The 57,461-nt window shown below is 72.7% G+C and carries 50 protein-coding genes and 2 tRNA genes (2 of these 52 running past the window's edge); 39 read left to right on the top strand and 13 right to left on the bottom strand.

The features are described 5' to 3' along the window. Positions 1–314: the end of a penicillin acylase family protein gene (locus tag OHL10_RS12880; protein WP_265522678.1), read on the top strand. It extends 2,230 nt beyond the left edge of the window; the window shows 314 of its 2,544 coding nt (coding positions 2,231–2,544); its start codon lies beyond the left edge, outside the window; the stop codon is at positions 312–314. Between the two features lie 11 nt (positions 315–325). Here the strand turns inward: OHL10_RS12880 and OHL10_RS12885 are convergent, their stop codons facing one another. Continuing rightward, positions 326–958 carry a 5-formyltetrahydrofolate cyclo-ligase gene (locus OHL10_RS12885; protein WP_265522617.1) on the bottom strand — a complete coding sequence of 211 codons (633 nt, stop codon included), beginning with the start codon at positions 956–958 and terminating at the stop codon, positions 326–328. A 238-nt stretch (positions 959–1,196) separates the two neighbouring features. Between OHL10_RS12885 and OHL10_RS12890 the strand changes: the two genes are divergently transcribed. The 6 genes from OHL10_RS12890 to OHL10_RS12915 all read left to right on the top strand — a co-directional run bounded on the left by OHL10_RS12890 (position 1,197) and on the right by OHL10_RS12915 (position 7,578). Then, positions 1,197–1,850 carry a GNAT family N-acetyltransferase gene (locus OHL10_RS12890; RefSeq protein ID WP_265522618.1) on the top strand — a complete coding sequence of 218 codons (654 nt, stop codon included), beginning with the start codon at positions 1,197–1,199 and terminating at the stop codon, positions 1,848–1,850. Between the two features lie 112 nt (positions 1,851–1,962). Next, entirely contained in the window at positions 1,963–3,321 is a 1,359-nt protein-coding gene (locus OHL10_RS12895) for a hypothetical protein (RefSeq protein WP_265522619.1), read from the top strand. 99 nt (positions 3,322–3,420) lie between these two features. Beyond that, a tRNA-Ala gene (locus tag OHL10_RS12900) sits at positions 3,421–3,493 on the top strand. 163 nt (positions 3,494–3,656) lie between these two features. Further along, positions 3,657–5,273 (top strand): SLC13 family permease, encoded by a 1,617-nt coding sequence (locus OHL10_RS12905; protein WP_265522620.1) that lies wholly within the window; start codon positions 3,657–3,659, stop codon positions 5,271–5,273. A gap of 35 nt (positions 5,274–5,308) precedes the next feature. Continuing rightward, positions 5,309–6,904, top strand: a complete 1,596-nt coding sequence (locus tag OHL10_RS12910) for an ATP-binding protein (RefSeq protein WP_265522621.1) — start codon at positions 5,309–5,311, stop codon at positions 6,902–6,904. Beyond that, positions 6,901–7,578, top strand: coding sequence for a response regulator (locus OHL10_RS12915; RefSeq protein ID WP_265522622.1), 678 nt, complete (start codon positions 6,901–6,903; stop codon positions 7,576–7,578). Before OHL10_RS12910 ends, OHL10_RS12915 begins: the two co-directional genes overlap by 4 nt. A gap of 34 nt (positions 7,579–7,612) precedes the next feature. Here OHL10_RS12915 and OHL10_RS12920 read toward each other — a convergent pair whose 3' ends face one another. Next, positions 7,613–8,035, bottom strand: a complete 423-nt coding sequence (locus OHL10_RS12920; protein ID WP_265522623.1) for a DUF1761 domain-containing protein — start codon at positions 8,033–8,035, stop codon at positions 7,613–7,615. A 173-nt stretch (positions 8,036–8,208) separates the two neighbouring features. On the opposite strand from OHL10_RS12920, the gene OHL10_RS12925 reads away from it, so the two are divergent. The 4 genes from OHL10_RS12925 to OHL10_RS12940 all read left to right on the top strand — a co-directional run bounded on the left by OHL10_RS12925 (position 8,209) and on the right by OHL10_RS12940 (position 10,669). Further along, the gene (locus OHL10_RS12925; protein ID WP_265522624.1) at positions 8,209–8,856 is read left to right on the top strand and encodes a GNAT family N-acetyltransferase; all 648 of its coding nucleotides are present in this window, start codon (positions 8,209–8,211) and stop codon (positions 8,854–8,856) included. Between the two features lie 38 nt (positions 8,857–8,894). Then, a complete protein-coding gene (locus OHL10_RS12930) occupies positions 8,895–9,500 on the top strand; it encodes a TetR/AcrR family transcriptional regulator (RefSeq protein WP_265522625.1) in 606 nt (201 codons plus the stop codon). A 67-nt stretch (positions 9,501–9,567) separates the two neighbouring features. After that, complete coding sequence (locus tag OHL10_RS12935; protein WP_265522626.1) at positions 9,568–9,909, top strand: nuclear transport factor 2 family protein; 342 nt, start codon at positions 9,568–9,570, stop codon at positions 9,907–9,909. 13 nt (positions 9,910–9,922) lie between these two features. Beyond that, on the top strand, positions 9,923–10,669 hold the full coding sequence (locus tag OHL10_RS12940; RefSeq protein ID WP_265522627.1) for a class I SAM-dependent methyltransferase: 747 nt from the start codon (positions 9,923–9,925) through the stop codon (positions 10,667–10,669). 94 nt (positions 10,670–10,763) lie between these two features. Here OHL10_RS12940 and OHL10_RS12945 read toward each other — a convergent pair whose 3' ends face one another. After that, a complete protein-coding gene (locus OHL10_RS12945) occupies positions 10,764–11,240 on the bottom strand; it encodes a DUF4190 domain-containing protein (protein ID WP_265522628.1) in 477 nt (158 codons plus the stop codon). Positions 11,241–11,527: 287 nt separating this feature from the next. Between OHL10_RS12945 and OHL10_RS12950 the strand changes: the two genes are divergently transcribed. The 4 genes from OHL10_RS12950 (at position 11,528) to OHL10_RS12965 (ending at position 17,633) form a co-directional block, all read left to right on the top strand. Further along, complete coding sequence (locus OHL10_RS12950) at positions 11,528–12,616, top strand: fatty acid desaturase family protein (RefSeq protein ID WP_265522629.1); 1,089 nt, start codon at positions 11,528–11,530, stop codon at positions 12,614–12,616. A 124-nt stretch (positions 12,617–12,740) separates the two neighbouring features. Continuing rightward, positions 12,741–14,312, top strand: coding sequence for a hypothetical protein (locus tag OHL10_RS12955; RefSeq protein ID WP_265522630.1), 1,572 nt, complete (start codon positions 12,741–12,743; stop codon positions 14,310–14,312). A 145-nt stretch (positions 14,313–14,457) separates the two neighbouring features. After that, positions 14,458–15,924, top strand: coding sequence for a family 20 glycosylhydrolase (locus OHL10_RS12960; protein ID WP_265522631.1), 1,467 nt, complete (start codon positions 14,458–14,460; stop codon positions 15,922–15,924). Positions 15,925–15,980: 56 nt separating this feature from the next. After that, entirely contained in the window at positions 15,981–17,633 is a 1,653-nt protein-coding gene (locus tag OHL10_RS12965; RefSeq protein WP_265522632.1) for a hypothetical protein, read from the top strand. Between the two features lie 4 nt (positions 17,634–17,637). On the opposite strand, the gene OHL10_RS12970 is transcribed toward OHL10_RS12965, so the two are convergent. After that, positions 17,638–19,299: a dolichyl-phosphate-mannose--protein mannosyltransferase gene (locus tag OHL10_RS12970; protein ID WP_425499005.1), complete on the bottom strand. Its 1,662-nt coding sequence runs from the start codon at positions 19,297–19,299 to the stop codon at positions 17,638–17,640. 25 nt (positions 19,300–19,324) lie between these two features. On the opposite strand from OHL10_RS12970, the gene rsmI reads away from it, so the two are divergent. Beyond that, the gene (gene rsmI / locus OHL10_RS12975; RefSeq protein WP_265522634.1) at positions 19,325–20,233 is read left to right on the top strand and encodes a 16S rRNA (cytidine(1402)-2'-O)-methyltransferase; all 909 of its coding nucleotides are present in this window, start codon (positions 19,325–19,327) and stop codon (positions 20,231–20,233) included. A gap of 15 nt (positions 20,234–20,248) precedes the next feature. Here rsmI and OHL10_RS12980 read toward each other — a convergent pair whose 3' ends face one another. Continuing rightward, positions 20,249–20,857, bottom strand: coding sequence for an isochorismatase family protein (locus OHL10_RS12980; protein WP_265522635.1), 609 nt, complete (start codon positions 20,855–20,857; stop codon positions 20,249–20,251). An 83-nt stretch (positions 20,858–20,940) separates the two neighbouring features. Here OHL10_RS12980 and OHL10_RS12985 point away from each other — a divergent pair, with 83 nt between their 5' ends. The 10 genes from OHL10_RS12985 (at position 20,941) to OHL10_RS13030 (ending at position 33,397) form a co-directional block, all read left to right on the top strand. Beyond that, positions 20,941–21,426: a MarR family winged helix-turn-helix transcriptional regulator gene (locus tag OHL10_RS12985; RefSeq protein ID WP_265522636.1), complete on the top strand. Its 486-nt coding sequence runs from the start codon at positions 20,941–20,943 to the stop codon at positions 21,424–21,426. Positions 21,427–21,460: 34 nt separating this feature from the next. Beyond that, a complete protein-coding gene (locus OHL10_RS12990; RefSeq protein ID WP_265522637.1) occupies positions 21,461–22,645 on the top strand; it encodes an aminotransferase class I/II-fold pyridoxal phosphate-dependent enzyme in 1,185 nt (394 codons plus the stop codon). A gap of 311 nt (positions 22,646–22,956) precedes the next feature. Then, positions 22,957–24,078 carry a PQQ-dependent sugar dehydrogenase gene (locus OHL10_RS12995; RefSeq protein ID WP_265522638.1) on the top strand — a complete coding sequence of 374 codons (1,122 nt, stop codon included), beginning with the start codon at positions 22,957–22,959 and terminating at the stop codon, positions 24,076–24,078. 363 nt (positions 24,079–24,441) lie between these two features. Next, on the top strand, positions 24,442–25,734 hold the full coding sequence (locus OHL10_RS13000; RefSeq protein WP_265522639.1) for a resuscitation-promoting factor: 1,293 nt from the start codon (positions 24,442–24,444) through the stop codon (positions 25,732–25,734). A 49-nt stretch (positions 25,735–25,783) separates the two neighbouring features. Beyond that, on the top strand, positions 25,784–27,415 hold the full coding sequence (gene metG / locus OHL10_RS13005) for a methionine--tRNA ligase (RefSeq protein WP_265522640.1): 1,632 nt from the start codon (positions 25,784–25,786) through the stop codon (positions 27,413–27,415). A 150-nt stretch (positions 27,416–27,565) separates the two neighbouring features. Further along, complete coding sequence (locus tag OHL10_RS13010; protein ID WP_265522641.1) at positions 27,566–28,477, top strand: TatD family hydrolase; 912 nt, start codon at positions 27,566–27,568, stop codon at positions 28,475–28,477. Positions 28,478–28,616: 139 nt separating this feature from the next. Continuing rightward, entirely contained in the window at positions 28,617–29,786 is a 1,170-nt protein-coding gene (locus OHL10_RS13015; RefSeq protein ID WP_265522642.1) for a resuscitation-promoting factor, read from the top strand. A gap of 324 nt (positions 29,787–30,110) precedes the next feature. After that, positions 30,111–31,469 (top strand): resuscitation-promoting factor, encoded by a 1,359-nt coding sequence (locus OHL10_RS13020; RefSeq protein WP_265522643.1) that lies wholly within the window; start codon positions 30,111–30,113, stop codon positions 31,467–31,469. A 45-nt stretch (positions 31,470–31,514) separates the two neighbouring features. Continuing rightward, positions 31,515–32,462 carry a 16S rRNA (adenine(1518)-N(6)/adenine(1519)-N(6))-dimethyltransferase RsmA gene (rsmA, locus tag OHL10_RS13025; RefSeq protein ID WP_265522644.1) on the top strand — a complete coding sequence of 316 codons (948 nt, stop codon included), beginning with the start codon at positions 31,515–31,517 and terminating at the stop codon, positions 32,460–32,462. Further along, a complete protein-coding gene (locus OHL10_RS13030; RefSeq protein ID WP_265522645.1) occupies positions 32,459–33,397 on the top strand; it encodes a 4-(cytidine 5'-diphospho)-2-C-methyl-D-erythritol kinase in 939 nt (312 codons plus the stop codon). The genes rsmA and OHL10_RS13030 overlap by 4 nt, the downstream gene beginning before the upstream one ends. A 12-nt stretch (positions 33,398–33,409) precedes the next feature. Here the strand turns inward: OHL10_RS13030 and OHL10_RS13035 are convergent, their stop codons facing one another. Then, on the bottom strand, positions 33,410–34,426 hold the full coding sequence (locus tag OHL10_RS13035) for an acetylxylan esterase (RefSeq protein ID WP_265522646.1): 1,017 nt from the start codon (positions 34,424–34,426) through the stop codon (positions 33,410–33,412). 289 nt (positions 34,427–34,715) lie between these two features. Here OHL10_RS13035 and OHL10_RS13040 point away from each other — a divergent pair, with 289 nt between their 5' ends. The 9 genes from OHL10_RS13040 to OHL10_RS13080 all read left to right on the top strand — a co-directional run bounded on the left by OHL10_RS13040 (position 34,716) and on the right by OHL10_RS13080 (position 46,339). Continuing rightward, positions 34,716–36,686, top strand: a complete 1,971-nt coding sequence (locus tag OHL10_RS13040; RefSeq protein ID WP_265522647.1) for a beta-xylosidase family glycoside hydrolase — start codon at positions 34,716–34,718, stop codon at positions 36,684–36,686. Positions 36,687–36,824: 138 nt separating this feature from the next. Further along, on the top strand, positions 36,825–37,856 hold the full coding sequence (locus OHL10_RS13045; protein ID WP_265522648.1) for a LacI family DNA-binding transcriptional regulator: 1,032 nt from the start codon (positions 36,825–36,827) through the stop codon (positions 37,854–37,856). Between the two features lie 77 nt (positions 37,857–37,933). After that, the gene (locus OHL10_RS13050) at positions 37,934–39,589 is read left to right on the top strand and encodes an FAD-dependent oxidoreductase (RefSeq protein ID WP_265522649.1); all 1,656 of its coding nucleotides are present in this window, start codon (positions 37,934–37,936) and stop codon (positions 39,587–39,589) included. Positions 39,590–39,637: 48 nt separating this feature from the next. Beyond that, a complete protein-coding gene (locus OHL10_RS13055) occupies positions 39,638–40,951 on the top strand; it encodes an ABC transporter substrate-binding protein (RefSeq protein ID WP_265522650.1) in 1,314 nt (437 codons plus the stop codon). 2 nt (positions 40,952–40,953) lie between these two features. Then, on the top strand, positions 40,954–41,904 hold the full coding sequence (locus tag OHL10_RS13060) for a carbohydrate ABC transporter permease (protein ID WP_265522651.1): 951 nt from the start codon (positions 40,954–40,956) through the stop codon (positions 41,902–41,904). Positions 41,905–41,908: 4 nt separating this feature from the next. Continuing rightward, positions 41,909–42,856, top strand: a complete 948-nt coding sequence (locus OHL10_RS13065; RefSeq protein ID WP_265522652.1) for a carbohydrate ABC transporter permease — start codon at positions 41,909–41,911, stop codon at positions 42,854–42,856. Between the two features lie 42 nt (positions 42,857–42,898). Then, a complete protein-coding gene (locus tag OHL10_RS13070; protein ID WP_265522653.1) occupies positions 42,899–44,746 on the top strand; it encodes an ABC-F family ATP-binding cassette domain-containing protein in 1,848 nt (615 codons plus the stop codon). Between the two features lie 111 nt (positions 44,747–44,857). Continuing rightward, positions 44,858–45,451: a redoxin family protein gene (locus tag OHL10_RS13075; protein ID WP_265522654.1), complete on the top strand. Its 594-nt coding sequence runs from the start codon at positions 44,858–44,860 to the stop codon at positions 45,449–45,451. Positions 45,452–45,454: 3 nt separating this feature from the next. Continuing rightward, entirely contained in the window at positions 45,455–46,339 is an 885-nt protein-coding gene (locus OHL10_RS13080) for a cytochrome c biogenesis CcdA family protein (RefSeq protein WP_265522655.1), read from the top strand. Between the two features lie 21 nt (positions 46,340–46,360). Here OHL10_RS13080 and OHL10_RS13085 read toward each other — a convergent pair whose 3' ends face one another. The 6 genes from OHL10_RS13085 to OHL10_RS13110 all read right to left on the bottom strand — a co-directional run bounded on the left by OHL10_RS13085 (position 46,361) and on the right by OHL10_RS13110 (position 51,755). After that, positions 46,361–46,843 (bottom strand): MarR family winged helix-turn-helix transcriptional regulator, encoded by a 483-nt coding sequence (locus OHL10_RS13085; protein WP_265522656.1) that lies wholly within the window; start codon positions 46,841–46,843, stop codon positions 46,361–46,363. Between the two features lie 94 nt (positions 46,844–46,937). After that, the gene (locus OHL10_RS13090) at positions 46,938–48,251 is read right to left on the bottom strand and encodes an MFS transporter (protein WP_265522657.1); all 1,314 of its coding nucleotides are present in this window, start codon (positions 48,249–48,251) and stop codon (positions 46,938–46,940) included. A gap of 75 nt (positions 48,252–48,326) precedes the next feature. Beyond that, positions 48,327–48,839 (bottom strand): MarR family winged helix-turn-helix transcriptional regulator, encoded by a 513-nt coding sequence (locus OHL10_RS13095; protein WP_265522658.1) that lies wholly within the window; start codon positions 48,837–48,839, stop codon positions 48,327–48,329. 76 nt (positions 48,840–48,915) lie between these two features. Beyond that, positions 48,916–50,118, bottom strand: coding sequence for an ABC transporter permease (locus tag OHL10_RS13100; RefSeq protein ID WP_265522659.1), 1,203 nt, complete (start codon positions 50,116–50,118; stop codon positions 48,916–48,918). Then, entirely contained in the window at positions 50,115–51,080 is a 966-nt protein-coding gene (locus tag OHL10_RS13105; RefSeq protein ID WP_265522660.1) for an ABC transporter ATP-binding protein, read from the bottom strand. Before OHL10_RS13105 ends, OHL10_RS13100 begins: the two co-directional genes overlap by 4 nt. A gap of 63 nt (positions 51,081–51,143) precedes the next feature. Beyond that, positions 51,144–51,755: a TetR/AcrR family transcriptional regulator gene (locus OHL10_RS13110; RefSeq protein WP_265522661.1), complete on the bottom strand. Its 612-nt coding sequence runs from the start codon at positions 51,753–51,755 to the stop codon at positions 51,144–51,146. 219 nt (positions 51,756–51,974) lie between these two features. Between OHL10_RS13110 and OHL10_RS13115 the strand changes: the two genes are divergently transcribed. The 4 genes from OHL10_RS13115 to OHL10_RS13130 all read left to right on the top strand — a co-directional run bounded on the left by OHL10_RS13115 (position 51,975) and on the right by OHL10_RS13130 (position 55,514). Further along, positions 51,975–52,046: transfer RNA gene (locus OHL10_RS13115), tRNA-Gln, on the top strand. Positions 52,047–52,150: 104 nt separating this feature from the next. Then, complete coding sequence (glmU, locus tag OHL10_RS13120) at positions 52,151–53,779, top strand: bifunctional UDP-N-acetylglucosamine diphosphorylase/glucosamine-1-phosphate N-acetyltransferase GlmU (protein WP_425499010.1); 1,629 nt, start codon at positions 52,151–52,153, stop codon at positions 53,777–53,779. Further along, positions 53,776–54,759 carry a ribose-phosphate diphosphokinase gene (locus tag OHL10_RS13125; RefSeq protein ID WP_265522663.1) on the top strand — a complete coding sequence of 328 codons (984 nt, stop codon included), beginning with the start codon at positions 53,776–53,778 and terminating at the stop codon, positions 54,757–54,759. Before glmU ends, OHL10_RS13125 begins: the two co-directional genes overlap by 4 nt. Positions 54,760–54,836: 77 nt before the next feature. After that, a complete protein-coding gene (locus OHL10_RS13130) occupies positions 54,837–55,514 on the top strand; it encodes a GOLPH3/VPS74 family protein (protein WP_265522664.1) in 678 nt (225 codons plus the stop codon). Here OHL10_RS13130 and OHL10_RS13135 read toward each other — a convergent pair. Beyond that, positions 55,506–57,461 carry the 3' portion of a hypothetical protein gene (locus tag OHL10_RS13135; RefSeq protein ID WP_265522665.1) on the bottom strand. The gene runs 516 nt beyond the window's last position, so 1,956 of the gene's 2,472 nt are visible here — the last part of the coding sequence; its start codon lies off the right edge, out of view; it ends in the stop codon at positions 55,506–55,508. The two genes, OHL10_RS13130 and OHL10_RS13135, sit on opposite strands and share 9 nt — an antisense overlap.

The following is a 57,461-nucleotide window of genomic DNA, read 5'->3' on the forward strand; positions in this document are numbered from 1 at the left end:
CGCTCGTGCGCGACTACGTCAACCCCGACGCGGTCGGGATGCCCGGTGGGTCGTCCATCGTCAATGCGACGGCCTGGGACGCGGCCTCCGGCTCGTTCGCGGTCACGGCGGGGCCCTCGATGCGGATGGTCGTCGACCTCGGCTCGCTCGACGACTCGACCTGGGTCACGGTCACCGGGGTCTCGGGGCACCCCGGGTCGCCGCACTACGACGACCAGCTGGACGCCTGGGCCGAGGGCCGCACCTTCGACTGGCCCTTCAGCCCGGCCGCGGTCGCCGACGCGTCGTCGGACGAGCTGCGCCTGGTGCCGTAAGCGGGGTCGCGTCAGACGAGCCAGCGCCACCCCAGCGGGGTGGCGACGGCGTCGACGGTGCGGTCGTGCGTCTCGAGCGGCAGAGGTCGCTCGTCGGCGTCGTAGACCTCCTCGGGGAAGACGACGGCGACGACCTTCACCCCCGGGCGGGCGTGCTCGAGCGCGCGGTCGTACCACCCGCCGCCCTGCCCGAGGCGCACCGCCCGAGTGTCGACGGCGAGCGCGGGCGCGATGACGATGTCGGCTCCTGCGAGCGCGTCCGGGCCGAGGGTCGGGCTCCCGGGCTCGGGCGGGCGACCGGGGGCGCGCACCCGCAGGTCCTCCGGACCGGTGTACAGGGCCCAGTCGCGCTGCAGCCCGGCGCCGAGGACGGGCAGCAGGACGGACACGCCGCGCGCGGAGAGCCGCTCGAGCAGCACGCCCATGCCGGGTTCCGTCGGGCGGGACGCGTAGGTCGCGACGCACCCGGCCGCCTGGACCTCGGGGATGGTCTCGACGACGTCGGCGAGAGCGTTCGCGGCCTCGACCCTGCGCCGCTCGGAGCGTGCCTGACGCGCGGTGCGGATCGCCTTGCGCAGGAGCTCCTTCGCGTCCTCGGCCTCGATGCTTCCGTGCAGGGGATACGGCTGTGCCGGGCCATTCATCTCCCCATTGTTGCAAAGATCTTTCCAGGTTCCCACCATGTGATCGGCCGAGATGGTGGGAGATGTCGGCAACGTGCCGCTGCCGAGGCCGCCGTGACCGACGAACAGCACGCAGCGGGCTAGTGCACCGCCGCGCTTCCGTGATACACCCTGTGCACCGGGCGTCGTCCGACGCCGGGTGCTCGCAGGCCGGGGGCCCCTTCACCTCCCGGTGAGACGGATGGATGGCACGAGTCGAATGACGCACAAGCTCGCGAAGGCGTGGGCTGTCTCCAAACCGTGGCCGGTGACGCTGCGCGAGGACACGGCGACGGGTGCGGTCGTGCTGCGCCCCCTGCACCGCCGTGACGCGACCGCCTGGATGCGGTTGCGGGCCCAGAACGCGGAGTGGCTCGAGCCCTGGGAGGCGACGTCCCCGCACGTCTCGGCGTCCGCGTCCGGACCACCGACCTTCGCGGAGTACGTCCGTGTCCTCGCGGCGCAGGCGCGGGGCGGCTCGTCGCTGCCCTTCGCGGTCGAGCTCGACGGCGAGCTGGTCGGGCAGCTCACCGTCTCGAGCATCACCTATGGATCCCTGTGCTCGGCGAGCCTCGGCTACTGGGTCGGTGAGCACGTGGCGGGACGCGGCGTCGTCCCGACCGGAGTCGCCATGGCGATCGACTACTGCTTCCAGGTTCTGGGCCTGCACCGCGCCGAGATCAACATCCGCCCGGAGAACGCCCCGAGCCTGCGCGTCGTCGAGAAGCTGGGCCTGCGCGACGAGGGGGTACGCGAGCGGTACCTGCACATCCAGGGAGAGTGGTGCGACCACAGGACCTTCGCGATCACGACGGAGGAGGTACCTGAAGGGCTGCTCTCACGGTGGCAGGCGGCGCGGCGGCTGTCCGGGTGACAGTCGTGCCGGCGTGGCGGGACGCGCTGCGGTGCGGAGTTCTGCGACGTCGTCGACCGACACGCCGGGGCGCGTCCGATCCGAGTCCCGTGCGCTCGCCTACCGTCGTGATGTGGAATCGACGGCAGGACTCACGGCGCTCGCGCTGTTCGTCCTGTGGCTCGGCTACTACGTGCCCCACCGGGTGAGTCACCGGCAGACGCTGCTGGAGTCGCGGACGGAGGACCGTTTCTCGGGTTCGCTGAGGGTCCTGGCGGTCGCGTCGGGGCTGTCGGTCCCGGCTCAGCAGCACAGCGCAGTCGCGGCGATCACCGATCGTCCGCACGTCGGAGCGGGTCCGTCACTTCTCCTCGCGACAGCGGGGAGCGGCGGTCACGTCCGACCGGGACCGGCCGACCGGCCGCAGCAGGAGGAGGGAACGTACGCCATGGAGAGCACTCCCCGCGCGAGCGGAACCCGCCCGAGCGCCGTCCCGCGCCCGCAGACGGGTGCGCACCCGACCGTGCCGGCCGCCCGGCAGGGCGCGGCGGCGGCCCGGTCGAGCTCCGCACCCTCGAGGATCGCCGTCCTCGAACGCCGTGCCGCGGCCGCGCGCCGCCGCCTGACCCTGACGGTCCTGCTGCTCCTCGTCAGCGCGGGAGCCTGGGCCGCGGTCGTGCTGACGCCCGTGCCGTGGTTCGTGGCAGCGGGCCCGACGGCGCTGCTCGCCCTCGTGCTGGTCCTGGGGCGCCGGGCCGTGCTCGCCGGGCAGCGGGCCGACGCAGCGTGGTTGGCCGAGCGTCGCGCGAACGCCCGCGGCGCCGCCCGCGCGGCGCGCGCCGTGCCGGGCAGCCCCGCAGCCCCCCGCAACGCCCGTCCCCGGGTGACCGGCCACGCCGTGCACGCGTCCCAGACGAGCACGCAGATGATCCCGCGGGTGACCGACCACGACCTGTCCCGCGCCCGCAGCCAGTCCGGCGGTCAGCGTGCCGGGACCTCGAGCACCGCGCGCGGTGGTGAGACACCCGCCGACGAGCCCGAAGCGGGCGACGCCCGCATGACGGTGACCGAGGGCTTCACCACCTCGCCGGGTGCTGCGCTCGCCACCGCGCTCGGTGCGTCGGCCGACGCCTCCGTGGAACCCACCGGGGATCCCGACGCGCGGCCCGCTGGTTCCGGCGACGACTCCGCCGCGCAGGACGCGTCCCCCTCGGGGCGCGCCTGGGACCCGGTCCCCGTCCCGCGGCCGACCTACACGATGAAGGCGACCGCCCCCCGGCGGGAGCCCGCTCCGCTGCCGGAGGATGTCGCGAGTGGCGCCGCACCCGCCCCCGAGGGCGCGGCGCCGGCCCAGGAGGCCGCGGCCGACCGCACCGGAGGCGGCGGGGGCGAGCCGGTGGTGAGCGCCGGCGACGAGCCCAGACCCTCGACGGAGACGCTCGGGCTGGACCTCAACGAGATCCTCGCCCGACGCCGCGCGGCCGGCCAGTAGGAGCACTCGCGGGCCCCTGCGAGGGGTCGGCAGGACGGCCGTACGGCGCGGTCGCGATTGCGACTTCACGGCCCGGTGGTGCTAATCTGATGACCGCTCGGGGCTATGGCGCAGTTGGTAGCGCGTCTCGTTCGCAATGAGAAGGTCGGGGGTTCGAATCCCCCTAGCTCCACCGATCAAGGGCCGTTGGGTCTGGCGACATGCCAGCCCAGCGGCCCTTTGCGTGTCCCCGTGCGTTGGTCGGCGCTCATGACCAGTACGAACAGAAGCGAGACCTGGTGGCGTGATCCGTGTCACCTTCGAGGCGCAACGATGCGACCACGGAGGTGTCAAAGATGACGATCACCCATGAGGACGTCGAGGAACGCGCCCGCCGATCGGCAGGACCGCGACCAGGAGCGCCCGAGGAGCACCTACCAGGGGCGCGACTGTGGATCGGCCGCATCCTCGGCCCGGTCCTCGGGCTGGCCACCTACCTCCTGCTGCCCGCGGACGCCGCGCTCTCCGACCCGGCCCGGGCCACGGCCGCGATCGCGATCATGATGGCCGTGTGGTGGATGACCGAGGCGCTACCGCTCGCGGTCACGTCCCTGGTGCCGATCGTCGCCTTCCCGGTGGCCGGGGTGCTGTCGGTCAACGACACCACCGCGCCGTACGCCTCGCCGACGGTGTTCCTGTTCATGGGCGGATTCATGATCGCGCTCGCCATGCAGAAGTGGAACCTGCACAAGCGGGTCGCGCTCGTGGTGATGCGGGCGATCGGCACGAAGCCGCGCCAGCTCGTCCTCGGCGTCATGGTCGCGACGGCGTTCCTGTCGATGTGGGTGAGCAACACCGCGACCACGCTCATGATGCTGCCCATCGGCATCAGCGTCCTCGCCCTCGTCGCGAGCACGAGCGGGGGAGCACGCGGCTCCGACGACGGCGCGACCACAGGCCCGGAGGGCGAGGCGGCCTCGCAGGCGCTCGCCGACAAGGACACCCGGAACTTCGCGGTCTGCCTGATGCTCTCGATCGCCTACGCCGCGACGATCGGAGGCCTCGCGACGCTGATCGGCAGCCCGCCGAACCTGATCCTGGCCGGGTTCGTCGAGGAGACGTTCGACGACGTGACCCTCGGGTTCGCCGACTGGATGAAGATCGGCGTGCCGCTCTCGGCGGTGTTTCTCGTGGTGGCGTGGCTCCTGCTCACGCGGGTGATCTACCCGACGAAGCTGGCCAACGTCGTCGGCGGACGACAGGTGATCGACACCGAGCTCGCGGCGCTCGGCCGCATGTCGCGCGGTGAGTGGGTCGTCGCCGTCGTCTTCACCGTCACCGCGCTGCTGTGGGTCTTCCGTGACGTGATCACCGAGTCGGGCGTCCTGCCCTTCATGGAGCACGTGGACGACGCGACGATCGGAATCGCGGCCGCCGTGGTGCTCTTCCTGGTGCCGGCCTCGACCGAGCGCGGCAAGCCCGTCATGACGTTGGACTGGCGGACCGCCCAGGCGGGGATCCCGTGGGGTGTGCTGCTGCTCTTCGGGGGCGGTCTGAGCCTGGCGAGGGCCGTGCAGGAGACCGAGCTGAGCACCTACATCGGCACGCAGCTCGACGGGCTCGGTGTGCTGCCGACCGTGCTCCTGGTGGCCGCGGTATGCCTCGTGATCCTGGCCCTCACCGAGCTGACCAGCAACACCGCCACGGCTGCGACGTTCCTGCCCGTGCTCGCCGGGGTGGCGCTCGGCATCGGTATCGACCCGATGCTGCTGCTCGTCCCCGCGGCGTTCGCCGCCACCTGCAGCTTTATGCTCCCGGTCGGCACGCCCCCGAACGCGATCGTCTTCGGCTCCGGGTACGTGACGATGGGGCAGATGCTGCGCGCCGGCGTGTGGCTGAACCTCATCGGCGTGGTGCTCATCACCGGCGCGATGCTGCTCCTCGGCGGCTGGGCCTTGGGGATCGACATCTGACCCATCGTCCCTGGAAGGACTGGGAGACTGACCGCATGCACCGACGCATGAGTCTGGCCCGGCAGCTGTTCCTGCTGCAGCTCGGTGTCATCGTGCTCCTGGTCGGCGCCGGGACCGTGCTCGCGTTCCTCGACGCCCAGCGCATCAGCGAGGCCGGTGCCGACCGCCGCGTGGTCATGCTGGCCTCGGCGCTGGCCGAGCTGCCCGAGGTCCGGGCAGCGCTGGCTGACGACGACCCGTCGAGGACGCTGCAGCCGCTCGCCGAGTCCGTCCGCACCGCCACGCGCACCGACTTCATCGTGTTCATGGACACGGACCGCACCCGCTACACGCATCCGAACCCGGACCGGATCGGTGAGCCCTTCCTCGGCACCGTCGAGCCGGCGCTCGCGGGCGGTACCGTGACCGAGACCTACGAGGGCACCCTCGGCCCGTCGGTCCGTGCGGTCCTGCCGGTGCACGACGAGTCCGGCGAGGTGGTCGCGCTGGTCTCCATCGGTGTCCTGCAGAGCCAGATCGGTCAGGAGCTGCTCGAGCGGGTACCCGCGCTGCTCGGGGTGGCCGCGGCGGCGATCGTCGTCGCCGCGCTCGGCTCGTGGGTCATCAGCAGGCGGCTGAGCAGGCAGACACTGGGGCTCGGTCCCGTCGAGATCACCCGTATGTACGAGCAGCACGACGCCGTGCTGCACGCCGTGCGCGAGGGCCTGGTGATCATCGACCTCGACGGGAGGCTGGCGCTCGCCAACGACGAGGCCGCCCGCCTCCTGGGCCTGCCGACGGACGCGGAGGGAGCGGAGGTGGAGGACCTCGGGGTCGACGAGCCGCTCCGCTCGCTGCTGCGCAGCGGCGAGCCGGTCAGCGACCGGCTGATCGTGTACCGCGACCGGGTGCTGGTCGTCAGCTCGGAACCGGCGATCCGGGACGGCCGGGAGCTCGGGGTGGTCACCACCTTGCGAGACCACACCGAGCTCGAGGCGCTGAGCGGTGAGCTGGACACTGCGCGCGGGTTCGCCGAGGCCTTGCGGGCGCAGGCGCACGAGTCCGCGAACCGGCTGCACACCGTGGTCACGATGATCGAGCTCGGCAGGCCGGAGAAGGCCGTCGAGTTCGCCACCGTCGAGCTCGCCTCCGCGCAGCAGCTCGCCGACCAGGTCGTGGGGTCGGTCGAGGAGCCCGCGCTCGCCGCGCTGCTGCTCGGCAAGGCGGCGCAGGCCCACGAGAAGGGGGTCGAGCTGGTGATCTCCGACGACACCGAGGTGCGGGACGTCCGTGTGCCGGCGCGCGACCTCGTGACTCTTGTGGGCAACCTCGTCGACAACGCCATCGACGCGGCGCTGACCGCTCCACCGCCGCGACGTGTCGTCGTGACGGCGCGCGGTCGGGACGGCGGTTTGGTGCTCGAGGTCGCCGACTCGGGCGCGGGGATGGACGCGACGCAGGTGGACGACATCTTCACCAGGGGCTGGACGACCAAGGAGGTGGCGGGGGCGCACGGCCACGGGCTGGGCCTGGCGCTCGTCCGCCAGATCATCACCCGCTACGAGGGCAGCGTCGAGGTCGCGTGCGACGGCGCCACGACCTTCACCGTGCGGCTGCCCCCGGTCCCCGCGGCGGGCGGTGCGGCGCGATGATCAGGACCCTCGTCGTCGAGGACGACCCGCAGATCGCCGACGCGCACGCCGAGTTCGTCGCGCGGGTCCCGGGGTTCACGGCCGTCGGTGTGGTGCACCGCGGCAAGGAGGCCTGGGACTTCGTCGCGCAGCACGAGGTCGACCTCGTCCTGCTCGACTTCTACCTCCCGGACATGACGGGGCTCGACGTCTGCCGTGGTCTGCGGGCGAAGGGCCATCTCGTCGACATCATCGCGATCACGTCGGCGCGTGACATCCGTGTGGTGCGCTCCGTCGTCGCCTACGGCGTCGTGCAGTACCTGCTCAAGCCGTTCACGTTCGCCGCGTTCAAGGACAAGCTCGAACGGTACGCGGCGTTCCGTGACCAGCTCGCCGAGCACGGCGCCGAGGCTGCGCAGCAGGACGTCGACCGCGCGTTCGCGGCCCTGCGCGGGAGCCGAGAGGTCGCGGTGCCGAAGGGGATGAGCGAGGCGACGTTGAACGCCGTCGTCGACGTCCTGCGCGCGTCCGGTGAGACGGGCCTGTCCGCCGCCGACCTGGGGGACCGGCTCGGCACGGCCCGGGTGACGGCGCGGCGCTACCTCGAGCACCTGGCGCACCACGGGCTCGCCGACCACTTCCCGCGCTACGGAGGACCCGGCCGCCCCGAGCACATCTATCGCTGGCGGACCTGAACGAACGGGCGTGGCGGGATGGACCGACGTCGGGTCACCCGATGCCGAAGAGGCCGATCACGAGGCACATCACGAGCACGGTGACGAGCTCGTGCGCGATGTTGAGGAGGGTCAGCGCGGCGGGCCGGCCCTCGAACGCGTCGTGCGTGACGAAGCGCGCCGCGGTGAAGCCGGCCCACAGGATGACGCCGGTGACGAAGGCGCTGGTCACAAAGGACCCGCCGTAGAAGCTGTGCGCGATCGCCGCGCACCCTGCGAGGACCCACGCCGTGACGAAGCTGACCACGACGGTGAGGAGGATCGGCCGGACGGCGGACGCGGAGTCTCCGCCGGGTGACACGTGCGCCAGTCGCATCCAGAGGGTGCCGAAGACCTTCGGTGTGTACCAGACGGACCCGACGACCAGGGTGGACAACGTCGCGACGACGACGGCCCAGATGTTGATGTCGGGCACCATGGTGCGCTCCTCGGATCGGGTCGGACGGCCGCTGCGGCTCGCAGTCTAGTGTCGCGGCCGCCCTGATGTGACCCAGGACACACCGCGAGATATGGGGCGTTCGACTTGGGCACCTGACCTAAACGTGGGTACGGTGGTGCCGACCACCCGTCGTCGAGACCCGAGGGGTCACCATGATCGTCGTCACGCCAGCCGCGCCCGTCCACGTCGAGGAGGCCGCCCGTGTCCTCGCCCGCGCGTTCCGGGAGGACCCGGTGATGTCGACGTTCGTCGGTGGGCGACCGGACGACCGGGAGGCGCGCCTGACCCACCTGCTCCGCGTCGTCGTGCGGGCAGGCCTGCGCCACGGCGTGGTCGACCTGGCTCGCGCCGAGGGGGACCAGGCCGTGCTCGGCGCCGCGGTGTGGTCGGGGCCGGGGCGCCGTGGCGGCGGGCTGCTCGATAGCCTCCGTGACGCCGGGTCGTACGTGCGGGCGTTCGGGGTCCGTGGCCTGCGCCGCGCGAGCAGGCTCGAGCACACGCTCCACGCCGCCCGTCCCGGCGAGGCGCACTGGTACCTCGCCGCGATCGGGGTGGGCTCCGCCGGGCGTGGCCTCGGCGTCGGGTCCGCCCTGCTCGCCTCCCGTCTCGGCACGCTCGACCGGTCCGGGGCGCCCACGCCGGCCTACCTCGAGGCGTCGACCGCGCGCAGCGCCGCCTTGTACGAGCGGTTCGGCTTCGTCGTCACCGGTCAGGTCGAGGGCTTCCCGGCCTCTGCTCAGCCCCTCACGATGTGGCGGGCCGGCGCCCGCGACCGGGACCTGGCGCGGCACGGTCGATGAGGCACGGCAGGGCTGAGCAGAGCGGAGGCGGGCATCCGATGGCGCGCACGACACGAGAGCACCGGCCGGCGGCCGAGCGCCGCGAGCAGCTCCTGGACGCCGCCGTCGCGGTCATGCGCGAGGGCGGCATCAGCGCGGCCACCACGCGGGTCGTCGCCGATCGCGCCGGACTGCCGCAGGGCGCGTTCCACTACTGCTTCCGGTCCAAGGACGAGCTCTTCGCCGCGCTCCTGGACCGTGAGCTCGACGCGTCGCTCGGCCACGTGTGGGACGCCGTGGCGGACGCCCAGGACCTCGAGGAGAGCATCGCGGTCGCGCTGCGTGCGCTCCTCGACCACGTCCGGTCCGACCCGGAGTACCACCTGCTCACCGCCGAGCTCGTGGACGTCGCGGCGCGTACACCTGCCCTCGCCCACGTCGCGCGCCGGGAGCACACCGCGTACGTCGACCACGTCGAGCAGCGGCTCCGGCAGTGGCAGGAGGTCAACGGTGACCTCTCGGTCAGCCCGCGGGTCCTGGCCGAGGCGCTCGTCGCCGCCTCCACAGGGATCTCGTCCGCGTGGCTGAGCTCGCGCGACGACGAGGCGGCGCACGCCTCCGTCGCGCTGTTCTCCTCCGCGCTGGCCCACGCGACCGCCCCGTGACGGCGCGGCGTTGGCTAGGGTGGCCGGGTAGGCAGCCAGGAGGCGCGCGACGACGGACGGAGCACCCATGAGCACGGGCGACACCCCAGCGGTCCCGGCACCGGTCGAGCGGTTCGTCGCGGCGATCAACCACGCCGACACCGACGCCTTCGTCGCCTGCTTCACCGAGGACGGCTACGTCGACGACTGGGGTCGGATGCTGAGGGGTCCCGCCGGTGTGCGGGGCTGGGCCGGGTCCGACGCGATCGGGGCCGGCGCGCAGATGACGATCCTCTCCGCGGAGACCGCCGGGGACACCGTGACGACCCGGTTCGCCTGGCGCAGCCGCAGGTTCAACGGCGAGTCCACCGGGATCTTCACCCTCGACGGCTCGAAGATCGCTGGCTTCGCGATCCCTCCGCACGGCTGACCGCTCGGTGCGGATGAGGCCGTTCGAGGAGCTGGTGGCGGAGGCGGAGTCCGCGGAGATCGGCGGCTGGGGTTTCACGTGGCTGGACGGTCGCGCCACGGAGGAGCGCCCGCCGTGGGGCTACGCGCGCCTGCTGGCGGACCGGTTGGGTGAGGTGCGGTCCGCGCTCGACATCGACACCGGTGGCGGCGAGGTCGTCGCCGAGGCGCCCGTCCTCCCGCCCCGCATGGTGGTGACGGAGGGGTGGGCACCGAACGTCCGCCGCGCGCGTGAGCTCCTCGGGCCTCGAGGGGTGCAGGTGGTCGAGGTGGCCGACGCCCCGCTGCCGTTCGACGACGGGTCGTTCGAGTCGGTCAGCTCTCGTCACCCGGTCCGCCCGGACTGGGCCGAGATCCGCCGTGTGCTGGAGCCCGGTGGTCGCTACCTCGCGCAGCACGTCGGCCCGGCGTCCGCCTTCGAGCTCATCGAGCTCTTCCTCGGGCCGCTGCCGGAGCAGCGCACCCATCGCGACCCGGCCCGTGAGATCGCGGACGCGCAGGGCGCCGGTCTGGTCGTCGAGCGGTTCGAGGAGGCCCGCTGCCGGATGCAGTTCTTCGACATCGGCGCCGTCGTCTGGATCCTGCGCACCTGCGTGTGGTGGGTCCCGGACTTCTCGGCCTCCCGGTACGAGGACACGCTGCGCGCCCTCGATGCCCGCCTCCGGGCAGGCCACCCGTTCGTGGCGCACTCGACCCGGCACCTCGTCGAGGCGAGGCGGTAGCGCAGGGCGTCCTGCCCCCCGCAGACCACGGCGGGCACCGTCGGTGTCCGACGGTGCCCGCTGTCTGACTGCTGCGCGTGATGCTGACCGGAGGTCAGCTGCAGGTGTAGGTGATGCCGTTCACGTCGTGCGTGCCCGGGCCGAGCTCGGCGCACTTCTCGACGAGCTCGGCGGCGCCGATGCCGACGACGATCGCGACGACGACCGTGATGACCAGCACAACGGAGCCGACGATGATGCCGGCGAGGGCGATGCCGTTGCTGAAGCCGGCCTTCTTGGACTTGCGCAGCGCGACGATGCTGAGGATCAGACCGACGATCGACAGGCAGCCGAGGAAGGACAGGATCAGACCGACGATGCCCAGCGTCTTGCCGGGGTTCTCCTGGACGGGGGCGCCGTAGCCCTGCGCGGGCGGCGGCGCCTGGGGTGCACCGTACTGGGGTGCCTGGGGCGCGCCGTACTGGGGCGCCTGCGGGGCGTCCGAGCCCTGGCCGGCCTGGGGGTTCTGGGGGTTCTGCGGGGTCCCGTACGGGTCCTGCGGGTTCTGACCGGGCTGGTCGGGGGTCGACATGTCGGGCGTGCTCCCTCGGTTCGTGGATCGTGGCGGCCCCTAGTATGCCGTCCCGCGCGTCGCACGCCCATGGGTACGCCTCCCCTGGCGCGTCGCGAGCCTCTTCAGGCGCCTCTCCGGTCAGCACGAGGCGCAACAGGGGGGACAACCCGAGAGTTCTCGGATCGAGGCCCCCGACCCTACCTACGCAGGCGTAGGTAGAGATACTGTCGACGTAATTCACCACGTCAGGCCGGATGTGCTGCCCCTCGAGGTTGCCGCGTTCGCGAGACCGAGAGGCATCACCCATGACACTGGACGCGCTCGCCCCCAGCCGTGAGGACTCTCCGCGCAAGCGACAGACGAGCGACTTCACCGCGCTGACCCGCACTGTCCAGGAGCTCGGGCTGATGCGGAGGCGCTATGCCCACTACTGGATCAGCTTCGCTGCCCTGACGGTGGCGCTCGTGGGGTGTGGTGTCGCCTTCTGGCTGATCGGTGACTCCTGGTGGCAGCTCGTCGTGGCGGCGGTGCTCGGTGTGGTGCTGACGCAGACCGCGTTCCTCGCCCACGACGCCGCGCACCGGCAGATCTTCAAGTCGGGCGTCTGGAACGACTGGGCGAGCCTCGTCATCACGAACCTCTACACCGGCATGAGCTACGGCTGGTGGCAGCACAAGCACTCGCGCCACCACCAGAAGCCGAACCAGATCGGTGGCGACCCGGACATCGTCAACGGCGTGCTGGTCTGGGAGACCGACACGATCGAGGAGCCCAAGACCGGAGTCCGCGCCTGGTTCGCGGCCCGCCAGGGCTACTGGTTCTTCCCGCTGCTGCTCCTCGAGGGCATCAACCTGCACATCTCGGGGATCAAGAACATCTTCGGCCGTGCTCCCGTCAAGCGCCGCGCCGTCGAGATCACCTTCGTCACGGTGCGCCTGGTCGGCTACCTCGCCGCGGTCTTCTACGTCCTGCCCCCGGGGAAGGCAGCGGCGTTCCTCGGCATCCAGCTCGGCCTGTTCGGCCTGTTCATGGGCGCGTCGTTCGCCCCGAACCACAAGGGCATGCCGATCGTCCCGCCGGACGTGAAGATCGACTTCCTGCGCCGTCAGGTGCTCATGTCCCGCAACATCAGCGGGGGTCGATGGATCGACGTCGCGATGGGTGGGCTGAACTTCCAGGTCGAGCACCACCTGTTCCCCAGCATGCCGCGGCCCGCGCTGCGCAAGGTCCGGCCGATCGTGCGGGAGTTCTGCGCCGAGCGTGGCATCCCCTACACCGAGACGACGCTCGTCGGGTCGTACGGCATCGTGATCCGGTACCTCAACAAGGTGGGGCTCGCCGCCCGCGACCCGTTCCAGTGCCCGCTCACCCTCCAGTACCGTTCTGCGCGTTGAGGTCCGGCACCTGATCGGCGCGATCGGAGGTCCGCTCGCGGCGCGTGGTGGCACTCGTGAAGGTTCCGCGAGGAATGCTCCCGCGGCTCACGGTGCGGGTGCCGGGTGCGCCATGATGGGACCCGTGAAAACACGGAAGGTCCGATTCGCGACGATCGCCGGCTCTGTCGCGCTCGTCGGTTCCCTCCTGGCTGGATGCGCGTCCGGCGACGCCGTCGAGAGCCCCGGCGAGACCACCTCGGCGGCGACCGGTGCCCAGGCGGCCGAACTGCCGGCACCCATCCTGGTTCTCGGGTCCTCGGACCCGGCCGAGCTCGCGCTCACGGCGAGCCAGACGTTCTTCGAGCAGGCGCCGGTGGTGGTCGTCGCGGATGCGACGGACCCCGACGCCCAGGCCACGGCGGCCGAGGCCGCCGTGGCGCTCACCGCGCCGGTGCTGCTCACCGGGGGCGCGATCTCCGACGACGGGATCGGCAGCGAGCTGGAGCGGCTCGGCGCGGTCGCCGCGGTGCACGTCGGCGACGCTGCCGCAAGCGTCCCCGTCGCGGTGCGGCACTTCCCGGACGTCCACCTCGCGACGAGCTCGCTGCGCGAGCAGCCGGCCGGGATCAACGACGACGACCTCCGGACCGTGCTCGGCGCACTCCCTGATCTGCCCGAGCCCGAGGTGCTGCACGAGGTCCTGGTGCTCGTGGACGGTGCGCCGGGCCAGGGCCCGGCCGTGGCGACGGCGCGGGCGGCCGGCGCCGTCCCCCTGGAGGTCCCGGACGGCGAGCTGTCCGCCTCGTCGGAGGCCGTGCAGGCCGTGGCGGCCGCGAAGGCGCTCGCCGTGGTGGGTATCGGGGCCGGCTTCGGGTCTGCCGACGACCTGGCCTGGCGTGTCCGCGCCGCAGAGACCGGCGCGGAGCTGCCGGGTGGCGGCCAGGAGGTCCTGCCCGGCAAGCGGTACGTGACCCTGCACCGGTCGGCCGTGACGCCCTACCTCACCGAGCTCACGGAGGAGGAGATCACGGGCCGGGTGGAGCTCGCGCGGGAGACCGCGGCACCGTTCGAGGACGTCGAGTCCCCGGACGGCGCGACCATCGTCCCGACTCTTGAGCTCGCGGTCACGGTCGCCTCCGGCGCGCCCGGGGTGGACGGCAACTACTCGACCGAGCTCGACGTCGAGACGGTGCGCCCGCTCGTCGAGGCCGCCCACGACGCCGGGGTGTACGTCCTGCTCGCTCTCCAGCCCGGTGGCTCGACCTTCCTCGAGCAGGTCGAGCAGTACGACGACCTGCTGCGGCTCCCGGCCGTGGGGCTGGCGCTCGACGTGGAGCACCGTCGCGCGGGGAACGGTTCGGTGCAGTCCGGCACCGTGCCGGTCACGGAGGTCGACGACGTCCTCGAGCACGTCGCGGGCCTGGTGCGCGAGGCGGACCTCCCGCAGAAGCTCGTCGTCGTCCACCAGTCCTCCGCGGGCTCGGTCCTCGACCGGCAGGACCTCGGTGCCGGCGCGTCGCAGACGGCCGTCGTGCTGCACTCGGACGTGTACGGCGCGCTGTGGCTCAAGGAGTCGGCGTACGAGGAGCTGCGTGCCGACGCCCCCGACGGTGTCGGGTGGGGCTGGACGCAGCACCGTGGGACGGGCGTCGCGCCGGGTCCCGAGGAGGCGCTCGTGCTGGAGCCCGCTCCGGACTACATCAGTTTCGAATAGACTCCTCACAAATGGGCTTGTCCCCGTCGCCGCGCGGGGATACCGTGTCTGACGAGCGCTGCCGAATCGATTCGATTCGGCGGAGGCGCTCACCGTCGTCCTCCCCCAGTCCGGACGACGGACCGCCCCAGACGACGAGGTTCTGATGGTCTCGATCCTTCCCCAGCCCCTGTCCCTGTCCGTCGGCGACGGGGTCTTCCGGCTCGACGGCGACGTCGCCGTGGTCCCGGAGAGCACGTCGACCGCGGAGGTCGCGGAGCTCGCTGCCGCGCTCCTGACCGCAGCGGCAGGTACCCCCGTCCCCGTGGCCGCAGCCCCTTCGGCCGCCGCCAGCCCGATAGAGCTGCGTCTCGACACCGCCGAGGGCGCGGTCGGCTCGAGCCCCGAGGCGTACACGCTCACCGTGACGTCCGACGGCGTCCTCGCCACCGCGACGACGCCCGCCGGGCTCCTGCACGCCGTGCAGACCCTGTGCCAGCTCGTCGTGCCCGCCAGCACCCCCGGTGCGACGGACGTCCACGTGCCGGCCGTCGTCGTGCACGACGCGCCCCGCTTCGCGTGGCGCGGCCTCTCGGTCGACATCGCCCGCAACTTCTTCGGCGTCCCGGAGCTCATGGCGGTCATCGACGTCCTCAGCGCGTACAAGCTCAACGTCCTGCACCTGCACCTCACCGACGACCAGGGCTGGCGCATCGAGTCGCCGTCGCGGCCGGAGCTCGCGAAGCTCTCGTCCGACAGCGAGGTCGGGGGAGGGCCCGGTGGCTACCTGAGCCTCGCCGACTTCCGCGCGCTGCAGGACTACGCGGCGCAGCGCTTCGTGCGCGTCGTGCCGGAGATCGACGTCCCGGGCCACATCAACGCGGCCACGCACGTGTACGGCGAGCTCATGCCGGACGGGAAGCCGACCGACGTCTACGCCGGGATCGAGGTCGGTTTCAGCAAGCTGACCTACGACCTGCCGGCGACCGAGCCGTTCCTGCGGGACGTCTTCTCCGACCTGGCGCACGCCACCGACGGCGAGTACGTCCACATCGGCGGCGACGAGGTCCTCACCATGGAGGCCGACGAGTTCGCGCGCTTCATGGACCTCTGCCAGCAGATCGTTCACGACGCCGGCAAGAAGGTCGTCGCCTGGCAGGAGATCGCCCACGCCGAGGTGCGTCCCGGGACGGTCGTGCAGTTCTGGGACGTCCACAAGAAGGACGTCCGGCCGTTTCTCGAGGCCGCGGAGAAGGGCGCCACGCTGCTGCTGTCTCCCGGCAACCGCGCGTACCTCGACATGAAGTACACGGCGGAGCACCCGCTCGGGCTCGAGTGGGCCGGGCTGGTCGAGCTGCGCGACTCCTACGACTGGGAGCCCGAGGAGGTCATCCCCGGGCTGCGGGCCGAGGCGATCGAGGGCGTCGAGGCGGCGGTGTGGACGGAGACGCTCACCACGCTCGACGACCTGTTCTCCATGTTGCTGCCCCGGCTCGCCGCCGTCGCCGAGGTGGCCTGGACCGCCGCGGACCGCAAGGACTGGGACGACTTCCGGGCGCGGGTCGCCGCCGAGGCCGTCCGGTGGCGTCGCGACGGCGTGAGCTACCACCCGACGCCGCAGGTCGCCTGGTAGCCGAGCAGCGGGTCCGTCCGGGTGCCGGTCCGGCGCCCGGCTGGGAGGATCGGGGGGTGCCCTCCCGTGACGCTCGCCCGACCACGCGCCGGGGCCGTTCGCTCGCCGTCGCCCTCCTGACGATCGGGCTCGCCGCCGGTGGTTGCACCGCCGGGGCGCCGGACCGTGACACGGAGCCGACCGAGGAGGTCACGACGACGCCCGAACCGCCCCGGGCGGTCGCGGCGACCGTCGACGGCGTCGTCACGCTGGAGCAGTCGGACCCTGCCGGCCTCGCGCTGGGAGCCAGCGAGACGTTCTTCGACGAGGCGCCGCTCGTCGTGCTCGCCGAGGTCGCGTCGGCGCCGGCGGAGGGCCTGGCGCACACGCTCGCCGGGCCGCTGCTGCTGACCGGTGGAACGGTGGACGACGAGGCGGTGCTGGCCGAGATCGATCGGCTCGGCGCCGTCGGTCTCGTCGTCGTGGCGGACGGGTCGGCCGAGCCCACCGGCGAGGCCCTGCCCGCAGGCCTGGCCGACCGTCTCCCCGACACCACGGTCGCGACCGTCGACCCCGCGGACCTGGCGCTCCCGGAGGGCGACGACCTCACGAGCGGTGACCTCACCGGCAGCGACCTCGAGTCGTTGGCGACGTCGGTCCGCGACGCGGCGCCCGACCTGCCCGACGCCGGCGAGCCCCGCCTCGTGAGCGACCTCCTCGTGCTGTGGGACGGCGCGCCGGAGTCCTCCGCGGCCCTCGCGTCGGCGCGTGCGGCCGGGGCGACGCCCGTCGAGACGCCGGGCGGCGACCCGCGCGCGACCACGGGCACGGTGGAGGCCGTCCACGCGGCCGGGGCGGGCGCCGTCGTCGGGATCGGAGCGTCTTTCGGCAGTCCGGACGAGCTCGCGTGGCGCGTCGGCACGGCCGCGACCGGGGTGGAGCTTCCCGGCGGGGGGCAGCTCGTGCTGCCCGGCAAGAGCTACGTGGCGCTCTACGGGTCGCCGGTGACGCCCGCCCTCGGCGTCCTGGGGGAGCAGGGCGTCCCGGAGACGATCGCCCGGGCGCAGCGCCTCGCGAAGCAGTACACCGACCTCACCGACCAGCCGGTCGTGCCGACGCTCGAGATCATCGTCACGGTCGCCTCCGGGTCGGCCGGTGACGACGGGAACTACTCCAACGAGTGGCCCGTCGAGACGTTCCTGCCGCTCGTCGACGCGGCCGAGGAGGCCGGTGTGTACGTCGTCCTGGACTTCCAGCCGGGCCGTACGGACTTCCGTACGCAGGTCGAGGAGTACGCCGAGCTCGTGGCGCGCCCGCACGTGGGGGTCGCGCTCGACCCGGAGTGGCGGCTCGAGCCCGACGAGGTCCACCTGCGGCAGATCGGCTCGGTCGGGATCGACGAGGTCAACGACGTCGTGGACTACCTCGCCGACCTGACGCGGGAGAACGACCTGCCGCAGAAGCTGCTCGTGCTCCACCAGTTCCGGTTGTCCATGATCACGGACCGCGAACGCCTCGACACGAGCCGCCCCGAGCTGGCGGTGCTCATCCACGCCGACGGGCAGGGTGGCCAGCAGGCGAAGACGGCGACGTGGGAGGCCCTGCACCGCGACGCACCGGACGGCGTGTACTGGGGGTGGAAGAACTTCTACGACGAGGACACCCCGATGCTCACGCCGGAGCAGACCTTCCGCGTGCGGCCGGTCCCGGACTTCGTCAGCTACCAGTGAGGGGTCACACCCAGCTCGGCAGCCACATGTGCAGGTGCCAGAACCAGTACGGCACCTCGATCGCGGTCCACACGGGGTAGAAGAACACGCTGACCGTGCCGATCACGGACAGCATCATGATGATCACCCACTGCGCGCGCCCGCGGGCGACGGGCAGCCGCTCGGTGCGTTCGAGCGCGACGGTCGCGACGTACACGAGCGTGAGGACCACCCACGGCGTGAACGCGATCGAGTAGAACGTGAAGATGGTGCGCTCGGAGTGCAGGAACCACGGCGCCCAGCCTGCGAGGATCCCGCTCAGCGCCGCACCGGCACGCCAGTCGCGCAGCCGCACGAGCAGCACGAGCGCGACGACGACGGCGGCGGCCGCGAGCCACCACAGGACCGGGTTGCCCACGGACGTGATCGCGCGCGAGCAGCGCTCGATCTCGCACGTGCCCTCGCCCTCGGCGAACGACCGGTAGTAGAACGACGTGGGCCGCCACTGCACGAGCCAGCCCACGGGGTGCGCCTCGTAGGGGTGCTCGGACGTGAGGCCGGTGTGGAACGACCACATCCGCGTGTGGTACTCCCACAGTGAGCGCAACGACTCCGGCAGCCACGTGACCCCGAGGGTGGGGTTCTCGGCCGCCCACTCGCGCATGTAGGAGCCGGGGGTGCGGAACCACGAGAACCAGCCGGCGACGTAGGTGAGCGCCGCGGTGGGGAGCATGACGAGCGCGGCGGGGATCGCGTCGACGAGCAGCGCGTCCTCCCACCAGCGGGTGACCCCGACGGCACGGCGCGCCAACGCGTCCCAGACCACCGACATCACGGCGAACACGGCGAAGAAGTACAGGCCGGACCACTTCACGCCGCACGCGAGGCCGAGCGCGACGGCCGCGGCCAGGCGCCACCACCGCCAGCCGAGGCGGGGACCGTAGCGCCCGACGACGCCACCGGCGTCGAGGATCGCGGCGCAGCGCTCGGCGAGCCGGCGCCGCGCCTGGTCACGGTCGAGGAGGAGGCAGCCGAACGCGACGAGCACCCAGAACATGAGGAAGTTGTCGAGCAGCCCCGTGCGTGAGTGCACGATCGCCGCGCCGTCGACCGCCAGGAGCGCCCCGGCGACGATGCCCATCGCGGTCGACGCGAACATCCGGCGGGCGATGCGGGCGAGCAGGAACACCGCGAGCGCGCCGACCAGCGCGGAGGCGATCCGCCACGACCACGGGTTCTCTGCGCCACCGAACAGCCGCATCCCGGCCGCGATCATCCACTTGCCGACCTGTGGGTGCACCACGTAGTCGGCCTCGGCGAGGTACGTGTCGACGTCCCCGGCCTCGAAGGCCGGGTTCGGCTCGTCGGGCCAGTCGGCCTCGTACCCGACGCGCAGCAGCGTGTACGCCTGCTTCACGTAGTACGTCTCGTCGAAGACGAGCGTCCCCGGTCGCCCGAGGTTCCACAGGCGCAGCGCTGCGGCCACCAGCGCGACGATCAGCGGACCGAGCCAGCCCCACAGCCGGTCGTGGGCGCTCACGCCGAGCGCGATCCGGCGTCGGCCGAGCAGGGTCGTCAGGAGACGGTCGCGGTGCGACGTCGTCGCCGAGGGTTCCGACGCAGCGTCGCCCGGGTGCAGCACGACGTCGGGAGGCACGACGTCGGGAGGCGGGGGCACGCTCGCCATCGTAGGACGTGCGAGGCTGGAGACCATGAGCAACGCGCGCCCGGACCACGGCGAGGACGACGAGCAGACCATCGAGGCAGCGTCGGCACCCGCCGAGGCCGGGCACCTGGTCCTCGTGGCCACCCCCATCGGCAACGTCGAGGACGCCAGCCTCCGGCTGCGGCGCCTGCTCGCCGAGGCCGACGTCGTCGCGGCGGAGGACACCCGCCGGCTGCACGCCCTCGCGCACCGGATGGGCGTGCAGGTCGGGGGGCGTGTCCTCAGCTACCACGAGCACAACGAGACAGAGCGGGCGGACGAGCTGCTCGACGCCGTCGCCGACGGGTCCGTGGTCGTCGTCGTCACGGACGCCGGCATGCCGAGCGTGTCCGACCCCGGCTTCCGCGTCGTGGCACGCGCCGTGGAGCGGGACCTGCCGATCACCGCCGCACCCGGGCCCAGCGCCGTCCTCACGGCCCTCGCGCTGTCGGGGCTCGCGACCGACCGGTTCTGCTTCGAGGGGTTCCCGCCCCGCAAGCCCGGCGAGCGGGCCCGCACCTTCGCGGCCCTGGTCGACGAGCCGCGGACCATGGTCTTCTTCGAAGCGCCCCACCGCATCGCCGACACCCTCGCCGCGATGTCCGACGCGTTCGGCCCCGACCGGGCCGCCGCCGTCGCGCGCGAGCTGACCAAGACGTACGAGGAGGTGCTGCGCGGCGGCCTCGGCGAACTCGCCGACCGCGTCACGCAGACCCCGCTGCGCGGCGAGATCTGCGTCGTCGTCGCCGGCGCCCCGCCGCGCGGCCCCGTCCCCCTCGCCGAGCTCGTGCCCCAGGTCCTCGAGCGGGTCGCGGCGGGGGAGCGCCTCAAGGACGTCGTGGGCGACGTCGCCGGTGGAGCCGGCGTCGCCAAGCGCGACCTCTACGAGGCGGCGCTCGCGGCGAGGTCTCGTTGACTCACCGGCGTCCGGTCAGACGTCGGTGCTCACCTCGAGCCGGACGCCCGCCGCGGCGAGATCTTCTCGCGCCTGGGCGCCGAGCTCGGGCGAGACGGGCACGGTCAGGTCGGTGAGGACGCGGGTGCGCAGGCCGAGGCCGTTCGCGTCGAGCGCGGTCGCCCGCACGCAGTGCGACTCGGCGATGCCGACGACGTCGACGCTCGTCACCCCCGCGGCGGCGAGGATCTCGGCCAGCGGGCGCCCCGCGGTGTCGACACCCTCGAACCCGGAGTAGGCCGCCTCGTAGGCGCCCTTCTTCACGCTCGCGTCGGGGGCGAGGTCGGCGAGCGCCGGGTGCAGCTCTGCGTTCGGTGTGCCGGCGAGCCCGTGCGGCGGCCACGTGTCGACGAAGTCGGGCTCCTCGGGGTGCGTCGCGAAGTGCCGACCGGGATCGACGTGCCAGTCCTGGGTCGTGACGACGACGTCGTAGGCCTCCCGCCGCGCGGCGGCGAAGGCGGCGATGCGCTCGGCGACGGCGTGCCCGCCAGGGACCCCGAGCTCACCGCCCTCGCAGAAGGTCGGTTGCACGTCGACCACGATCAGGGCGCGGCGTGCGGTGTCGTGCGGGTCGTTCGGTGCCATGCCCTCACTCTGGCACGCGCGCGGGCCCGCGCCAACGCCGGTGATCGCCGTAGGCTGGCACCACGACGTGCGAGGAGGCCGAGATGACTGACGAGGCACCGGGACCGGGCACGCGAGCACCGGCGGGCGCCGGCGGCGAGCGTCGACCGATCGGCTACTGGCTCAAGCTCGTGGACCGGCTCATCGACGACAGCTTCGACGAGGTGTTCCACCACTCCGGGCTGACACGCCGGCACTGGCAGGTCCTCAACATGATCCGCGACGGCGTGAGCGACGCCAGCACCGTCGACGGCGTCCTGTCGCCGTTCGCGCACGGGACCACGGACCCGGGGCACGCGGCCGGGGTCAGCGCCGAGATCGACGACCTCACGCGCCGGGGGTGGGTGCAGCGCTCGGACGCCGGCCTCACGGTCACGGTCGCGGGCAACCACGCCTACCACGACCTGCTCGACGCCGTCTCGACCTCACGGCAGCGGCTCGCCGAGGGCATCAGCCCCCAGCAGTACGACGACACGGTGGCGACGCTCGAACGGATGGCGCAGAACCTCGGGTGGCCTCCGACGGCGTAACCTGCGAGAACGCCTCGAGAGTGGGAGCACCCAGATGGAGTTCCGCCGGATTCCCGGTCTGCCGCCGTACGTCTTCACGATCATCGACGGACTGAAGGTCGAGGCGCGTCGGGCCGGTCGCGACGTCGTCGACCTCGGGTTCGGCAATCCCGACCTGCCGAGCCCGCAGATCGCGGTCGACAAGCTGGCGGAGGCCGCGCACAACACCCGCAACCACCGGTACTCGGCGTCGCGCGGTATCCCGAAGCTCCGGCAGGCGGCGGCGGACCACTACCTGCGCCGGTTCGGCGTCGTCCTCGACCCCGAGACCGAGGTCATCTCGACGATCGGGGCGAAGGAAGGCTTCAGTCACCTCATGTGGGTGCTGCTGCAGCCGGGCGATGCCGCGATCGTGCCCACACCGAGCTACCCGATCCACATCTGGGGGCCCTACTTCGCGGGCGCCGACGCCCGCCAGGTCCCCATCGGCGACGGGACCGACGCCGCGGGGTACATCGACCGTGTCATCGAGGCGTGGGAGCTGGGCTGGCCCAAGCCCCGTGTCGTCGTGCTGTCGTTCCCGCACAACCCGACGACGACCGTGGCGACGAAGGAGGACCTGCAGCGCCTCGTCGACTGGGCCCGCGGCAAGGACGTCGTGCTCGTCCACGACCTCGCCTACGCGGACATGACGTTCGACGGGTTCAAGCCGCCGTCGATCATGGAGTGCGAGGGTGCGCGCGAGGTCGCGGTCGAGCTGTACTCCATGACGAAGTCGTTCTCGATGGCCGGCTGGCGGGTCGCGTTCCTCGTGGGCCGCAGTGACGTCGTCGGCGCGCTCGCGAAGCTCAAGAGCTACCTCGACTACGGCACGTTCGGGCCGATCCAGATCGCGGCGACGGTCACGCTCAACGAGGCGACCGACTACCCGGCGGAGCTCTCGGAGGTGTACGCCTCGCGCCGCGACGCGCTGTGCGACGGCCTCGACCGGATCGGCTGGGAGATCCACCGCCCGGGCGGCACGATGTTCGCGTGGGCCCGCATCCCCGAGCCGTACCGGGAGATGGGCTCGATCGAGTTCGCGACCCACGTCGTCGAGGAGTGCGACGTCGCCGTCTCTCCCGGCGTGGGGTTCGGGCCGGGCGGGGACGAGTTCGTCCGGTTCGCGCTCATCGAGAACGAGCACCGGATCGGTCAGGCCGTGCGGGGCCTCAAGCGGGGTCTCACGCGCCTGCGGTAGGCCAGACGCCCGCGGGGTCGGTTCCGCCGTCGTACCTGGTGGGCGTCGACCTGTCGGCTGGCGCGAGCGCCCACGTGTGGCCGTGCACGTGGGCTGAGGAACGCCACGACGAACGGGCGCACCACCCGCCCGACGCGCCCGACGAGTGGTGGGCGGCGTCGCACGCCGTGATGATGGCAGGCATGAGTGGGGCGGCGCGACCAGATGACGGGCGACCCTGGGCACGGTTCGCCGGCGCGGCCGCCGTGCTGCTGCTCGCTGTCGGCTGCACGTCACCCGGGGCGCAAGCCCCTGAGAGCCCGGCGGACACGGTGACGAGCACGACTGCTCCGCCGTCCTCGCCCTCCCCGGAGGAGGACGAGCCGTCGCCCGAGGATCCTCCCGAGTCGTCGCTGCGGGCGGTGCCCGAGGTCGACGTCGAGGTGAGCACGGTCGCGGAAGGCCTCGCCGCACCCTGGGGGCTCGCCCCGCTCGCGGACGGTCGGCTCCTGGTGTCGTTGCGCGACGAGCGCACCCTGATCCTCGTCGACCCGCAGGACGGCTCGACCACGCAGGTCACGGGCCCGGGGGCCGACGACCTGCGCGAGCGCACCGACGCGACCGGCGAGGGCGGGCTCATGGGGCTCGCACTGGACCCGGACGACGAGGAGATGCTCTACGTGTACCGGACCGGTGTCGCCGCGAACGAGGTGCTGCGCGGGCGGCAGGCGGACGGCACGCTCGCGGACCTCGAACCGGTCGTCACCGACATCCCCAAGGCGGGCAACCACAACGGCGGGCGCCTCGCGTTCGGGCCGGACGGGTACCTCTACGTCGCGACGGGGGACGCCGCGCAGCCGGGCACGTCCCAGGACCCGGACGCGCTCGGCGGCAAGATCCTGCGGGTCACGACGGACGGTGAGCCCGCTCCCGGCAACCCCGACGAGGGCTCGCCGGTGTGGAGCCTGGGGCACCGCAACGTCCAGGGCCTGGGCTGGGACGCGACGGAGCGGATGTTCGCGAGCGAGTTCGGTCAGAACCGGCTGGACGAGCTGAACGTCGTCGAGCCGGGGGCGAACTACGGCTGGCCGGAGCGCGAGGGCACCGAGGGGGGCGGCGGCGACGGGCTCGTCGACCCGATCGTCACGTGGGAGACCTCGCGGGCGAGCCCGAGCGGGCTGGCGGTCACGGACGAGGGGGTCTACGTCGCCGGGCTGCGCGGGCAGGTGCTGTGGCGCGTGCCCTTCGCGGAGGGCCCCGGGGGTGTGCCCGACGACGGGTGGTCGGCTGACGCGTTCGGCGAGCCGCAGGCGCTGCTCACCGACGTCGGGCGCGTGCGGACGGTCGTGGCGCGCCCCGACGGCGGGCTGTGGGTGCTGACGAACAACACGGACGGGCGGGGCAGTCCCCGCGCGGGGGACGACCGTCTGCTCAGCGTGTCGGTCGACTCGTGAGCGGGGCGGTGACGACCACCCGGGCGGGGCGGTGACGACCACCCGGGCTTGGATCCAGATAACGAATCGGTTACGGTCGAGTGTCCTCGCGTGCTGGACCTCACCGACAGGTGTAGGCGTGCGCGCCGGGACGGGGTGTCCCAGACCGAGGCGCGCAGCGCTCGCGAGACACCGCACGACAGCCGGATCGGCTGGTCGAGAGCGGACGAACCGTCCCACGCCCCCCAGGGTGCCCACGCACCTCCCGCCGTGGGACGCGCAATCGACCACCGTGCCGGGAAGCCCGAGGACAGGACCCGAGTGAAGCACCTCTTCCGCAGGACCGCACGCGCGGCCGACCCGACTGATTCGAGCACCCACGCCATGACCGACAGCACCCTGCACGACGTCCCGGGCGGCGACGCCCCGGACGCCGCCACCCCGGTCGGCAGCACCGCTGCCCGTCGTCGCCGCTGGCCGATCGTCGCCGGCGCGACCGCCGTCGCGGTCCTCGCGACCGGCGCGGTGGCCTACGGCAACGCGCGCAAGACGGTCGAGCTCGACGTCGACGGCCAGGTCGTCTCCGTGACGACGTTCGCCGGGTCGGTCCAGGGGTTGCTCGACGAGGAAGAGATCAGCGTCGACGAGCGCGACCTCGTGGCGCCCGGCCCCGACGCCGCGCTGAGCAACGGGACCGACGTCGTCGTGCGCACGGCCCGCCAGGTGACGGTCGAGACCGACGGCGAGCAGGCCGACGTCTGGTTCACCGTGCTCGACGCCGACGAGGCGCTCGAGACCCTGGCCGCCCGCGGCGGTGACGTCCGTCTCGTCGCCTCGCGCTCCGCGACCGACGGTCGTGCGTCGCTCGCGCTGAGCCTCGACACGGACGGTCCGGTCAACGTCGTCGCCGACGGCGAGAGCGTCGTCGCCCCGGACGGCAGCATCGGGATCGACGCGATCCTCGACCGCGAGGGCATCGTCCTCGAGGAGCTGGACCGCGTGCACGTCGAGCGTGACGAGTCGCAGGACCCCGCGGTCTCCCTCGTCGTGCAGCGCGTCGTCGTCGAGGAGAAGAAGAAGACCAAGGCGATCGACTTCGAGACCGTCACGAAGACGGACCCCGACCGCTACGAGGACCTCGACCCGGTCGTCGAGCGCAAGGGTTCCAAGGGTGAGCACACGACCGTCTACTCCGTGACGACCGTCGACGGCGAGGAGGAGTCCCGCGAGACGGTCTCGAAGGGCGTGACCACCGAGCCCGTCGACAAGATCGTCGTCGAGGGCACCAAGGAGCGCCCCGCGCCGGAGCCCGAGCCCGCCGCGACGAGCAGCGGGTCGAGCGGGTCGTCGGGCTCGTCCCCGGGCCCGACCGTCTCCGGTTCCCCGCAGGAGATCGCGCGCCAGATGGTTGCCGACCGCGGCTGGGGTGCCGACCAGTTCCAGTGCCTCGACAACCTGTTCACCAAGGAGTCGAACTGGAACCCGTCGGCGCAGAACCCGTCCTCGGGCGCCTACGGCATCCCGCAGTCCCTGCCCGGCAACAAGATGGCCACGGCGGGCAGCGACTGGCGCACCAACCCGGCGACGCAGATCACCTGGGGCCTGGACTACATCTCCGGGCGCTACGGCACGCCGTGCGGTGCGTGGGCGCACTCGCAGGCGAACAACTGGTACTGAGCCGGAATCCCGGCGCGAGCGTCGGGCGTGGCGAACTACGATGTGAACCATGCCCGACGCCGCCCGCAAGAGCTTCTACCTCACGACGCCGATCTACTACGTGAACGACGCCCCGCACATCGGGCACGCGTACACGACGGTCGCTGCGGACGTGATCACCCGCTGGCACCGCCAGCGCCAGGAGAACGTCTGGTTCCTCACGGGGACCGACGAGCACGGGCAGAAGGTCATGCGCACGGCCGAGGCCAACGGCGTGAGCCCGCAGGAGTGGGCGGACCGTCTGGTCGAGGGCTCGTGGAAGCCGGTGCTGCAGACGATCGACGCGATCAACGACGACTTCATCCGCACCACGCAGCCGCGCCACACCGAGCGTGTGCAGGCCTTCATCCAGGACCTGCACGACAAGGGCGAGATCTACGCCGGGTCGTACGAGGGCCCGTACTGCGTGGGCTGCGAGGAGTACAAGCTGCCCGGCGAGCTGATCGACGGCACGGGCGAGTACGAGGGCCTCAAGCTCTGCCCGATCCACGGCCGGCCGGTCGAGATGCTCTCGGAGCAGAACTACTTCTTCCGGATGAGCGCGTACACCGAGCGTCTGCTCGCCCTCTACGAGGAGCACCCGGAGTTCGTCCAGCCGGCCAGCGCGCGCAACGAGGTCCTCGCGTTCGTCCGTGGTGGGCTGCAGGACCTCTCGATCTCGCGGAACACGTTCGACTGGGGCGTGCCGATCCCGTGGGACACCACCCACGTGCTCTACGTGTGGTTCGACGCGCTGCTCAACTACGCGACCGCCGTCGGGCTGGGCAGCGACGACCCGCAGGAGAAGGCGCGGTTCGCGTCGACGTGGCCGGCGGACGTGCACCTCGTGGGCAAGGACATCCTGCGGTTCCACGCCGTGATCTGGCCGGCCATGCTCATGGCGGCGGGTCTGCCGCTGCCGACGACGGTGTTCGCGCACGGCTGGCTGCTCGTCGGCGGCGAGAAGATGAGCAAGTCGAAGCTGACGGGCATCGCGCCGAGCCAGATCATCGACCACTTCGGGTCGGACGCGTTCCGGTACTACTTCCTCCGCGCGATCGCGTTCGGGCAGGACGGGTCGTTCTCCTGGGAGGACCTGAGCGCCCGCTACCACGCGGAGCTCGCGAACGGCTTCGGCAACCTCGCCTCGCGGGTCGCGGCGATGGTCGGCAAGTACTACGGCGGTGCGCTGCCGGCCGCGGGCGAGGCGACCGACGCCGAGCGCGCGCTGGAGCAGGTCGCGGCGAAGGCCGTGGCGGACGCCGAGGCGGCGATCGACCGGCTCGCGCTGCAGGACGCGATCAACGCGGTGTGGACGCTCGTCGACGCCACGAACGTGTACATCACCGAGCAGGAGCCCTGGAAGGTCGCGAAGCTCCCCGAGGAGCAGGCGCCCGACGGCGGTGCGGTCCAGGGCGGTCGCCTCGCCACGGTGCTGGTCACCGCGGCGGAGGCGCTGCGCTCGCTGGCGGTCCTGCTGCACCCGGTGACGCCGAAGGCCGCCGATGCGCTGTGGGAGTCGCTCGGTGCCGAGGCGCCGCTCGGCGCGCTCGCCCTCCAGCCCGTCGACGGTGCGGGCCGCTTCGGGACGCTGCCGGCCGGCACGACCATCACCAAGGGCGCCTCGCTCTTCCCGCGCCTCGAGGACCCCGTCGTCGCCTGACACCCGCCCGCGAGAGAGAACCGAGGTCCGCGAGGTAGACCCGAGGTCCGCGAGATAGAACTCCAGTGCGCGAGGTAGAACCCCAGTGCGCGACCAGGGTTCTATCTCGCGAGCCGGGGTTCTACCTCGCGCAGGAGAGGAGAGGGTCCGTTGGCCAAGAGCCGTGACCGCGGATGGCCGGCCGACCCCGAGCCGCTGCCGCTGCCGGTCGTCGACAACCACACGCACCTCGAGTCGGTGGCCGACGTCCTGCCCGACGGCGAGCCCGTCCCGAGCGTCGACGAGCACGTGCGGCGCGCCGCGGCCGTCGGGGTGGACCGGATGGTGCAGGTGGGCTGCGACCTGCCGTCGGCCCGCCTGACCGCCGAGCTGGTCCGTGAGCACCCCGCGCTCGTCGGGGCCGTGGCGATCCACCCGAACGAGGCGACGCTGCACGGGGGCGTCACCGAGGTCGGCCCCGACGGCCTCGTCCCGTCCCCGCAGGCCCGCCACGCGATCGGGCTCGACGCCGCGGTCGCGGAGATCGCGGACCTCGCCCGGGCCAACGACCGCATCCGCGCGATCGGCGAGACCGGCATGGACCTGTTCCGTACAGGACCGGCAGGCGCTGACGTACAGCGCGCCTCGTTCCGGGCCCACGTGGCCCTCGCGAAGGAGCTGGGGCTGCCGCTGCAGATCCACGACCGCGACGCCCACGCCGAGGTCCTCGAGGTGCTGCGCACCGACGGCGCCCCCGAGCGCACGGTCTTCCACTGCTACTCCGGCGACGTCGAGATGGCGCGGTACTGCGCCGAGCAGGGCTGGTACCTCTCGTTCGCCGGGCCGCTCACGTTCCGAGCCAACGACCACCTGCGCGCGGCGCTCGCCACCGTGCCGCTGTCCCAGGTGCTCGTCGAGACCGACGCGCCCTACCTCACCCCCCACCCGCACCGCGGCCGCCCGAACGCGCCGTACCTGCTGCCGCTGACCGTGCGGACCGTCGCCGAGGTGACCGGCACGCCGCTGCACGAGGTGTGCCGCCAGGTGTCCGTGTCGTCCGAGGACGTCTACGGACCCTGGTAGGCCCGCGTTCTCGCCGGTGTGGCCTTTCCGGATCGTCCCGATTCGGCTACGGTCGTGCCGGGCTCTCGCCCCCACGTCGCGGGGTCTCCCGCGAGGGGCGTACCGGCGCCCGACAGGCTGACGAACAGGTAGGTGATCCGTGCTCGCTCCCGACGGGACGATGCGTCGGCGCGTGACGCGGCTCGTCGCGCAGGGCGTCGTCGTGGCGAGCATCGTCGGGGCGACCAGCGCGTTCGCGACGATGCACAAGTCGCTGGTGATCGACGTCGACGGCGAGGTCCGGTCGGTGAGCGCCTACGGCCGGACCGTCGGCGAGGTCCTCGACTACCGCGACATCTCGGTCGACCCTGCCGACCTCGTCGAGCCGGCCGCGAGCGAGGCGGCGCGCAACGGGTCGACGATCGTCGTGCGCACGAGCCGCGACGTGACGCTCGAGATCGACGGTCAGGTGCAGACGATCACGACGACGGCGCGCACCGTCGGGGAGCTCCTCACCGCGCTGGGCCCGCGCGCGGAGGGCGCGGTGACCTCCGCGTCACGCTCCGAGGTGCTCGGGCGGGGCGAGCTGCGGGTCTCGACGCTCAAGACCGTGCACGTCGCGGTCGACGGCGCGGTCATGCCGATCACGACGGCCGAGCCGGTCGTCCGCGGCGTGCTGTCGCACGCGGGCATCGTCCTGGGCGAGGGCGACGACACGTCGGCACCGCTGGACGCGGCCGCCGTCGACGGGATGCTCGTGCTCGTCAGCCGGGCGTCGACCGCGTCGGACAAGGTGACCGAGGTGCTGCCGTTCGACAGCCAGGAGATCGAGGATCCGAGCCTCCCGCGCGGGCACCGGGTCGTGGAGACCTCCGGGCTGGCGGGCGAGGCCGTGACGACCTACGCCGTCCGGACGCTGGAGGGCGCGGAGGTCTCGCGCGAGGTCGTGGCACGGGTCGTCACACGCGAACCGCGCGACGAGGTGATCCGCATCGGGACGTTCAACCCGTCGAGCGTGTCCGTCGACCCGGGCTCGGCGCGAGCGTTGGGCCGTTCGCTGGCGGCGCAGCGGGGGTGGGGCGACGACCAGTTCGTGTGCCTCGACAACCTGTGGACCAAGGAGAGCAACTGGCGCGTCAACGCGGAGAACCCGTCGAGCGGTGCCTACGGGATCCCGCAGTCGCTGCCTGGTACCAAGATGGCGTCGGCTGGCGCGGACTGGCGGACCAACCCGGCGACGCAGATCACGTGGGGTCTCGGGTACATCGAGGGGCGCTACGGGTCGCCGTGCGGCGCATGGGGTCACTCGCGGGAGGTCGGCTGGTACTGACGGGTGGAACGACGAGCGGGTGACATTCGCCTGGATACCCGGACAGAACGTGCGTTCGGACGCGTCCGAACGCCGTCCGGGGTTGGCGGGAGATAACGAATCGGTTACGGTCGATTGTCGCGTGGTCCTCCGGACTCGCGGCACGCCCACCCGCAGGACCGTCGTCCGACGGTGCAACGGAGGGGCGAGAGCAGCCGGATCGGCAGTTCGAGACCAGCGGTGACCTCCCTCGGGTGGTCGCGTCGCAGCCCTTCGCGGCGACATCGTTGAGGCGCACCTGCGCCGTCGGACCCCGTGCCCGGGTACTTCGACGACTGGACCCGAGTGACGAACCCCTTCCGCCGGACCGCGAGAGCGGCCGACGCTCAGCCGAGCGCCGAGACCATGCCCCTGCAGCTGCACGACCCCGCCCAGGCCGCCGTCCCCCCGGACGCCGCAGAGCCGGGCCCCACCACTTCCCGCCGTCGTCGCTGGCCCCTGATCGCCGGCGCCACCGCGGTCGCACTCCTCGCCACGGGTGCCGTCGCGTACGGCAACGCGCGCAAGACCGTCCAGCTCGACATCGACGGCCAGATCACCACCGTGACCACCTTCGCTGGTTCCGTCGAGGGCTTCCTCGACGAGCAGGAGGTGCGCACGGGCGAGCGTGACGTCGTCGCACCCGCCGTCGACGCGCCGCTGCAGAACGGCAGCGAGGTCGTCGTGCGCTACGGGCGCCAGGTCACCGTCGAGACCGACGGTAAGCAGGACGACATCTGGCTCACCGCGCTCGACGCGGACGAGGCCCTCGCCGACCTCTCGTCGCGCGGCGGCGACGTCCGCCTCGTGGCGTCCCGCTCGGCCACCGACGGGCGTCCGTCGCTCGGCCTGCGCCTGAACACCGACGGACCCGTCAACGTCGTCGCCGACGGCGAGGCCGAGGTCGCGCCGGACGGCTCGATCGGCATCGACGCGATCCTCGACCAGCAGGGCGTCGTGCTCGAAGAGCTCGACCGGATTCACGTCGCGCGCGACGAGGAGGAGACCCCGGCGGTCTCGCTCGTCGTCCAGCGGGTCGTGGTCGAGGAGCAGAAGAAGACCAAGAAGATCGACTTCGAGACGGTCACGAAGTCCGACGCGAACCGTTACGAGGACCTCCCCACCGTGGTCGAGGAGGAGGGCAAGAAGGGCGTGCACACGACGGTCTTCAGCGTCACCCTCGTCGACGGCGAGGAGGAGTCCCGCGAGACCCTCTCGAAGGGCGTGACGTCGCCCCCGGTCGACCGTGTCCTCGTCGAGGGCACCAAGGAGCGCCCCGAGCCCGAGCCTGAGCCGGCCCCCGCCCCTGCCGCGAGCTCGTCCGGGTCGAGCAGCTCCGGCTCCTCGTCCAGCGGTTCGTCCTCGTCGGGCTCGAGCGGTTCGTCCGACGCCGACGTCTCGTCGGGGTCCTCGGGCGCGGCCGCGAGCGGTGACGTCTGGGCGGCCCTCGCGCAGTGCGAGTCGGGCGGCAACCCGTCCACGAACACCGGCAACGGCTACTACGGCATGTACCAGTTCTCGCTGCCGACGTGGCAGGCCATGGGTGGTACCGGCCTGCCGTCCGACGCGTCGGCCGCCGAGCAGACGCGTCTCGCCAAGAAGCTGCAGGCAGCGTCGGGCTGGGGCCAGTGGCCGCACTGCTCGAGCAAACTCGGCCTGCGTTGACCGGACGTTCCGGCGGGTGCGCCCGCCGCCGGTAGGCTCACGTCCATGAACGACACCCCGAACGCCCTGCTCGGTCCTGCGGAGATCCGCGACCTGGCAGGGCGTCTCGGTGTCCGGCCCACGAAGACCCTCGGGCAGAACTTCGTGCACGACGGCGGCACGGTGCGCAAGATCGTGCGCACCGCCGGCATCGGGCCGGGGGACCAGGTCGTCGAGGTCGGGCCGGGTCTCGGCTCGCTGACGCTCGGGCTGCTCGACGCCGGGGCGAGCGTCGTCGCCGTGGAGATCGACCCGGTGCTCGCCGCGGAGCTCGGTCGTACCGTGGCCCGGCACCTGCCCGACGACGCCGCGCGCCTGACGGTCGTCGGTGCGGACGCGCTCGATGTCACCGAGCTGCCCGGACCGCCACCCACCGCGCTCGTGGCGAACCTGCCCTACAACGTCGCGGTGCCCGTGCTGCTCACGTTCCTCGAGCGGTTCGACTCGCTCGAGCGGGTGCTCGTCATGGTGCAGGCCGAGGTCGCGGACCGGCTCGCGGCGCCGCCCGGCAACCGCACCTACGGCGTCCCGTCGGTCAAGGCGGCCTGGTACGCGTCGGCGCGCCGTGCCGGCACGGTCGGGCGCAGCGTGTTCTGGCCGGTGCCGAACGTCGACTCGGCCCTGGTGGCGCTCGAGCGTCGGGACCCGCCACCGACCACGGCGACCCGCTCGCAGGTGTTCGCGGTGGTGGATGCCGCGTTCGCCCAGCGGCGCAAGATGCTGCGGTCGGCCCTCGCGCAGCTCGCGGGCTCGCCCGCCCGCGCGCGGGCGGTGCTCGAGCATGCCGGGGTCGATCCCGAGGCTCGCGGGGAGCGGCTCGAGATCGCCGACTTCGCCCGGATCGCCGAGGCGCTGGCGACCGTGCCGGCAGTCGATGCCGTTCCTGACGGCCCGCGGGGCACGTCCGCCTCGTCGCGCGCCGGGTCCGGTGGACCTGGCACAGTGGACGCGTGACCCCGCACCTCGCCGCCGCGCCACCCGTGTCGGTGCGGGTCCGTGCGCCAGGGAAGGTCAACCTCTCGCTGCGGGTGGGTGCGCGCCAGGACGACGGCTACCACCCGCTGGTGACGATCTTCCAGGCCGTGAGCCTCGTCGAGGAGGTACACGCGCAGCAGGTCCCGGACGGCTCCGGGATCTCCGTGTCGGTGACCGGGACCCACGCCGAGCGAGTCCCCACCGACTCGTCGAACATCGTGTGGCAGGCGGCCGAGGCCTTGGCCCGGTACGCGGGGGTGGCGCCCGACGTGCACCTGGACATCGTCAAGGGAGTCCCGGTGGCCGGGGGGATGGCCGGCGGCTCGGCCGACGGCGCCGCCGCGCTGCTCGCCTGCGACGCGCTCTGGGAGACGGGCGTGGGCCGGGCAGAGCTCATGGACCTCGCGGCAGGGCTGGGTGCGGACGTCCCGTTCGGTCTCGTGGGCCACACCGCCGTCGGCACGGGACGCGGTCACCTGCTGACGCCGGCCATGGCCCGGGGAGAGTTCCACTGGGTCTTCGCCGTCCGCGACGAGGGGCTGCCCACCGTCGAGGTCTTCCGGGTGTTCGACGACGTCGTCGGCGGGACCCCGGACGTCGAGCTCGCGGACGACACCGAGCTCATGCAGGCCCTGCGGGCCGGGGACGCCGTCGGGCTGGGGCGTGCCCTGCACAACGATCTGCAGCGCGCGACGCTCGAGATGATGCCCGACCTCGCCCGGACCATGTCCGTCGCGCGCGACTCGGGCGCGCTGGGCGTCATCGTGTCCGGCTCGGGCCCGACGATCGCGGCGCTCGCCCGCAGCCGTCAGCACGCGCTGGCGATCGCGGCGTCGTGGACGGCGGCGGACGTCGCGGACGCGGTCTACTGCGCGACCGGCCCGACGCCCGGGGCGCGGGTCGTCCAGCACTGAGGTGGTACGCGCTCAGGCGCCGTGCGCACGCAGCCAGTCGAGCTGGCGCACGAACCGGTAGCCCTGCCCGCCCTCGTGCTGGTTGTACGGGTACACGTCGATCTCCTTGTCGACGGACCGGTCGATGTCACTGTCCATCTCCCGGCCGCCCTGCGCGCCGGACGTGTACCGGTTGAACGACGCGTACACGGTCGAGGGCGGGCAGACGGTGTCCATGAGGGCGACGGAGAACAGCGCCGGGGCGTTCGCGCGGACGGCGAAGTTCACGCCGTCCAGGTAGGACAAGGTCCGGAACACCCTCTCGGCCTGATCGCGGTGGACCGCGAGGTACTGCGTGATCTCCCCGTACGGCATGTCGCCGGTGGTCTCCACGGCCCGGCGGAAGTGACTGAGGAACGGGACGTCCGGCATCACGGCGAGCAGGTCGGGGACCAGGCCGGCGACGGCGAGCGCGATCCCGCCGCCCTGGCTCGTGCCGGTGACGGCGACCCGTGCCGGGTCGATCCCGTCGACGGTGCGCACGGCGTCGACGGCGCGCACGCCGTCGGTGAAGACGCGCCGGTAGTAGTGCTCGTGCGGGTCGTCGATCCCGCGCGTGAGGAACCCGGGGGCGGCCGGGCCGGACCCGCCCGGGTCGGGGGTGTCGCCGCCGGTTCCCCAGCGGCTGCCCTGGCCGCGCGTGTCCACGAGGAGGTGCGCGAACCCGGCGTTCGCCCACGTGAGGTGCTCGTGCGCGAGCCCTCGCCCGCCGCCGTACCCGACGAACTCGACGACCGCGGGCAGCAGCTCGGTCGCGCCCGCGGGGCGGACGAGCCACGCCTTGACCGGCTGTCCCGCGAAGCCCGGGAAGGTGACGTCGTCGACGTCGACCAGCCGCAGCCCGGTGGTCACCCGCTCGACCTGCGCGGCGCCCCCGTGGGCGCGCGACTCGGCGAGGGTGCGGGACCAGAACTCGTCGAAGTCCGCGGGCTCGGCCACCTGCGGGGCGTAGGCGGCGAGCTGGTCGGGGCCGAGGTCGAAGAACGGCACGACAGGTTCCTCCGGGTGGTCGGGGTGCACGGTGCGGTGCGACTCTAACGAACGTCTCCCCGGCCGGTCGTCGGCCGGCCGCCGTTAATAATGCGCATCATCGTGTTGACGCCCGTGCACGCCCGTTCACAGACTGCGACGGAGCCGGGGCGTGCCCCCGGTGGCCGGCGCGCGAGGAAGCCGCCGGCAGGAACCGACGGAGGTCCTCGTGACGAACCCGCGTCCCCATCCCCGCTCCCGCGCTCGTGCGCACCGTCTCCGGGCGGTGGCACGGCGAAGAACCCGGGCCGTGGCCGTCGGCGCCCTCCTGGTCGCCTCGACGACCCTCGCCCCGGCGGGCGCCGTGCCCCAGGCCCCGCAGCCCGCGTCCGCCGCAGCCACCACGGCGCCGCCTGCCGCCCCAGCGCCGTCGGAGTCGGACCTCCCGGTGTTCGACTACCGAGGCGTCATCACCGAGCCCGACGAGATGATCTACAACCCGACGGACGAGTTCATCTTCCCGAGCGTGTTCCACGCGGGTGCCCACCTCGAGGACCCGCTCGGCGAGTGGTACCTCTACCTCGCCCCGCACGACGACCCGGGCGGCATCATGCTCCTGTACGCGGACTCCCTCGAGGGCCCGTGGACCGAGTACGCGCAGAACCCGCTCATCAGCAACGACTGGCCGCCGCACTACGGCCCCGTGCCGCACGTCTCCTCCCCGGACGCCTTCTGGAACGCCGACGAGGGACGCCTGTTCCTCTACTTCCACGGCAACAACTCCACGACCCGCTACGCGACGTCCGCCGACGGGGTGACCTTCGAGTACGGCGGCGTGGCGGTGACCAACGCCGACGGCGGGCCCGGCACGACGGAGACGTCGTACGCGCGCGTGTTCGACCACCCGGACCCGGACTCCGCCTACCGGTACGCGATGTTCTACATGCAGAACCGGACGGACGACATCCGGCGCATCAAGGTCGCCGAGTCCGTCGACGGCCGCGACTGGGACGTGCGGGCGGACCCGCTCGTGGTGCCCGGCTGGGACGAGGGGCAGAACGTCTCCGGTGCGGACCTGTGGGAGTGGCAGGGGCAGCTCTACGTCGTCTACCACGGCTCCACCGGCATCATCCACGCCCGCACGGTCGACCCGACGCTCACGGACCTCGGCCCGGTGTGGACCCTGCACCGGTCGTCGGGGACGGGGGAGGACACCGGGCGCGTCGCCGCGCCGCAGATCGTGACCGACGGCGCGGACACCTACCTCTTCTACGAGTCCGGGGCGCGTCTGACGGGCGTGATCGCCTGGGCGAAGCGCGACCTGGACGCGGTGCGCCCGCCGCAGCCCGCGCCGGACCCGGACCCGCTGCGCGAGCAGTGCCGTGGGGCCGCGTCCGACGAGTTCGACGGGGACGAGCTCGGTGCGCCCTGGGCGCTCGTCCGGGCGGAGACGTCCCGCCACGAGGTCGCGGACGGCACGCTGACGATCCCCACCTACGCGAGCGGTGTCGCGGGGGCCGCGTTCCCGCTCCAGCCCGTGCCCGACGGCGCGTGGGAGGTCACGACACAGCTCGAGATCGAGCCGACGCAGGCGTACCAGCAGGCCGGGATCCTGCTGTACCGGAACGACTCGAGCTACGCCAAGATCGACTTCAACGTCGGCCAGGGCGGTCTGCGCTTCTCGTACCTGTGGCGCAACGCCGGTGTCGACCGCAACGCGTCCCAGGACTCGCGCGTGGTGCCGGCGGGCACCGCGACGACGGTGTGGGTGCGCCTGGCGAGCGACGGCGAGCAGGTGCGCTCCTTCGCGTCGATCGACGGCGTCGACTTCCGGGAGATCGGGCGCCCGGTGCCGCTCGCCACGCTCGCCCCGACCGGCGTCGGGCTCTCCGCGATGCGGGGGACGACGGGCGCGCCGGAGATCACGGCGTCGTTCGACTGGTTCCGCTGGACTCCCAGCGAGGCCGAGGCGGCGGAGTGCGCGACGGGTGAGCCGGCGGTCGAGGCGACGTCGCAGGTGCGCTGCCTCGCGGGCCGCGCCTACGTGGCCGTGAGCGCCCGCAACGTCTCCGACGGACCGGTGGCGGTGCGCCTGGCGACGGCGTACGGGGAGCGCACGGTGCACGACGTCGCGCCGGGGGCGAGCGTGTACCAGGCCTTCGGCGCCCGGGCGGCGTCGGTGGGCGCCGGGTCGGCGACGGTCATGGCCACGCCGGGCGGGGCCCACGACCCGGCACCGGTCCCGCTCGAGGTGCCGTACGCGGGGCTCGACTGCGACTGACCTGCGCGGCAGGCGGCCGTCCGATCAACCGATCGGGCGGCCGTCGGCCGTTAATAATGCGCATTATCTGATTGACCTCGTCCTGCACCTCTCGCGAGACTCCTTCCACGTCACCGATGACGCGATCGAGGAGGATCCATGCCGAGGCACCGCATCACCCAGGCCGACGTCGCCGCCATGGCGGGCGTGAGCCAGGCGACCGTCTCGTTCGTCCTCAACGACTCGACGCCGGCCGGGGTCCGGATCAGCGAGGAGACGCGCCTGCGTGTCCTCGACGCGATCAGGATCACCGGGTACTCGGCGAACCCCGTCGCGCAGCGGCTCGCCGGCGGGCGCAACCAGATCCTCGGGGTCTTCACCTACGAGGCGACGTTCCCCCGCGGTGGGCGCGACTTCTACGGCCCGTTCCTCGTGGGCATCGAGCACGCGGCCGAGACGCTCGGCATCGACATCCTGCTCTTCACCAGCGCCCGGGTCGAGGACGGCCGGCGCCGCCTGACCCGCGACGGCTGGCAGCGGCTGGGCATCGCCGACGGCTGCCTCCTCCTCGGCCAGCACGAGGACCGGGGCGAGCTGCAGCATCTGCTCGACACCAACTACCCGTTCGTCTTCATCGGCCGGCGCGGCAGCGACGGCGGCCGGCTGCCGTACGTCGGCGCCGACTACGCCGCCGCCACGACCCGTGCCGTCGCCCGGCTCTGCGAGGGGGGCCACGAGCGGATCGGGTACGTCGGCCCCCGCGGCACGGACCAACCCACGCTCGACCGTGTCGACGGCTACCGGGCGGCTCTCAAGGCGCGAGGGCTCGTGCCGCGCTTCGTCGAGGCCGAGGACCCCGACCAGTGCGCCGCGGAGATCCTCGACCTGCGGCTCAGCGCGGTGCTCGTCGCCCCGGAGCACGATCCCGACGCCCTGGTCGCGGCGCTCGGCGACCGCGGCGTCGGCGTCCCCGACGACGTCTCCGTCCTGCTCCTCGGGCAGCCGCACCACCGTCGGCCCGGCGCCACGAAGTGGTCCGGCTTCACCATCCCGCGCGAGGAGATGGGGGCCAGGGCGCTGCTCCTGCTCTCGCGACTCGTCGCCTCGGACGGGCCGGCCCCGTCCGAGCTGCACCAGCTCCTCGACTGCACCGACGTCGAGGGCGCGACCGTCGGCCCCGCGTCCACCTGACGCGCCGCGCCACCTGACGCGTCGCCCTTGACGCACCCCAACCACAGGCCAGCACCACCAAGAGATCGGACCAGCACGTGAGCAACCCCACTCCCAGCACCGCCAGCACTGCCAGCACCGGCGAGATCACCGCCGACGTCCTCGTCGTCGGAGCCGGGCTGGGCGGCGTCGCCGCGGCGCTCGCGGCGGCCGAGCGGGGGGCGCGCGTCGTCCTCACCGAGGAGTTCCCGTGGATCGGTGGCCAGCTCACGTCGCAGGCCGTCCCGCCCGACGAGCACCCGTGGGTCGAGAGCTTCGGTGTGACCGCGAGCTACCGGCGGCTGCGCGACGGCATCCGGGACACCTACCGTCGCTCGTACCCGCTGACGGACGCCGCGCGCGGGTGGGCCGGGCTCAACCCCGGCGCGGGCTGGGTGTCGAAGCTGTGCCACGAGCCGCGGGTCGCGGTCGGTGTGCTCGAGGAGATGCTCGCCCCGTGGCGGTCCGCCGGCCGGATCTCGCTCCTGGAGCGGGTGCGTCCGACGTCGGCCACCACGGACGGCGACCGGGTCACCTCGGTGACGCTCACCTCGCTGCTCGACGGCGCACGGACGCGCGTGATCGCCGGGTACGTCGTCGACGCGACCGAGACCGGTGAGCTCCTGCCGCTGACGGGGACGGAGTACGTCACCGGGTTCGAGTCGTCGGCCGAGACGGGGGAGCCCAGCGCACCGGACGAGGCGCAGCCGGGCAACGTGCAGGCCCTGAGCGTGTGCTTCGCGGTCGAGCACGTCGACGGCGACCGGACGATCGACCGGCCGGAGCGCTACGACTTCTGGCGCTCCTACCGCCCGGCGGCATGGAACGGCGCGCCGATGCTCTCGTGGCAGGCGCCGAACCCGCGCACGCTCGCGATGGACGTGCGCACCTTCACGCCGAACCCGGGGGACGACCCGCTGGCGGTCGACGCGGACCAGTCGAAGAACCCCGGCGACGGCAACCTGTGGACGTTCCGCCGGATCGCCGCCCGCGACCTCTTCGCGCCGGGGCACTACGCGAGCGACCTGTGCCTGGTGAACTGGCCGAGCATCGACTACTTCCTCGACCCGGTGCTCGACGTGCCCCAGGACGTCGTCGACGCCCGGGTCGCGGACGCCCGGCAGCTCAGCCTGTCGATGCTGTACTGGATGCAGACCGAGGCGCCCCGGCCTGACGGCGGCACCGGTTATCCCGGTCTGCGGCTGCGCCCCGATGTCATGGGCAGCGCCGACGGCCTGGCCCAGGCGCCGTACCACCGCGAGTCCCGCCGGCTGCGCGCGCTGACGACCGTCACCGAGAACGACGTCTCGTACGCGGTGCGGGGCGACCGCGGCGCGACGCGGTACGACGACAGCGTGGGTGTGGGGATGTACCGCATCGACCTGCACCCGTCGACCGGCGGCGACACGTACATCGACGTCGCGTCGACCCCGTTCGAGATCCCGCTGGGTGCGCTGATCCCGCAGCGGGTGACGAACCTGCTCGCGGCGAACAAGAACATCGGCACGACCCACGTCACGAACGGCTGCTACCGCCTGCACCCCGTCGAGTGGAACATCGGCGAGGCCGCCGGTCACCTCGCGGCGTTCTGCACGGACCGTGGCCTGCGACCGCACGAGGTGCAGTCCAAGGCCGACCTGCTCGCCGAGCTGCAGGCCGAGCTCACCGCCGCGGGCGTCGAGCTGCGCTGGCCGGCCGGCGCCCACCCCTACTGACGTGCCCCACCCCACCTCACCTGTCCGTCTCAGTCCGAAGGAGCACTGATGTCCCTCCACACCCCTCGCCGGTCCCCGGTCCTCGTCACCGGGGCCGCCGCCGTCCTGTCCTTGTCCCTGGCCGCGTGCGGCACCGGCTCCGACACCCCGGCCGGTGAGCCCGAGACCCCCGACGACCCGGTCGAGCTGCGGATGACCGTCTGGACCGCGGACGAGACCCAGCTCGCCCAGTTCCAGGAGATCGCCGACGCGTACGTCGAGGCGAACCCCGAGCTCGTCTCGGGCGTGACGTTCGAGACCGTCCCGTTCGAGGACTACACGACGTCGCTGACGACCCAGCTCGCGGGCGGCAACGCCCCGGACCTCGGCTGGATCCTCGAGTCCTACGCCCCGGAGTTCGTCTCCAGCGGGGCGCTCGTCGACCTCGCCCCCACGCTCCAGGCCACCGAGGAGTACGCGTACGACGACCTGCTCGACAGCTCGCTCGCCCTGTGGGGCGAGGACGACGCGCTCTTCGCGTACCCGTTCTCCAACAGCCCGTTCGCGGTCTTCGTCAACACCGACCAGGTCGCCGCCGCCGGTGCTGCGGACCCGGCGGAGCTCGTGGCGTCCGGGGAGTGGACGTACGACGAGGCGCGGGACGTCGCCACGGCGGCCGCCGCCGAGTCCGGCGGGCAGGGCCTGGTGGTCCGCGACTTCGAGTACCAGGTCTGGGAGAACCTCTCGACGGTCTGGGAGGGGTGGGGCGCCGCGCCGTGGAGCGAGGACGGCACGCAGTGCACCTTCACCGACCCGGAGATGGTCGAGGCGCTGACGTGGATCCACGACGCCACGTTCGTCGACGGCGCGATGCCCGGCCCCGGGACCACGGCCGACTTCTTCGCGGGCGACGCGGCCATGACCATCACCCAGATCAGCCGCGCGTCGTCGCTCGACGGGTCGTTCGCGTGGGACGTCGTCCCGCTCCCGGCCGGGCCCGCGGGCCAGCAGAACGTCATCGGGCAGGCGGGCATCGGGGTCTTCGCGAACGCCGACACCCCGCAGATCGCGGCGGACTTCCTCGCCTGGTTCACCAACCCGGAGAACGCCGAGACGCTCGCGGCGTACTTCCCGCCGCCGCGCGAGTCCCTCCTGACGTCGGCGACGCTCGCGGCCGCGAACCCGCTGCTCAGCGAGGAGCAGCTGCAGGCCGTCGTCGTCGAGGGCGTCCAGGGCGCCGTGACGAAGCCCGCGCACCAGAACTTCGCCCGGCTCCAGGACACCGTCCGCGCCGAGCTGGACGCGCTGTGGACCGCCGACGCCGACGTCGAGGCGGTGCTCGGCGACGTCTGCGGGGCGATCGATCCGCTCCTGGCGGACTGACCGTGGTCACCAGCGCCTCCGCGGTCGCCGTCGCCGCCGCGGAGCAGACGGGACGGCGACGGCGTCCCCGACGCTCTGCGGCGACGCGGCGCGACTGGCTCGTCGGGTACACCATGGTGGCGCCGCAGGTCCTCGGCGCCCTCGCCTTCGTCGTCGCCCCGCTCGTCGCGGTCTTCTGGTACTCGCTGCACGAGTGGAACGTCCTCGCGAACACGTTCACGTTCGCCGGCGCCGACAACTACGAGCGGATGCTCGCCGACCCCGGGCTGCGCGACTCCCTCGTCGCCAGCCTGTGGTTCTCCGTCGGGCTCGTCGCGCTCAACATCTCCCTCGCGCTGGTCCTCGCGGTCCTGCTCAACCAGAAGCTGCCCGGGACGACGACGTTCCGCACGTTCTTCTTCTCGCCGGTGGTCGTGTCCCTGGTCGCGTGGACGATCGTCTGGAGCTTCCTCCTGCAGGCGGACGGCGGGATCAACGGGTTCCTCGCGACGGTCGGGATCGACGGGCCGAACTGGTTGCGCGGGGAGGCCACCGCGATGCTCTCGGTGATCGTCGTGCAGGTCTTCAAGAACGTCGGACTCAACATGATCCTGTTCCTCGCGGCGCTGCAGGCGGTCCCCGTGGAGATCCAGGAGGCCGCCCGCATCGACGGCGCGTCGGCGTGGCGCCGGTTCCGCTCGATGACGCTGCCGCTCATCAGCCCGACGATCCTGCTCGTGTCGATCCTCACGATCGTGGGCTCGCTCGAGGTCTTCGCGCAGATCGCGGTCCTCACGGGGGGTGGGCCGGGGAACTCGACCACCGTCCTCGTCTACTACCTCTACCAGCAGGCGTTCCGGTTCAACGACTTCGGCTACGCGAGCTCGATCTCCGTCCTGCTGTTCGTCATCGTCCTCGTCCTGACACTGGTCCAGTGGCAGACGCGCAAGAGATGGGTCTTCCATGAAGTCTGACGTGATGAGCGCCCCCACCCCCGCCCCCCGGCAGGACGGCGTGCGGGCAGGAGCGGCGGGCGGGCGACGGCCGGACCGGCAGGTTGACGCGCGGGCACGCGCCGACTCCTCCGCGCGGCTCCGACGCCGCTGGGGCCGTGCGGGGCTGGTCGCGCTCCTGGTCGTCCTGAGCATCCCGTTCGTCTTCCCGACGTGGTGGATGGTGACCTCGAGCCTCAAGCCGATGAGCGAGATCCTGCGGTCGGTGCCGACCCTGTGGCCCCAGGACCCGTCGTTCGCCGCCTACGGCGAGGTCTTCGACCTGCAACCCTTCGCCCAGCAGTACTGGAACAGCCTCTACGTCGCGGTGCTGGTCACCGCCGGGACCATCCTGGTGTCGGCGCTCGCCGGCTACGCGTTCGCGCGCATCCGGTTCCCCGGGGCGAACGCGCTGTTCGTCCTCGTCCTCGTGGGCCTGCTCGTCCCGTCCGAGGTGACGATCGTGCCGCTGTTCCGCATGGTCAACTCGCTCGGGCTCATCGACACCCACTGGCCGCTCGTCGTCATCCCGATCTTCGGCGCACCGAGCGTGCTCGCGACGTTCATCATGCGGCAGTTCTTCCTCGGCCTGCCGGGCGAGCTCGAGGAGGCCGGGCGCATGGACGGGCTGGGGCGCTGGGGGATCTTCTGGCGGATCGCGTTCCCGCTCGCCCGGCCCGCGATCGCGGCCGTCGCGATCTTCACCTTCCTCAAGTCCTGGAACCTCTACCTCGAACCGATCGTCTACCTGTCCAGCCGGGAGAACTTCACGCTCCCGCAGGCGCTCACGCAGTACGTCGACGCGTACGGCGGACCCATGTGGAACGTCCAGCTCGCCGCGACCACGCTCACGGTCCTGCCCGTGCTCGCGGTGTTCCTCGTGGCCCAGCGACAGTTCGTCCAGGGCCTCGCGCACTCCGGGCTCAAGGGCTGACGGCGCGACCGACGAGCGGTCCGGGGCGACTACCCTCGTACGGTGGCTCATCTCCTCGGCGCGGACGGCGTCTCGCTCGTCGTCGGCACGCGCACGCTCTTCGACGGCATCGCTCTCGGTCTGGACGACGGTGACCGCGTCGGCGTCGTCGGCCCCAACGGCGCGGGCAAGTCGACCCTCCTGCGACTCCTCGCGGGGAGCCAGACGCCCGACGGCGGCCGGGTCACCCGGGTGGGTGGGCTGCGGATCGGCATGCTCGACCAGCGGGACGAGGCGGGCGAGGGCCAGTCGATCCGCGACCTCGTCCACGGGCAGTCCGCGGAGCACACCTGGGCGTCGGACGCGAGCACCCGTGCCGTGCACGCGGGGCTCCTCGCCGACCTCGACCTCGACGCCCCGGCCACGACCCTCTCGGGCGGGCAGCGGCGCCGGGTGGCGCTCGCGGCCCTGCTCGTCGCCGACCACGACGTGCTGTTCCTCGACGAGCCCACCAACCACCTCGACGTCGAGGGGGTGGCCTGGCTGGCCGAGCACCTGCAGGAGCGCTTCGGGCGGCCGAACGCCCGGGGTGCGCTCGTCGTCGTGACCCACGACCGGTGGTTCCTCGACGCGGTGTGCTCGCGCATGTGGGAGGTCCGCGGGGACGGATCGGGCGAGATCGAGGGCTACGAGGGCGGGTACGCGGCCTACGTCCTGGCGCGCGCCGAGCGGGCCCGCACCGCGGCCGTCAGCGCGGAGAAGCGCAACAACCTGCTGCGCAAGGAGCTCGCCTGGCTGCGCCGCGGGGCACCGGCCCGCACCTCGAAGCCGAAGTTCCGGCTCGACGCCGCCGCGGCCCTCATCGCCGACGAGCCCGCACCGCGCGACCCGCTCGAGCTGACGCAGATGGCCACCAAGCGCCTCGGCAAGGACGTGCTCGACCTCGAGGACGTCACCGTGCGGGTCCCGCCGCGCGGCGCCGAGCCGGGACGCACCCTCCTCGACGACGTCACGTGGCGCCTCGGCCCGGGGGACCGCTACGGCGTGGTCGGGGTCAACGGCGCGGGCAAGACGACGCTCCTCGCCCTGCTCGCCGGCCGCCGCCAGCCCGACGAGGGCCGGGTCAAGCGTGGCAAGACCATCCACGTCGCCGAGCTCACGCAGGACGTCGGCGAGCTCGACGACGTGGGCGGACTGCGGGTCGTCGAGCTCATCGAGCAGGAGAAGCGCACTGTCTCGGTCGGCGGCAAGGAGCTCACCGCGTCCCAGCTCGTCGAGCGGCTCGGCTTCACCCGGGAGCGCTCGCAGACGCTCGTGCGTGACCTCTCCGGCGGCGAGCGGCGGCGCCTGCAGCTCCTGCGGCTGCTCGTGGCGGAGCCGAACGTCCTGCTCCTCGACGAGCCCACGAACGACCTCGACACCGACACCCTGGCCGCCTTCGAGGACCTCCTCGACGGCTGGCCGGGCACGCTCGTCGTCGTCTCCCACGACCGCTACCTGCTGGAACGGGTCTGCGACCGGGAGGTCGCGCTCCTCGGTGACGGCACCATCCGGGACCTGCCCGGCGGCGTCGAGCAGTACCTCGAGCTGCGCCGCGCGGCCGTGCGGGACGGCGCCTCGGCCGCCGGGGAGCCCGCGGTCGCGGCGGACGGTGCGGCGCCCGGGCCGGCAGCAGGCGAGTCCGCAGCACCCACGAGCGCCGAGCTGCGGGCTGCGAAGAAGGAGATCGGTCGGATCGAGCGACGGTTGACCAAGATCGCCGAGCTCGAGGCCCGGCTGCACGACTCGATGGCGCAGAAGGCGACCGACCACGAGGCCGTCACGGCGCTCGCGGCGGACCTGCGCAAGCTCGCCGTCGAGAAGGACGAGCTCGAGGCCGCCTGGATGGAGGCGGCGGAGGTCGCCGGCTAGGGAGCTCGCGCGGCACGTCCGCCAGGTTCACGCGGCTCGTAGAGTGGTGGGAGGCGAGGCGCCGCGGACACATGCCCGGTGCGAGGTTCTCGACGACGAGGAGTCGACGTGATGAGGCGAGGCCGAGGGACGTTGACCGTCGCCACAGCGGCGGTGCTGCTGCTGGCCGGTTGTGCGAGCGCCGAGGACCCGCGACCTGCGGACGACGTGGTCACCGCCGAGCAGGACGTCGCCGAGCCGGAGACCCCAGAGCCGGACGCCGAGCCGGACGCCGAGCCGGACGCCGAGCCGGCAGGGTCGGCGGACTCGGCGCTCACGTTCACCGCGGAGACGCTCGACGGCGAGGACTTCGCCGCGTCGGACCTGACCGGCAGGCCGGTCGTGTTCTGGTTCTGGGCGCCGTGGTGCCCGACGTGCGTCTCCCAGTCCCCGCAGGTGCTCGACCTGGCCGAGGAGTACGGCGACGCGGTGAGCGTCGTCGGTGTCGCGGGCCTGGACGGGCTCGCGGCGATGGGGGACTTCGTCGAGATGACCGGCACCGGGAGCCTCACCCACCTGAACGACGAGAAGGGTGTGGTGTGGCGGCACTTCGGGATCACCGCGCAGAGCACGTTCGCCGTCGTCGACGCGGACGGCGTCGTCACCGACTCCGGCTACCTGGAGCCTGAGGAGCTGTCCGACCGGCTAGCCGACCTGGTCGGCTGAGACGTGGACGGGTTGCCGCTGGGGCTGGCGCTGGTGGCCGGGATGGTCGCCGTGGTGAACCCGTGCGGCTTCGCGCTGCTCCCGGCCTACGCGACGATGCTGGTGATGGGCAAGGACTCGCCGAGCCGGGCGGTCGCGGTCCGGCGAGCGCTCGCCTTCGCCCTGGCGATGACCGCCGGGTTCGTCGCGGTGTTCGGGCTGTTCGGGCTGCTGCTCACTCTTGTCTCCGGCGTCGGCGCGGTCCAGCGGTACCTCCCCTGGTTCACGGTGGTCCTCGGTGTGCTGCTGGTCGGGCTGGGGGTGTGGCTGCTGGCCGGGCGGGAGCTTCCCGGTCTGCGGATCGCCGGTGTCACGAGGCCGACGCTGACCCGGTCGGCGTCGTCCATGGCCCTGTTCGGTGTCGCCTACGCCACCGCGTCGCTCAGCTGCACCGTCGCGCCGTTCCTGGCCACGGTGGTGGCGAGCTTCCGGGCGGAGTCGGTCGCCGGTGGTCTCGCCGTGTTCGGCGCGTACGCGCTGGGCATGGGGCTGGTGATCGTCGCCGTCTCTCTGGCGGTGGCGCTCGCCCAGACGGCGGTGGTGACGTGGCTGCGGCAGGTCGGCCGGATCGTGCCCCGGCTGGGCGGTGGTCTGCTGGTCGTCGCCGGCGTGTACGTCGCGTACTACGGCTGGTACGAGATCCGGGTGCTGCGCGGCGGCGCGCCGGACGACCCGGTCATCGGGGCGGCGGAGGGCACCCAGCGCTGGCTGGCGGGCGGTGTGGACCGGCTCGGCGCCGGCGGCATGGCGGCGGTCGTCGCCGCGCTGCTGGTGCTCAGCGTCCTGCTGACCTGGTGGCTGCGCCGTCGGCACCGGGTCGCCGCGCCGGACGACCGACCCGGCACCTGACCCGGCGACCCGGCGACCGGCTCAGGTGCGCCGCACCCCGGTGCGGTTCTCGGGGTCGAGGCGTTCGAGGATCTTGCCCGCGATGGTGTCGAGCTGGCCGATCTCCTCGTCCGTGAGGGGGTCGACGACGTGCGTCCTGACGGTCTCGACGTGCCCGGGCGCCGTCGCGACGATCTTGTCCCAGCCGGCGTCGGTGAGGTGCGCGTTGGTGACGCGGCGGTCGTCGGCGGACGGGAGGCGTTCGACGAGGCCGCGCTCCTCGAGCCGCGCGACGACGTGCGACAGCCGGGGGAGCGTGGCGTCGGTCTTGGCGGCGAGGCGCGTCATGCGCAGCGAGCGGTCGGGGGCCTCGGAGAGCATCGCGAGCACGTAGTACTCGAAGTGGCTCAGGCCGGCGTCGCGCCGGAGCTGGGAGTCGAGCACGCCGGGGAGCAGCTCGACGACGGACACGAGGCGCTTCCACGCGTCGAGCTGGGTCTCGTCGAGCCAGCGAGGCTCGGTCATCCGTCTCTCCTCCTCCGGGTGGTCGCCGACCACGGGCGCGCCTCCCGGCACGGTCCTTGACACGACAACTGATCCCACCACGGTACCGCTCGGTCTACCGACCGGACGCCGGTGCCCTGCCCGTCAGCACCGCGCCGATCACGGTCATGGCCCCCAGCGCGCCGAGCACGACGGCGACCGGCGCGGTCCACGTGCCGGTCGCGGCCTGCAGCGCACCGGCAGCGGTCGGCGCGACGGCCGCGAGGCAGTAGCCCGTGGACTGGACCGTCGCGGACGCCTGCCGTGCCCGCCGGACGGTCGGGTAGTGCTGCGCGACGAGCGTGAAGATGACGACGAAGTTCGCGGCCTGCGCGATCCCCGCGGCCGAGGCCCAGACCGCCCAGAGGTTCGGGGCGAGCAGCAGGCCTGCGGGAAGCATGAGCCACAGCACGGCGATCCCGAGGAACGTCGTGCGCATCGACAGCCTGCGGGTGGCGAGCGGCACCGCGAGGCCGCCGACGATGGCGAAGCCCTGGAAGAGCGACGCCGCACCACCGGACGCGCTGCGGGGGATCGCGGCGAGGTCCTCGAGGATCAGGGGCAGCCAGGCGGTGAGGGCGTAGAAGCTCGACGACTGCAGCGCGAACATCGCGCACAGCCACCATGTGAACGGCGTCCGCAGGACGTGGCGCTCGACCGCCGCGGCGGCGTCCGGCTCGGTCCCGGTGACACCCTCCGCCATGCTCTGCGCGAGCGGGTCGGGGGGCTCGGGCGAGCGGCCGTCGTCGGTCGCCGGGGCGCTCTCGGACGAGGCCGGGCGGGTCGGGCGAGGCTCTCGAGGGACCGCGCGCAACCACCACACGAGGGCGACGACGACCAGGGCACCCCACGAGGCGAGGCCCCAGCGCCAGCCCACGACGCCCGCCAGCGGCGCGGTGAGCGCCGTCGTCGCCACGGTGCCGACGTTGATCGCCGCCGTGTACAGGCCCGTGACCGTCGAGACCTGCCCGGGGAAGTCCCGCTGGGCGATCATCGGGACGGCGAGGTTCGCCGTCGTGATGCCCAGCCCGATGAGCACCGTGCCCGCGAACGTCCCGCCGTAGCCCGGCCCGCCGATCGCGAGGTCGGCCGAGCGCAGCAGGGTTCCGGCCAGGACAAGCCCGAGCGCGACGGCGATCGCGGTCCGCAGGGAGGAGCGCCCGAGGATCCCGGCGACCGCCGGGGTGGTCAGCGCGAAGCAGAGCACCGGCAACCCCGTGAGCAGACCCGCCGTCGCCGGGGTCAGGTGCAGGTCCGCTGCGATGTCGGCGACGACCGGCGGGACCGCCGTGATCGGCGCGCGCAGGTTGACGGCGACGAGCAGGACGGCGACGAGCAGGACACCGTCGACACCACCGCGGAACACGCCGGGGCGACGGGGCGGTGCCATCCGGTGATCGAGCTCCTTGCCGGGCGAGGGAACTGAGACAGGTGAGAGCAGGGCAGGGGTCGGGAGAGGTCCGGCCTAGCCGTCGAACTGACCGACGACGGTCCGCAGGAGGTCGGCGAGCTGTGGTCGTTCCGCCGAGCCGAGCGCAGAGAGGATCGTGGCCTCGACCGCGAGCAGGTCGCTCATGGCGGCGTCGACCCGGGTGAGCCCTTCCGGGGTGAGCTCGACGAGCACCCCGCGACGGTCGTCGGGGGACCGGCGTCGGACGACCAGCCCTCGCGACTCGAGCCGGTCGATCCGGTTGGTCATGGTGCCGCTGGTCACGAGGGTCTGCGTGATGAGGGACCCGGGCGACAGGCGGTACGGCTCACCCGCGCGGCGCAGCGCCGACAGGACGTCGAACTCCCACGTCTCCAGGTTGCGGGCCGCGAACGCGGCGCGGCGTGCGAGGTCCAGGTGCCGGGCGAGCCTGCTCACCCGGGAGAAGACGGTGAGCGGCTCGACGTCGAGGTCGGGCCGCTCCCGCCGCCAGGCAGCGACGATGCGATCGACCTCGTCGGGGTGCTCGTCGGAAGGCTCGGACTCCATGATCGCGAGGGTACTCGATATCTCGACGTCAAGAGTCTTGACGAACCCGGCGCGTGACCGTAGCGCTCCCTCGCGGTCAGGACGCGCGCAACGCGTCCTTGAGCCGCACGCGCGATCCGCTGCGCAAGACGGCGTTCGAGTAGATCTTCCCGGCCAGCCACACGAGCACCGGCAGGAGCACGACGGACAGCCCGAGCGACAGGACCACCTCCCAGGTCTCCACGCCGCCGAGGGCCATCCGGACCGGCATGAGCAGCGGGGCGCACAGGGGGATGTAGGACACCCAGACGACGAGCGGGTTGTCCGGCGCCCACGGCGCGACCGACACGCCGAGGATGTACGGCACGACCATCAGCATGATGACGGGCGTCGTCACGGCACCGATGTCCTCCTGCCGCGACACGAGGGCGCCGAGCGCCCCGAAGATCAGCGCATAGGTGGTGAACCCCACGAGGAACCACACGAGGGCCCAGAACGCGGCCGCGCCGAGGTCGATCGTCCCGGGATCGACGAGCCCGAGCCCGACCGCGGTGCCGGCTCCCGCCGCCACGACGAGGAAGACCTGGAGCAGGCCGACCGCCCCGATGCCGAGGACCTTGCCCGCCATGAGCTGCCAGGGCCGGATCGTCGCGAGCAGCAGCTCGACGACCCGGCTGGTCTTCTCCTCCACCACCCCCTGGGCGATGAGCTGCCCGCTGAGCATGATCGCCATGAACAGCAGGATCCCGGTCACGAGCCCCGTGACGTAGCGGGCCGGGTCGAACGCGCCGGCCTCCCCCACGACGCGGACGTCGGGGCCCGCGGTCGCGATCTCGCCCGCGACGGCGGCGGGGTCGCCGCCGAGCGCCTCGACCGCGTCGGTCAGCGCGACCTGCTGCAGGACGGCGGTGACCGCTGCCGCCAGGCTCGGGGAGAGCTCGGAGTCCACGACGACCGTGAAGTCGTCGGCGGACCCGACCAGCAGCGCGTCGAGGTCGCCGTCGCGGACCTGCGCCTCGCCCGTGGCCTCGTCGGCGACGGCGGTCGTGGTCAGCTCGGTGCCCACGCTCTCGCCGGCCGCGGTGAGGGTCTGGGCGAGGCCGGCCGTCTGCGGCGTGAGCCCCACGCGCTCGGCGGTCGGCCCGGACGAGCCGATCGCGTTCAGCGCGACCCCGGCGAGGACGACCACCGCGACGAGGATGATCGTGAGCCAGACGAACGACTTCGACCGGATGCGGGTGGAGATCTCCCGTCCGGCAGCGAGCCGGACGGCGCCCCACGAGGAGACCGGGTCGTTCATGCGCTCGCTCCCGTCCGTGCCGGGGCGCTGGTCTGCTCGCCCGTGCTCGCAGGCTCGTCGTCCGTGGAGACCACGTGCCGGTAGAGCTCGGTGAGCGACGGACGCAGCCGGGAGAACTCGCGGACGGGACCGCTCGTCAGCGCTGCCCGCAGCACCGCCTGCTCGGCCCCCTCCGGTGCCCCGGCCGCGAGCTCCACGACCGTGCGGGTGCCCTCCTCGGTGACCATCCGGGCGTCGGGCACGCCCGACAACCACCGCTGCGGGTCGGGTGGGCCGTCGACGACCCACCGGGTGTGCTCGGTCGTGCGGAGCTCGTCGATGCCGCCGGCCGCGACGACCCGCCCGGCCTTGATGATGCCGACCCGGTCGCACAGCCGCTCCACGAGGTCGAGCTGGTGGGAGGAGAAGACGACCGGGACGCCGGCCGCGGCGCGCTCGCGCAGGACGCCGCTCATGACGTCGACCGCGACGGGGTCGAGGCCCGAGAAGGGCTCGTCGAGGACGAGGATCTCGGGATCGTGCACCAGGGCGGCGGCGAGCTGGACGCGCTGCTGGTTACCGAGCGAGAGCTTCTGCACCTCGTCGCTCCGCCGCTCGTGCACGCCGAGGATCTCGGTCCAGCGGTCGGTCGCGGCGCGGGCGGCGGACGCGCCCATGCCGTGCAGCCGGGCGAGGTAGACGAGCTGGTCTCCCACCTTCATGCGGGGGTAGAGGCCGCGCTCCTCGGGCATGTAGCCGATCCGGCGCCGGACCGCGTGGTCCACGGGCCGTCCGTCCCAGCGGACCTCCCCACCGTCGGCCTCCAGCACGCCCAGGACGATCCGCATGGTCGTCGTCTTGCCGGCGCCGTTCGAGCCGACGAAGCCGAAGATCTCCCCGGCACGGACGTCCAGAGAGGTCCCCCGCAGCGCCTGCACGGAGCCGTAGGACTTGTCCAGGTTCTCGATCTCGAGAGCACGCATGCGCCTCACCCCATCACACCTGCACGCGCGTGTCACGGGCACGGGGGCTCGCGCGCGGGAGTCTCAGGTCGCGTCGTCGGAGCGGAACATGAGGGTCGGCGTCGGCTCCATGCCGGACAACCCGTTCCACGCGAGGTTGACCAGGTGCGCGGCCACCTCCGCCTTCTGCGGGTGGCGCGCGTCCAGCCAGTACTGCCCGGTGAGCGCCACCATCCCCACGAGCATCTGCGCGTAGATCGGCGAGATCCGCGCGTCCAGGCCGCGGCGCTCGAACTGGTCGGCCAGCAGGTGCTCGACCTGCGTGGCGACGTCGCCGATCAGGCTCGAGAAGGTCCCCGTCGCCTGCGCCACGGGGGAGTCGCGCACGAGGATCCGGAATCCGTCCTCGGAGTTCTCGATGTAGGTCAGGAGGGCGAGCGCGGTCCGCTCGAGGAGGACCTTGGGGTGCCCACCGGCCGAGAGTGCGCCCGTGAGTGCCGCCGTCAAGCCCTGCACCTCGCGGTCGACGACGACCGCGTAGATGCCCTCCTTGCCCCCGAAGTGCTCGTACACGACCGGCTTGGAGACCTCCGCGCGGGCCGCGATCTCCTCGACGCTCGTCCCCTCGAAGCCCTTCTGGGCGAACAGGACCCGGCTGACGGCGAGGAGCTGTTCGCGTCGTTGGCTGGCGGTCATGCGGGAGCGGGGAGGTCGTTTCGTGTCGGCGGCCACGCGTCCATCATGCCTTGTGCGTGCCTTGCGCATGCCGGGTGCCCTGCGGTGTGACGCGGATCGCTCTGGCGGGCGCACGCACGGGGCATCGCCGGTCACCTGGCAGACTGTTCCCTGGATGTGCGACGGTGGTGCCTGCGCCGCGGCCGGCTGGCCGTGGCCGGGTGTGACGTCGAGGTCCGTTCCGCCTTGGTGTAATCGGCAGCACACGGGTTTTTGGTGCCCTTGGTCCAGGTTCGAGTCCTGGGGGCGGAGCTCGCGCCACCAACCGGATGGGAGTCCACGTGACCGTCGCCGTCTCGCTCGACACGGCAGGGCCAGCAGCAGTGATCGTCCTCGCCGCAGGTGAGGGGACCCGCATGCGGTCGTCCACCCCCAAGGTCCTGCACGCCCTCGCAGGTCGCAGCATGCTGGGCCACGCCCTCGCGGCGTCGCGTGAGCTGGACCCGTCGCGGGTCGCGGTCGTGGTGCGCCACGAGCGCGAGAAGGTCGCCGCGCACGCCCTCGAGGTGGATCCCGCGGTCCTGGTCGTCGACCAGGACGACGTGCCGGGCACCGGCCGGGCCGTGCAGTGCGCCATGTCGGCGCTGGACGCCAAGGCACAGGCCGAGGCGGCTGCCCACGGGGTCCCCGACGGCGAAGAGGGACGCGGCATCGGCGACGGCCTCGAGGGTGCTGTCCTCGTCCTCGCCGGCGACATCCCGCTCCTCGACGGCGCCACGCTCGCGGAGCTGCTCGCCGCCCACCGCGCCGACGGCAACGCCGTGACGATCCTCACGACCGAGCTCGCGGACGCGACCGGCTACGGACGGATCCTGCGTGAGGACGGCACCGGCGACGTCGTCGGCATCGTCGAGCACAAGGACGCGACGGACGCGCAGCGCGCGGTCCGCGAGATCAACTCGTCGGTCTACGTCTTCGACGCGGCTGTGCTGCGGCGCGGGCTCGCAGGCCTGGGCCGCGACAACGCGCAGGGCGAGGTCTACCTCACCGACGTCGTCGCCGCCGCGCGTGCCGAGGGCGGCACGGTCCGGGCGCTGCTCTCCGACGACCCGCTGGTCGTCGAGGGTGTGAACGACCGGCTGCAGCTCGCCACGCTGCGCGCCGAGCTGAACCGGCGCATCCTGGCCCGCTGGATGGTCGAGGGCGTGACCGTCGTCGACCCGGCGACCACGTGGGTGGACGTCGAGGTGGATCTCGCCCGCGACGTGACGCTCCTGCCGGGCACGCAGCTCCTCGGCGCCACCACGGTGGGCGAGGGCAGCACGGTCGGCCCGGACACGACCCTCACCGACACGGAGATAGGCGCCGGCGCGACGGTCGTGCGGACCCACGGGAGCCTCGCGGTCATCGGGGACGGCGCGTCCGTCGGACCGTTCGCCTACCTGCGTCCGGGCACCCAGCTGGGTGCCCGGGGCAAGATCGGGACGTTCGTCGAGACCAAGAACGCTCAGATCGGCACCGGCTCGAAGGTGCCGCACCTGTCCTACGTGGGGGACGCCACGATCGGCGACCACACGAACATCGGGGCCGCATCGATCACGGTCAACTACGACGGCGTCTCGAAGCACCGCACGACGATCGGGTCGTACGCGCGCACCGGTGCGGACAACATGTTCGTCGCGCCGGTGACCGTCGGCGACGGCGCCTACACGGCCGCAGGCTCCGTCATCCGCCGTGACGTCCCGGCGGGTTCGCTCGGGGTGAGCGGCGGGCAGCAGCGCAACATCGAGGGCTGGGTGGTCCGACGTCGACCCGGCACGGAGGCTGCGGACGCCGCCCAGCGCGCGCTCACCTCCGACGAAGAGGCGCCCGTGCTCGGCGCGCAGGCGAAGGCGCAGCTCGCCAGCGCCTCGGCCGCCGGTGCGGTACCTCGTCCCACACCGCCGCCGCAGAGCCCGGGTGTCCCGGGCCTGACGGACGAGTCGCAGGACCGGACGGCCGACGGGTCGGACGACGCACACAGCGAAGGATCCACGCAACGATGAGCAGCACGATCGCCGGCAACGGGGCGAAGTCCCTGGTCCTCGCCTCGGGGCGCGCCCACCCCGAGCTCGCCACGGAAGTCGCACGAGAGCTCGGCATCGACCTCCTGCCGACCACCGCCTACGACTTCGCGAACGGTGAGATCTACGTCCGGTTCGGGGAGTCGGTCCGCGGCGCGGACGTGTTCATCCTGCAGAGCCACACCGCGCCGATCAACCAGTGGATCATGGAGCAGCTGCTCATGGTCGACGCCGCCAAGCGAGCCTCGGCGCGCACCATCACGGTGGTCCAGCCGTTCTACGGCTACGCCCGTCAGGACAAGAAGCACCGCGGGCGCGAGCCCATCTCGGCGCGACTGATGTCGGACCTGTTCAGCAGCGCGGGTGCCGACCGGCTGATGAGCGTGGACCTGCACGCGGCACAGACGCAGGGCTTCTTCAACGGCCCGGTGGACCACCTGTGGGCCATGCCGATCCTCACCGACTACGTCCGCTCCCGGGTGGACACGACGAACGTCACGGTCGTCTCTCCGGACGCCGGCCGCATCCGTGTGGCCGAGCAGTGGGCCGCGAAGCTGGGCGGCGGGCCGCTGGCCTTCGTCCACAAGACCCGCGACATCACCCGCCCCAACCAGGCGGTCGCGAACCGCGTGGTCGGCGACGTCGAGGGGCGCGACTGCGTCCTGGTCGACGACCTCATCGACACCGGCGGCACCATCGCCGAGGCCGTGAAGGTCTGCATGGCGGCCGGTGCGAAGAGCGTCATCGTCGCCGCGACGCACGGTGTGCTGTCCGACCCTGCCGCCCAGCGCCTGTCCGAGTGCGGCGCCAGCGAGGTCGTCATCACCGACACCCTGCCGATCGCCGTCGAGAAGCGCTTCCCGCAGCTCACCGTCCTGTCGATCGCGCCGTTGCTCGCCCGGGCGATCCGCGAGGTGTTCGACGACGGCTCGGTCACGTCGCTCTTCGACGGCAACAGCTGACCTGCCAGGTTCCGCAGGCGACCACTCGTGACATTCGGCACGGGTGGTCGCGTCGGCGGGCGATCTAGGGTCGAGGCATGCTGATCGCAGAAGACCTGTTGCTCCTGCTGTTCGACGACGAGTCGGGCAAGGCCACGGGGGACACGTCGATGCTCGAGCAGGTCACGGCCGGGGCGCTCCTCGTCGAACTCACGCTGCTCGGTCGGGTCGACCTCACGCACGACGCGCCCGGGGTCCGGGGGGACCGGCTCGTCGTACGGGACGGGTCCCCGACCGGTTCCGTGCTGCTCGATCGTGCGCTCGCCGTCATCCACACCAAGCAGGGCAGCAAGCCGAAGAACATCATCGGCCCGCTCGCGAAGGACAAGCCGACCGGCCAGGTGCTCGCCTCGCTCGCGGCGCGAGGCATCCTGCGCCGCGAGGACGAGCGGATCCTCGGAATCTTCCCGACGACGCGCTGGCCCGCCGAGGACTCCCGGCACGAGGACGCGGTCCGGGCCGGCCTGTGGCGCGTCCTCGTGGACGGCTCCGCCCCGGACGAGCGCACCGCCGCGCTGGTCGCGATCCTTGCGGCGACCGGTCGCGCCGGGAAGGTCGTCGGTGCCCCGGACCGCCGTGCCGCCGACCGCCGCGCGAAGGAGGTCGCCGCCGGGAGCTGGGCGGGCGACGCGACCCGCCGGTACCTCGCGGAGGTCGCCGCCGCGGTCACAGCAGCCCTGACGGCCTCGATGGCGGCGGTCGCCGCGTCAGGGTGACGTCGACTGCGGAGCCTGCGTCCGCAGCCACCGCGCGACCGCCGCCGTGGACGTGGTGATGGACTCCTCGGTCAGGGCCAGGCGCTCGAGACGCGTGCGGACGGCTCCGACCGCGGCGTCCCGTGCGTGGCGACGCGCGCAACGGACCCCCTTGACCGTCCGCAGGCCGACCCCGTCGAGCGCGTCCGCGACGTCGTGCCGGACCGCGTCGAGCCCGGCCGGCACGGCCGCGTCGAGCGCGGCGAGGTCGAGGAGCGACCTGGCCACCGTCCGCGGGACGTCGAGCGTTGCCGCGAGCTCGTCCACCGGGGTGCGGACGAGCAGATCGGTCGTCGTGAGCCCGAGCGCCGTGAGCCTCGCACGGAACGGCGCGAGACGGGCCAGCGCCAGCACAGCGTCGTGGGGCGCGGCCCCGAACGTGACACGGTAGGCGTCGGTGCGCCGGTACGTGCCCAGCACCGGGTCGGACGCCATGGTGGCGCGCGACGACGGCCGGCAGTCGGCGACGACGAAGTGCGCCGTCGCCTGCTTCAGGTCCTCCGCGGTCGGTGGCGTCGCCCGGGACGCGAAGTAGCAGCCGAGGTTGTAGTGCCCCGACGGGCTCAGCGGGATCACCGCGAGCACCTCCGCGAGATCGTCGATCCCTTCGGGGACCTCCTCCGGCAGGGTGACGACGGCGCCGCGGGACCGGATCACGAGAGGTTGCTCGACTGGCTGCTCCAGGGGAAGGCAGCGCAGGTACATGCCGAGCGACGCACCGCGCAGCGTGTTCACGAGCTGCCCCGCCGACGCGGAGGGTTCCTCGGCGAGCTCGTCCCACAGCTTGAGGACGGGTGTGCGGTGCGACGGCGTCAGCGGCCCGCACGCGCCACCGGTCGACTCGAACTGCTCGTTCACGGTGACGGCGGCGCGCGTGTACATCGCGCGTAGCCGCAGCGTCTCGAAGCCCGCCCGCGGGCGGTCGCCGTCCCACGACGTGTGGTCGATGAAGCGGTCGAGCCACCGCAGGTAGGCGGGCGCCCGGCCCTCGTGCGACGTGCGGTAGACGGCGTTCGTCAGGGCGAGCTGCGCCAGCCAGTTCTCGGGGTCGGCCCCGACGGCCTGGGAGAGCAGCTCGGTGCGTCGACGGTTGCTCCTGCCCGGCGAGGAGGCCGCGTGCTGGAGGGCGAGGCTCCGCCAGCTCGTAGCACCGCAGAGCCCGTCGAAGCCGGTGTGGTGGCGGGCGAGCGTGGTGAGGACCGCGGCGGCGATCCCGGGGTGCAGGTCGGCCGGGTCCGAGCCCATCTGGCCGAGCAGTCGCGGCGTGACGACGGCAGAGCCCGCGGCACGCCCGTTGCGGGTGATGACCACCGAGACGTCGTGCGCCTCCTCGTGGACCAGCACGCGCCACGGGGTGGCACCGAACGCTCCCTGCACGAGCTTGACGAGCGGCTGGACGAGCCTGCCCTGCGGCAGCTCCTGCAGCACTCCTCCGCTGAGCGCAGTGACGTCCGTACCGACCGGCGCCTCGAGCCCACGCGGGCGCTCGGCACCCATCTCGGACAGCAGCGCGACGACGTGGCCGGCGCTCGCCGCGCGCTGGCTCCCGTCGTCTCCCACGACCTCGACCGAGAGCCGCAGCCGGGTCGCGAGCCACGTCGCGACAGCCAGAGTGCCCGCGACGCCCGTGACGGCTCCCGCGAGCACGACGCGCCAGGACCCCGCGGCGAACGAGACGCCCGAGGTCAGCAGGAGTGCCGAGCCCGTGGCGAGCGTCCAGCCCGCGACGGGCAGGACTCGTCGCTGCCACGGGCGAAGTCGCGGCCAGTGCAGGGTCGAGGGGGTCAGGAGGCGGGCGACGACGGCCCAGAAGAGCAGGACGACTCCGGCGGCGACAGCGGGCGGACCCAACGGCGCGAGGTGGTCGTCGACGAACGTCGACCACGACGACCCCACCTGCTGCGCGGG

It is taken from the genome of Oerskovia flava (assembly GCF_026163685.1).
In the GTDB taxonomy this organism is placed as follows: Bacteria; Actinomycetota; Actinomycetes; order Actinomycetales; family Cellulomonadaceae; genus Oerskovia_A; species Oerskovia_A flava.

Excerpts from the sequence above, each read along its gene's own strand:
- OHL10_RS12945 (WP_265522628.1), bottom strand. The coding sequence starts at position 11,240 with ATGTCGACCCCCGACCAGCCCGGTCAGAACCCGCAGGACCCGTACGGG.
- OHL10_RS12985 (WP_265522636.1), top strand. The coding sequence starts at position 20,941 with ATGACTGACGAGGCACCGGGACCGGGCACGCGAGCACCGGCGGGCGCC.
- OHL10_RS12960 (WP_265522631.1), top strand. The coding sequence starts at position 14,458 with ATGGTCTCGATCCTTCCCCAGCCCCTGTCCCTGTCCGTCGGCGACGGG.
- OHL10_RS13090 (WP_265522657.1), bottom strand. The coding sequence starts at position 48,251 with ATGGCACCGCCCCGTCGCCCCGGCGTGTTCCGCGGTGGTGTCGACGGT.
- OHL10_RS12980 (WP_265522635.1), bottom strand. The coding sequence starts at position 20,857 with ATGGCACCGAACGACCCGCACGACACCGCACGCCGCGCCCTGATCGTG.
- OHL10_RS13105 (WP_265522660.1), bottom strand. The coding sequence starts at position 51,080 with ATGCGTGCTCTCGAGATCGAGAACCTGGACAAGTCCTACGGCTCCGTG.
- OHL10_RS13110 (WP_265522661.1), bottom strand. The coding sequence starts at position 51,755 with ATGACCGCCAGCCAACGACGCGAACAGCTCCTCGCCGTCAGCCGGGTC.
- OHL10_RS12950 (WP_265522629.1), top strand. The coding sequence starts at position 11,528 with ATGACACTGGACGCGCTCGCCCCCAGCCGTGAGGACTCTCCGCGCAAG.
- OHL10_RS12925 (WP_265522624.1), top strand. The coding sequence starts at position 8,209 with ATGATCGTCGTCACGCCAGCCGCGCCCGTCCACGTCGAGGAGGCCGCC.
- OHL10_RS12905 (WP_265522620.1), top strand. The coding sequence starts at position 3,657 with ATGACGATCACCCATGAGGACGTCGAGGAACGCGCCCGCCGATCGGCA.
- glmU (WP_425499010.1), top strand. The coding sequence starts at position 52,151 with ATGCGGTCGTCCACCCCCAAGGTCCTGCACGCCCTCGCAGGTCGCAGC.
- OHL10_RS12935 (WP_265522626.1), top strand. The coding sequence starts at position 9,568 with ATGAGCACGGGCGACACCCCAGCGGTCCCGGCACCGGTCGAGCGGTTC.
- metG (WP_265522640.1), top strand. The coding sequence starts at position 25,784 with ATGCCCGACGCCGCCCGCAAGAGCTTCTACCTCACGACGCCGATCTAC.
- OHL10_RS12990 (WP_265522637.1), top strand. The coding sequence starts at position 21,461 with ATGGAGTTCCGCCGGATTCCCGGTCTGCCGCCGTACGTCTTCACGATC.
- OHL10_RS13065 (WP_265522652.1), top strand. The coding sequence starts at position 41,909 with ATGAGCGCCCCCACCCCCGCCCCCCGGCAGGACGGCGTGCGGGCAGGA.
- OHL10_RS13055 (WP_265522650.1), top strand. The coding sequence starts at position 39,638 with ATGTCCCTCCACACCCCTCGCCGGTCCCCGGTCCTCGTCACCGGGGCC.
- rsmA (WP_265522644.1), top strand. The coding sequence starts at position 31,515 with ATGAACGACACCCCGAACGCCCTGCTCGGTCCTGCGGAGATCCGCGAC.
- rsmI (WP_265522634.1), top strand. The coding sequence starts at position 19,325 with ATGAGCAACGCGCGCCCGGACCACGGCGAGGACGACGAGCAGACCATC.
- OHL10_RS12930 (WP_265522625.1), top strand. The coding sequence starts at position 8,895 with ATGGCGCGCACGACACGAGAGCACCGGCCGGCGGCCGAGCGCCGCGAG.
- OHL10_RS12920 (WP_265522623.1), bottom strand. The coding sequence starts at position 8,035 with ATGGTGCCCGACATCAACATCTGGGCCGTCGTCGTCGCGACGTTGTCC.
- OHL10_RS12940 (WP_265522627.1), top strand. The coding sequence starts at position 9,923 with ATGAGGCCGTTCGAGGAGCTGGTGGCGGAGGCGGAGTCCGCGGAGATC.
- OHL10_RS13085 (WP_265522656.1), bottom strand. The coding sequence starts at position 46,843 with ATGACCGAGCCTCGCTGGCTCGACGAGACCCAGCTCGACGCGTGGAAG.
- OHL10_RS12970 (WP_425499005.1), bottom strand. The coding sequence starts at position 19,299 with ATGGCGAGCGTGCCCCCGCCTCCCGACGTCGTGCCTCCCGACGTCGTG.
- OHL10_RS13075 (WP_265522654.1), top strand. The coding sequence starts at position 44,858 with ATGAGGCGAGGCCGAGGGACGTTGACCGTCGCCACAGCGGCGGTGCTG.
- OHL10_RS13095 (WP_265522658.1), bottom strand. The coding sequence starts at position 48,839 with ATGGAGTCCGAGCCTTCCGACGAGCACCCCGACGAGGTCGATCGCATC.
- OHL10_RS12910 (WP_265522621.1), top strand. The coding sequence starts at position 5,309 with ATGCACCGACGCATGAGTCTGGCCCGGCAGCTGTTCCTGCTGCAGCTC.
- OHL10_RS13100 (WP_265522659.1), bottom strand. The coding sequence starts at position 50,118 with ATGAACGACCCGGTCTCCTCGTGGGGCGCCGTCCGGCTCGCTGCCGGA.
- OHL10_RS12915 (WP_265522622.1), top strand. The coding sequence starts at position 6,901 with ATGATCAGGACCCTCGTCGTCGAGGACGACCCGCAGATCGCCGACGCG.
- OHL10_RS12885 (WP_265522617.1), bottom strand. The coding sequence starts at position 958 with ATGAATGGCCCGGCACAGCCGTATCCCCTGCACGGAAGCATCGAGGCC.
- OHL10_RS13045 (WP_265522648.1), top strand. The coding sequence starts at position 36,825 with ATGCCGAGGCACCGCATCACCCAGGCCGACGTCGCCGCCATGGCGGGC.
- OHL10_RS13000 (WP_265522639.1), top strand. The coding sequence starts at position 24,442 with ATGACCGACAGCACCCTGCACGACGTCCCGGGCGGCGACGCCCCGGAC.
- OHL10_RS13130 (WP_265522664.1), top strand. The coding sequence starts at position 54,837 with ATGCTGATCGCAGAAGACCTGTTGCTCCTGCTGTTCGACGACGAGTCG.
- OHL10_RS12890 (WP_265522618.1), top strand. The coding sequence starts at position 1,197 with ATGACGCACAAGCTCGCGAAGGCGTGGGCTGTCTCCAAACCGTGGCCG.
- OHL10_RS13125 (WP_265522663.1), top strand. The coding sequence starts at position 53,776 with ATGAGCAGCACGATCGCCGGCAACGGGGCGAAGTCCCTGGTCCTCGCC.